The sequence below is a fragment of the Pedobacter sp. MC2016-24 genome (assembly GCF_015223055.1).
Classification (GTDB): Bacteria; Bacteroidota; Bacteroidia; order Sphingobacteriales; family Sphingobacteriaceae; genus Pedobacter.
This window is the reverse complement of record NZ_JADFBX010000021.1, coordinates 1-57,671: the sequence shown is the minus strand read 5'-3', so window position 1 is coordinate 57,671 and position 57,671 is coordinate 1. Positions and strand designations below refer to the sequence as shown.

Sequence of the window (57,671 nt, the reverse complement as noted above, 5' to 3'; positions counted from 1 at the left end):
CCGCTTGCGTAAAGTACTTTTTACCGTCTTTAGCAAAGGTACTTAACTCCAATAAACCTGAGGCTGTCAGTGCTCCTGCCGATGCGTCTCGGGGAATATAAGAAAGTTTATTGGCGTCATAAGCCCAATCCGGTTGATATCCCGACTGATTGACATTGAAATCCCAGTAAGGGATCTTGTCTTTTGGTAAATTGGGATGGTTGATATAGAAATCCGCAGCCTTTTGTGCGGCATCCAGAAAACGCTGATCCCTGGTTTCGCGGTACATCATGGTGAAACCATAAATTGCCCAGCCCTGCCCTCTCGACCAGGTCGAATTGTCCGCATACCCCTGGTTGGTCTGCTGGTGCAACACATTTCCATTGGCATCATAGTCAACAACGTGGTAGGTGCTAAAATCTGGCCTGAAATGATTTTTCATGGTATTCAGCGCATGACTTATGGCTACATCTTTATACTTTGGATTGCCGGTCAGCTTAGAAACGTAACATAGCATTTCCAGGTTCATCATGTTGTCGATGATTACCGGGTATTGCCAGACTGTTTTTTTATCCCATGAAGCCTTGGTATTCCAGGATTTGATCAATCCTACTTTAGGATCAAAACGGGTTAATGCAGACTCTGCAGATTGAATCAATATTTTATGATACTTCTCCAGTTTTGCCGGGTCTTTCTCAAACCTTACCGCATTGCCATAAGAACAATACATCACAAAGCCAACATCATGATGCTGCGTTAAAAACTGAGCTTGTTCTAATGCTTCTGTCCACTTTGTGGCAGCAGCCTTCCACTCTGGTTTCTTCGTGTACTCATAAATATACCATAAACCGCCAGCAAAAAAACCCTGTGTCCAATCCCAAACATCGGTTGTTTTTACCGCACCATTTTTATCAGAAGTACGTGGAAACTGGGTCAAATCAGTCTGGCTTTTCAGCATTTTGGAATATTGCTTTTCAGCGGTCGAAAAATCTTTTTTAATCAGCTCCGTCTTGGGCGAAAACCATATAAATGAGGATACTGACACCGTAACTGCAAGTATAGAAGCCAGTAACAGACCGGGTCTTTTCATATTAAATTCGGTTAATTTCATCTGTGTTTGTTTTATTTCTAATTGTTATTTCTTCTTACCAAGCTTCCCGAAGCTATTGTCGTTCTGGCTATAGCCAATTACATCTGCTACAGCAATACTCAAATCCATTTCATCAACATACAGCAGCGCCACCGCACCTTTAGGCATCCTCAAAGTACACACGCCCTTACCCTGATCTGATAACATGACATCGGAAGCTGATTTGAGGTTAGGTTTCTGCTGAAAACCAGTTTTCATGGCCAAATCCCCGCCATTCAAACTTTCAATTTTAATCCACCGGGTTTTACCCTGCTGCCTTACCGCACTGAGTAAAAAGGCGCCTTCGGTACGCAGGTTCTGAAAGGCCGCATTCTGCCAGTCTGAAGGAACTGCTGGAAATATTCTTGCCACATCATCCCAGTATTGAAGGTAAAGCTCCTGGATGCTGGCTGCAGCTGCCAATGGTGTTTCGATGACCGGGCCGCTTTCCAGGTACATGGTATTGGGCTGTACAAATTTATCGAGTAACTGGTTCAGGTAATCCCTGGCCGAGTCTCCTTTACCCATCATCGCATACATAGAAGCGCCGCCAGTAAATGAATAACCTTGCAACGCGGCCGGAAAACTATGCCAGTGTTTAAGCGATTTGCTGATCAATTCACGGTGCTCCTCCTGATCCCAGTTAACCAGGTACAAAGGATAAACCATCAATAAATGTGAATAATGGCGATGCGACTGGTTGAAAGGTACATCAGCAGCAATGCGATATCCATTTTCGTCTGTTGGATAAGGAACCAGGTTTTTCAGCACCTCTGTCCACTTAGCTTCCAGGGGATCATTAAGCTTCAATTCTGCATTGATCCGTAGCAGTGTTTTGCAACCCCAGTTTAATAAAGAAAGGTCGTAATTCGTATCTGTACCTTTTCCAACAGGATATTCTGGAGAATGCGTTTTAACCGAAAAATGCCATTTACCATCATCACCTTTTTTCAATAAATGAAGTGGGTAATTGATACTTCTTTTCAACAGAGGGAATAGCTTTTTCAACACTTCCTTATCCATACTATACCGGTAATGCTGCCAATAATAATACAAAATCCAGGTCAGATTGCTCAATTCCGCTTCGCCATTTGAAATCTCTTCCGTTGAACCCGCAACCAGCTTTACAGGCGAAATCAGGTCGGCACCGGAAGCTCTGGATAGTCCTGCCGCATCATATTGATATTCCTCAGGTACATTTTTGATCAGGTTTTCCTGCTGCTGATCTATAATCTGCATCAATGAGCTGGCAATGCCAAGCCTATTTGCGGCATAAAGCGGACTATAGCTCAGCTGAATATTTAAATTGAACCAGTAAGCAGGCCATGGAGTTTGTTTAAACCAAGGCCCCATTAAATCCAGGGCCGGTTTATTGGCCCTTGTGGCCGAAGCTAACTTATACTGTTGTAACCAGTAAAAAGCTTGCATCCTCAGATCTGCCAGGCTTAAAAAGCTTTGCGGATAATAAGCATGCCACCATTCCCTGTGTTTTAAAAGCTGCTGCTGAACTGCTGCTGAATTCAATTTATTCAGGCTTGCAACCGCCTCGCTTACATACTGATCAGCTTGAGTTTGATAAGCAATTGTAATAAGATAGTCTGCACCAGATCTTGAAGCGATACGTTTCCAGGCTGTGGCATAGCCACCACCTGCATGCATGGTCTGGTTGTAAAATTCAACCGCTCCGCTTTTACCCGGCCGGCCTTCAGGATTACCTTTGTATTGCTCGGGAACTTTGATATGTGAATATTTGGTTCTTGTACTTACGGATGCTTCCGGTACCCATTGCCAGCTGGAACCACTTTCCTCACCGGTATATGCTGTACTGAAGTAAATGACATTACGCTCAGAAAAAGTGAGGTTTTTAAACTCAATTGTACCTTTATCCGTATAAATTGTGCCTTTAATTTCTGCATTCCACAAATCCAGTCTGGCACTGATCTTCCTGATCTTGCCTACCGGTTTCAGCAGGAAATGCCCAATAGGTAATCTTGCTTTGCCTAAAAGCGGAGAGCCATTGCCCGACTGGTGGTCTCTCACATCACTCCTGCCAATATCGATTCTTAATCCGTCATCTGAATCGCGGTAAATCATGGTCCCCAACAGTCCATTTCCGGTAAACAATCCCTCGTTCCAGCTGCTACCTAAGTCATCATAAACGATATCGCATCCTGAAAGAAACTTTGGCCAGTTGATCCCTACCGGGTCCTGGCTTACCGCCTGCAAATCTTTCGCAGCAAGCATGATGAATAAAGTCACCATACTGATCAGGCATAGAATGCGTCTCATTACAGTGTGATTTTAAATACGTAAATAGGAATTTCGGATGTCATTTTCTCTGGTAATGTTATCGCCAGGCCGCTTGCGTCTTGTTTCCAGTCGACCTTACCTTTCAGCCCCAGAACTGAAACCGACCTGACGCGCAATTTTTCAGTATTCATGGTTTTCACCAGTATTTCACCTTGCTTCCAGCTGCGGGCATAAACGTATACCAGTCCTTTCTTTTGTGAAAAATAGAGGTCTGGTACAATACTTTTCGCTGTATTGTCATTGTCCGTATCTACCAGTCCGGATGGCTTTTTAATACCTTCAGCTACCGGGCCTGCTACACTTTCTGAAGTTACGGTCCAGGGTTGAACGCCATAAATGGCTTCTTTATTGATGTCCATCCATTTCCCGATCGCCTCCAGGTTCGTTAAACTTTGCGCAGGTAAGGCGCCCTGACCATCAGGATTTACATTCAATAAAAAATTGCCGCCTTTACACACAATTTCTACCAGTTGTCTGACCAGTAATTCTGGTGATTTCCAGGCTTTATCATAGCGGTTGTAACTCCATTTACCACTCATGGTGATGCAGGCTTCCCAGGGTTTAGCCAGCTTTGAAGCAGAAATCTGCTGCTCCGAAACCAGGTAATCGCCTAGTCCGTTACCAATCCGGCTATTGATGATGCATTTGGGCTGTATTTTTCTAATCAGGGCTTCCAGTTCTGTACTTTGTGCCTTATTGATCAGTTCAGGTGTATCAAACCACAAGATGCCAATCGGACCATAATTGCTAAGCAGCTCTTTGATCTGTGGCTTAACCTTACGCTCAAAATACCTGGCAAACACTTTTCCATCTTCATCAGGAAAATCCCAGGTATTACTTCTCCCGGCCTTTTCAGGCCAATTGGTCGGCACATCAGGATCTTCCCAGTCACGCCCCAATGAATAATACAAGCCAAGCTGAAGTCCATATTTCTTACAGGCAGCAGCCAGCTCCTTAATGGGATCCCTACCCCATTTGGTTGTTTTGACAATATTGTAATCACTTGCAGCAGATTGATACATGGCATAACCATCGTGGTGCTTACTCGTAAATACCACATATTTCATCCCCGCATTTTTTGCAGCCTTTACCCAGGCATCTGCATCAAACTTAACCGGATTAAAGTCGTCTGCGATTTTAGCATATTCTTTTACCGGAATCCGTTCATACAACATGAAATGTTCATTGCCTTTGGAAGGTTTCCCTTTCCAGTCGCCAGCAGTTACGGAGTATAAGCCCCAATGCACAAACAGACCAAATTTGCCATCCTTCCACCACTGCATATCTGCCGAAGAAGGATTGGTTTGCTGCGCAAATAAATTCCCGCAGCAAACCAACGTAAAGCAGAATATCAAAATTCTTTTCATAGGAACAATTGGCGTTAAGGATTTACAATAGTGATCGGCAACTGCTTAACAGCAACAGACCGTCCATCAACAGTATTGTTGGCAGCCACAAAAGTTGCGGTATAATTACCTGCCGGATAACTTACGGTAGCAGTATAGCTTTTTACCTGTGCAGAAATCTCTTTGATGCCAACACCCGCATCTGGCGTTACCTTGCGCAAATCGAGTGGCCCCATAATGGCCCAGGCTTCGGCTGGAGCAGTGGCTGCTGCCACTGTAGCTGCGCCCGTGATCACCAAGGAACCTGCAGTTCCGACACCAGTAGTATATACCCAAGCATATTTGTTTGCATTTAGGTTTTCATCAATACTACTCAGCCAGCCCAATCCAGGTGTATTTACACCGTAATTGGTGATGGACTGATTAGATGCTGCAAAATTGGCCTGGGTATAAACAGTCTTGTCTTCCAGCACGTTGTTGACAGAAAGTCCAGTAATGGTCCATTTATTCTGAATGCTACCCGCCACTGCTTTATATTTAAAAGCGATGAATACGGGTTTGCCCTGACTGGCGTAATCGGATAAATCCACAACTCCGGAAGGGGTTGCCGTAGTTGCACCTGTTGACCATGTTGCCCTGCTGCTGATATCTGTCCAGCTGGCAGCCGCAATATTGGCATTGGTAGCCGCAGTATCGCGGGTAATAACCCCTGTAATGGTTTGCGATTTGGCCACCACACCTTTAAAATCTGTAGAGATCATCAACTGGATTGAGTTGCTCTGTGACCCGTTTGCCCGCAGCGAACTAAATTGAAGCTGTGGCGTACCATTGGCCGTAATGCGGTCTTTAAATTCATAACGTTGTCCTATTGCACCAGAATAAAAGGTGATTACATCTGGCAATCCGCTCAATTGATAAACAATCGTATCGGTTGTTTTAAAAGATGAACTTGCCTGTCCGTTGGTCCTGGTACTGACAACATCAAATGAAACCGGTTTTTCATCTATGGATTTATCGCAGGCCGCCAACATCAGTGTGCCGGCAAGTATAATTGTATTTAAAAGTCTCATAATTTCTTAGTTTAATTGAATTACCAGCCTGGATTTTGAGTTGCCGCTTTATTCACTGTAATCTCAGCTGCAGGAATTGGAAACAGGACATGTTTAGGTGCAACATTTGAACCTGCTAAACCACCATAAGAGAAAGTTGCGCCAGCATTGGCCCTGATCTCTGCACCTACCGTATTCATGGTAGTCACCCATTTGCCCCAACGGATCAGATCGGGTCTTCTTAAAGCTTCAAAGCAAAGCTCTCTCGACCGCTCATCTTCAACAGCCAGTTGGAAACTGTTCGGATCCAGACCGACAAGATCTATAGTCGATGTGGCAATCGTGGCCGTGGCTGTTGCCCTCAAACCTGCATAAGTAAATACAGCACCCGTTACCGCAGCAGCCGACGCCCCTGAAGTTTGTGTAGGCCCGGTTGCCGTAGAAGTACCCGCGGTTGTAACCGTATATACATTATTGCCGTTAAAAACCTGGGTATTCACTGCATATGCAACATTGGCAGCCCATGCTGTACCAATGGTTACAGTTGGTACAGCAGTATATCCTTTACCCGGATTTAGTACAGCAATGCCGGTAACCTTACCCGTACTGGTAGATACCGTAGCTTCGGCGGTTGCACCCGTTCCACCACCTCCGGTTAAGGTAACCGGAATATTGTTCAGTGTAAGTAAGTAACCGGTATTGCCAGCAGTGGCCAGTGTGATGTTATTGACAACAGAAATTGTGGTAGCAGCAGTAGCAGGATCAAGTCCATAGGCTCTTCTTCTGACCTGGTTAATGGCATCATAGGCCAGTGCAGTTGGCCCGTTGATGTGGTTTTCCGCTTCCGCAAGCATTAACAAGACATCAGAATACCTTAAAAGTGGATAATTGATCGGTGTGGTGTTCTGATTTTTATTGTCTAAAACATAAGCCTCTCTTCTAAATTTAGCCGCATCGCGGTTGTAAACCTGCGCTGCTGTATAGTAATTGTAATAGTACCGGTCTGTATAAGATGTAATGTAGTTGAACTGCGCCAGGTTCCAGTCTCTTCTTAAATCACCAGGTTGGAAAAGATTAAATAACCTTGCTGTAGTATGTAAAAAGCCATAACAGTAACCAATTTTAAGTCCGATGGCTGTGGTCGCCTGCATCTGGATACCTCCCAGATTACCTACCCGACCAGTTGATCCAAGACCATCAGCACCATTTCCTTTAAACTCTACTTCCCACATGCTTTCCTTAACATCATATAAATCCTGATGCATATTTACGAACAGTTGTTTGTAGCTGGAATTTAACCGGTGCTCTCCCGATTCTTTGACTTTCAATGCCCAGGCTTTGGCCTCGGCATATTTAGCTTCATCTTTTAAAGGTGCACCGGCCATGGTTAAGCAAACCCGGGCTAAAATGCCTTGTACTGTTGTTTTGGCCACGCGACCACTAAATCCAAAATCGCTGATTTTGCTGGTCAGCCCTTCAGCTTGAGTCATATCCATCAGGATCTGGGTATAAACTTCTTTTACCGGCGTACGTTTAACCTGAACATCTTCCGCAGCGGGCGATTTGGTTGGCTCCAGTTTAAGTGGTACATCGCCAAAATTACTGGCCAATAGAAAATAATAATAGCCACGCATAAACAAAGCTTCGCCAAGAATGGGTTTACGCTTTGCTTCGTCCATCTTTGCAACATTGATATTGGCAATGAGCATGTTTGCCCTTTCAATACCAACGTAGCATTGCTGCCATAATGCCGCTACACTGTTATCGGCATAGTCAAAGTTATACACAGATACACCAGTGGTTTGTGTGTTCCGCTGATAAAATGCCTCATCGGAAATGTTGAAATCACTATTTAAAAAATTACCGTACAATGCCGGCGTAGACAAAGGATAATATACCCCTGCCAGGGCATTTAACAATTTTGCTTCAGAATCGTAATATTCTTCCGGCAAAAGATTATCTGTAGGTACGGTATCCAAAAACTTTTTACAGGAAAATAAACCTGTGCTTAATATGAGTAGAGAAAATAATAACTTTTTCATGTCAGTTGAATTTCTGTGAATGTCTTGAGTTCATTTAATGAGCTGGTGTTAAAAAGTAACGTTTGCACCAAAAGCCACAATCCGGGCTCTCGGGTAGCCGCTATAATCAAATCCACCGGTAAGTACCGAATTGTAGGTACTCACTTCCGGATCAAGACCCGTATATTTTGTCCAGGTATACAAATTCTGTCCGGAAACAAAAACGCGGACTGCCTTAACTTTGATTTTGTTCAGCAAAGTTTTAGGTACATTATAGCCCAGGGACACTGTTTTCAAACGAAGGAAGGAACCATCTTCAATGGTCTTGGATGAATAGCCTGCTACTGAAAATCCACCTGTACGGTAATTGGATGAATTCTGATTCTCTGGCGACCAGCGGTCTGTATAGCTCGCATACTGCTGTAAAAACCGTTTACCCAATGCATTTCCCTCAAACACCATGCGGTTTACATTTTGAATATCGTTACCGTAAGACCATTGGAAAAAAACGTTCAGGTCAAAGTTTTTGTAAGTGAAGTTATTGGTAAAACCCCCGGTATGTAGAGGTAAGCTGTTGCCAATAACAGCATAATCAGAAGCATTTATATTTCCATCTCCGTTAATGTCTTTATACTTGATGTCTCCAGGCTGAATGTTCTGACGATTGGCACCATTGGTAGGTACATTGTCTTTTAATAAATACTCACCTGTTGAGGTTTTGGTGAAATCGTTGTATTGGTATAAGCCATCCCAGATAAAGCCATACATCAGACCCAGGGGCTCACCAATTTTCGCGATGTACGAAGGAATATTGGTATAACCATTGTCCCAATTGGTGGTAGACAATAACGTTTGCTGATCTTCTGCCAAAGCAAGCACTTTGTTCCTGTTAAAGGAAATGTTAAAACTGCTGCTCCATTGAAAATCTTTTTTATTGATATTTATTGTACTCAGTGTAAGTTCCAATCCACGGTTGGATACCGCACCCACATTTTTAAATGCGGTAGTATAACCACTTGAAGTTGGAAGTGTTGCCCTCAAAAGCAAGTCTTTTGTATTCTTTTTGTACACATCAGCAGTAAAGGAAATTCTGTTGTTGAAAAAAGCCAGATCCACACCTGCATCATATTGATCTGTCGTTTCCCACTTCACTTTTGGATTTCCAAGTGTTGTTGGGATGATACTGGTTACATACGCGTTGTTCCATGGATAAGAATTGCCAGGAACAACATCATTGGAAGATAAATAAGCAAAATCATTGACCCTGTTGTTTCCTGTCTTACCAAAACTGGCCCTCAATTTACCATCAGAGATCACTTTACTATCTTTCAGAAAATCTTCCTTGATGAAACGCCATGAAGCACCTACAGAAGGGAAGTAACTCCATTTGTTACCCGGAGCAAATTTAGAAGATCCATCTGCACGGTAAGAAGCCTCGATATAGTACTTAGATTTATAATTGTATTTAGCCCTTCCATAAAAAGACGACAGGGACCATAATGAACTGATTGCCGTAGTTACCGGATTTACAATCCCTTCATTTAAACCGCTGATGCCCAATTTCTCATTTGGCAAAAAGGTAGCGCCAAAGCCATAAGTGCTGCTCGTATTTCCTTGTGATGAAAATCCGCCTAAGATATTCAGGTTGTGATCTTTGTTATAGGTTTTTGTCCAGGTCAGCGTATTTTCATTAGACCAGTTGTTGGTGCTGGCTTCGGATATCGAACCGTTTACACCACTGGTACGGCCAGGAGTAGTATTTGGGCTACCCGGATAAGTATTGGAATTGTTAAAGATTTCATTAATTACCCTGGTATTGTTGATGCCGCCCGTTACCCTCAACTTCAACTCCCTGGTAATGGCGTAATCAAAATACCCGCTTACATTTAAATTGTGTGTTTTATTGTTGCGCAATAGGTTTTTCTGATTCAGGATCGGGTTGAATTTATAATCCGTTCCGCTGGAGGTGGTTTCATCGATTTGTTCATCCTCCGTATATTCTCCAATTGGTGTATAACCCCAAACACTATACAAAATATTGGTTGTTCCGCTTCCACCCGTACCCTGGGCTGCTGAATTTCCTGAACGCAGCAAATAAGCATAATTGGCATTGATCCCTACTTTGATTTTACTTGTTAAAGTTTGATCCAAAGTGATTCTGCCCTGGTACCTTTTATAGGCGGTATTGATGATGGTACCTTTCTGATCGTTCAGGTTTCCGGAAATGGCGTAGACAGTTTTATCCGTTCCACCCCTTAATGCCAGGGAATAGTCCTGTCTTACCCCGGTCTGAAAAAATGGGGTCTGCCAATCTGTGGCCTGCACATTTCTATAATCTTCCAGTGTTTTCCCAGGTCTTGTCAATAGTACGTAAATTGGCGTCGGATCTGAGGCAGAACCAAGCGCGCCCGGCACCAGTTCCAGTTGCATTTTAGCAAATTCATAAGTATCCATCAGCTTCATGGTCTTGATGTTGTTGTCCAGACTCACTGTTGGGTTAAAAGAAATTACCGGCTCACCAACCTTTCCTTTTTTGGTTGTAATCATGATCACGCCATTTGCGCCTCTTGCCCCATAAATAGCCGTTGCAGACGCATCCTTCAACACATCAATAGATTCGACCTCCTGGGGATCAAAAACATTCAGGTTGAAACCTTCTATTGGAAAACCGTCAACAACATATAGCGGACTGTTATTTTGCGTAATGGAATTGGCTCCTCTGATCACAATATTGACAGATGAGCCAGGCTGGCCATCGGATGAGTTTACCTGTACACCGGCAACACGACCGGCTAGCGATTCATCAATAGAACGCACTGGTGCTTTTACCAGGTCTTTCATATCTACCTGGCCTACCGAACTGACCAAATCTGCTTTCTTTGAAGTTCCATATCCGATCACCACAACATCGTTGAGCATTTTATTGTCTTCTGCCAGACTCATGTTTACGGTTGTCCGGTCTCCAACAATCGCTTCCTTTTGTATATACCCGATATAAGTGAATACCAGAACCGAGTTTCCTGCTTTAGGAATCTGGATGGAAAACTTTCCGTCTATGTTTGTGGTAGCGCCAACCTTGCTGCCTTTAACCAGCACGCTTACCCCTATTAAAGGTGTCCCTGTCCCCTGCTCTGTCACAGTCCCTTCCACCTTGCGGTTTTGCTGGGCAAATGCTGCGATAGAAAAAACCAGGCACATTACAATCATGTAAATTTTTCTCATACTTCAGTAAGTTTAAATTTGGTTTGCTCGTTTGTAACCCCTCGATTACTTCAATCAAATTTGAGCATCAACAGCCCAAATAAAGGGTGTCTAATTAATTTAAATGAGGGTAATAATTCGTTAACATAGCTATCTAACTGTTATTGTAGAACCGGCAAATTCATTTTTTGGGAAATTAACCGGGTATTCTTTCTTTGTACCCGCCGACAAATTCGCAATACTAACCAAAGCACGGTCTTCCTTTTGTAAGGGATCTGCAATCGAAATTACAGCCTTTTGCTTCAAGTCCCTGATCATTAAAATACAGGCTTTATCTACCTGCACCAGGTAACCATCCAGTGTCAATACACCTGGTTCGTAAAATACAACTTGCAGCATATTCAATTTTTCATTGGCTACAGCCTGAATTTGCGGGGTGTTGGAAATGATCTGAATACCCGATTTGCTAAAATTGCTTAGTGGCAGGCTGTTTTTAATACCCGGGTAAACGACATAGGCATAACTACCCGCATCCGGTTTTACACCATGATTGATCCACAGTTTAAAAACATCACCGGAAAGTTCCGTTTTGGGATGTGAATTGTTAATGTGGTACCAGTTTCCTTTTTGATTGATAGTGCTCAAAGTTACCTTACTTTCATTTGGGAATACATAACCGATGCCATCATGTAAAACCCAGCTTTGTTTTTCATTGTTAAATACCGATGTTTTACCTTTACCAAACGTTCCTTTAATCGCCGACCCCAGCACATCTCCGTTTAACCAACTCTGATTTACTGTAGTCACAATATTTTCAGAAGCATTGCTATGTATGCCTGTCCCCAAACATACAATTTCCTGATCAAAAAAGAACCAGGCTTTTTTTGCGGCAAGGCTGTCAAAGCTCAAGTTATAAGCAGTTGCCCCATACACGCCATCAGAAACACCTCCTGAAAAAGCGGTACTTCCATCTTCACCCCAGAATTTTGTTGTAGCCTGATCGGCGGCATAGTCGCGGGTGGTGGTACCAGGGATTTTATCCCATTCCCAAACCGGCATAATGTTGAAATATTCAGGTCCGCGCACCTGGATATTTGTTGCTCCGTCGCTCAGGTACCGGCCCAGTAAGTTCTCTTTATTTCCAGACTCACTACGTTTGGTCCTGTTGCTCACAGCCCTCACGTTGAAAGAATAACCGGGCCTAAGGTGCATCACGTAATCTGCATTCCAAAATTGCTTGTGAAAAGGTTCAATCTTATAATCGGGTGCTGCTGTGCTGTCTGTACGTGCGATGGCATTTTTCCAATCATCTGCGTGTATCGGATCAACCATTGTTGCCACAATTAACCTGCTTTTCTCACCGCGCTTTCTTAAAATATCAGGTCTGCTTACCCCTCTGCCCTCCACATTGAAGTCTATATAACTCCCCCGGATCGCTTTCAGATAAGTGTTCCGGTAATAGGTCGAAAACATTTGCAATTTTTCATTGCTGATGGCATAAGGTGTACCCTGTACATAATTGATCATTTTCAAAACCCCGGTGATGAATACCAGGCCATAACTGGAGATCTGCAATTGCGGACCATGCTGCAGATAAGAATAATCGTATTGCAGGCCTTCCTGATCATGCACAAACCTGATGGGATCAAAAAGCTCAGCAGTAGAACTGGCCAATAGCCCCTCATTTCCCGTTAATAAAGCTCTGTAAAAGTAATGGAGTGCAACATCTGTCTTATTTGCCCCGGTCAATTTTTCCGGATTTCCGCGTTTCATGCGTTCAATCAACAAAGCTTCCAGCTCAGCCGGAACCTGTTTTTGCCCTTTACGCATCAGGATCAGCATCTCGCCTAAAGCCTGGGGTGTAGCAATTTCATTGTGCCACCAGTTGTTACTTTTAGGGTCCTGATCGTACCAGTATCTGAATGCCTTCACAATCGAATCAAAAACCTTTTCGTTGGCATAGTATTTACTGTCTTTTTCTACATAAGCCTGTATCAGGGTCAGCAACTTCAACAAGTGATCATTTGGCACCCAGTTGGTAATCGTTTTATCTTTATAGTCGATACCTGCCCAGCTGCCATTGGTTTGCAGTGTAGCCAGATTTTTTTCAGCAGGCCTGTCATTAAAGCGCGCAGGCTTTTTCAGATCAAGTGCAATCCGGCTCATAATCAAGGCCTCAGGATCACCGGATTGTGCTTTTGACAAATCAGGCCTGAACATCCCTAAGGCGAGTAAACAGGTTAGTAATATGGATTTCATTCGGTTCTTCATTTGAGTTTGATTGATTCAGTTAGGGATACATTTTTTCCATTTCACGTCCTTTCGTTTCCATACGGTGTTTGATGATCTGGTTTTGATCTCCATAGGAACTGGTCCAGTGTGGCTTGTCCAAACCCTTTTCCCATTTATGTAGCTTTTCCAATAAGGACTTTACACGCTCAGGGTAGTTAGGTGCCAGGTTATCCGTTTCAGAAAGATCTTTATCCAGGTCGAATAGTAAGACATTTTCCTTAACCCGGATTAATTTCCATTTTCCTTCGCGAATTGCTGCTGCAACGCCACGTCTCCAATAGAGGGCCTCATGCGGTGCTTGTTTATTCAGGCCAGTGAGGTAGGGAAGCAAATTTACCCCATCTAATTTCTTTGGCCCCTTTTGTTTCCCTTTAGCCGCAGCAATTGAGGTGGGCAAAATATCTAACGCACTTACAGGAAGGCTATAGCTTTTATTTGCTGCGAGGTGCCCGGGCCATTTCATCAGCATAGCTACCCGGATACCACCTTCCCACTTGGAACCTTTCATTCCACGTAAAGGACCATTGTCTGAGGAATTAACCGTTGCTCCGCCGTTATCATTCACGAAGATTACCAGTGTATTCTCCTCCAGGTGATGTTGTTTGAGGGCAGCCATTACTTTGCCTACGCCATCATCTAATGAGGTCATCATGGCTGCATAAGCGCACCTACCGGTGTCGGGAATACTGGCATAACGATCCATCAGGTCTTTTTTAGCATTCATTGGCGTATGTACCGCGTTATAGGCTAAATACATAAAAAAAGGCGATTTGGTATGCTGATCAATAAATGAAACTGCCCTATCGGTAAACATATCTGTAAGATAGGTGATGCTGCTTTCGGGAACTACCTGATTGTTATCATATAAAGCATGCTCCACGCTGCGCTTGCCTTGATATGGAAAAAAATCGCGATGCCCGCCTGTAAACCCGTAAAACTCATCAAAGCCCCGATTTAGCGGAAAATGTTTTTTTTCATCTCCCTGATGCCATTTGCCGATGGCAATAGTTTTATAGCCATTTGCCTGCATTTCATTGCCAATGGTTTGTTCTGAAGGATCCATACCAACATCCGTAACCTGGTATCCAGGGGCCATTAAAGTGGAAGTATTGTGTTCAAAACCGAATCGCTGCTGGTAACGGCCGGTTAAAATACCAGCCCTGGATGGGGCACATACCGACGCAGATACGTAAGCGTCTTTAAAAAGTATGCCTTGCCTGGCAATTCTGTCAATATTTGGCGTAGGAATCTGTTTTCCCCCGTAACAGCCAAAGTCAACATAACCTGCATCATCGCTCACAATAACGATGACATTCGGCTTTTGTGCATATCCTGGCTTTGCACTTGTAAATAAGATGATCAGCAGGGCAAAAATGAAACGATTTTTAATCATATGCTTATTTTTTTAATTCTATAGTTGAGGCAGCTCCGTAACTGCATGTCACTTTCAGTAATGTATTCCCATCGGGCTGCAGCACAAGCTCTACATCCTTGTCACCAGATGCCAGGTTCCATCGCCCTTTAATCAACAATTGAACAACGCCAGGGTTTGACGGCGTCCTATACCAATTTCGGGAATAAATACTGACTTCCTTTCTTTTTCCTGATGCCGTTAAGGGACTATCATCTGGCCCCGTGTAAAAAGCCAGATCCGGATCGGTAACGGCCAGTTTGAGCTTTTCTTTTTGAGTCTGGTACATGATTAAACACGGCCTGTTGTTTTCCAGGATCAGCGGATCTGCTAACTTTTGTTTTGCACCAAAAATTGCCAGTCCGGTCATGCGGGCAGGGGCATACCACACCGAATGTGCCACACCATCTTGTCTTAGAACTTGATACAGGCCAGGGCCTTTTTTTTGCGCTGCAACCAACTGATTTAACTTTGTTCGATTGGTTTTGATCAGCATCGCATAGGCATACCCCTGGTTAACAGGTGCCTTACCATGCTGAAAGATCAGTTTGGCAAAATCACCACTGGTTTGGCCGCTATCTTTCTGATCCCGCGAAGTTTGCCTCGATTTTGTCAGCAATACCCCCGAAGCCTCAGGGATATAATAACCGATCCCGCGGTTATCCAAAATTGCAAGTTCCCGATCGTTTTTCCATTCCTGTGCACGCGGAAAGCCCTGGAAATCTTTTCCATTCACCAGGATTGAATCGCTGCTGTTTTTAAGGTAGTTTTGAAAGATAGTTGTTTCGGTAGGGTACTCCGCAATTTGATTGCTTATTCCAGAACCCAAACAAACCACCAGGCTATCAAACATAAACCAGGATTTTGTCGCTCTAAAAGTACCCATATCGTATTTATCATGGCCATGCAGCTTCATTGCGAACAAACCTTGTTGGTCGAGATGTGTTCCGCCTGCAAAAATTTCATCGGTAATTAACATTTCTTCAATCCCGCTATAATCGTCAGGATTGATCACATTTGCCCTCAGTTTATTTAAGGGCAGATGTAATGTGGTGGTTCCGGGAATGTTATTCCAATCCCAGCCTTCATCTTTAAAATGGCTTCCACTATCTGTATGACTTGCCGGAAATGAAACCTCCAGGTGCCCATAGGCAAGATATCGTCCATACATGTTGGCCCCGGGATAGGACTCATGACTAACAAAATAACGGTTGTGCCCCCTGACAGTCAACAGCCAGTCCTGCCTCCGGTGAATGTCAAACAAGCCGAAGTTCATGTTCCAATGTCCTGAAGGATAAGCTGCGGGCTTTATACCTGCTTTTTTAAACATCAGGCCCCATTTACCCGGTTTATTTGGATTTAACCTCAGATATATTGAAGCCATATCCTGATCCAGTTCCTGTGTACCATCCGGACTTCCCGAAAGGGCCATATAGGCATAAGGCAGGTCTGCAATTTTCCAGCCCCCTGTCGGATGCCTTCCAGACACACTGATCGGCCATTTATAGGGGTTGGTATAATAATGCATCAGCATCAGACTCTTCTTCAAGCTTTCCCGGGCATCCTGATCCAGGCTAAACCGGGTTCTGCTCAATACATATACAATGGGCGTAATCCCGGTATATCCGCCAATACCATAAGCCGGATACAAATTACCATGATGAAAAACTGCACCATCAGGTTTAAAAGCCCCTTCAATGGTATGATCCGGCTCTATGTTTTTTGACAGCCATTGTGCATAGCTTTGCAGGTAACGTAATTTTTCCGGAGAATCGTCTCTTATCAATATGGCAGAAAGCATACTCCCCAACAGTGTATTGAAAACGTCAATATTGCTTGAAGGCAATTGATCCAGCGCCTGGAGACAGCGGCCAAGCCCGCTAAACCAGGCCATGCTTTTGAAAGTTCTTTCCAATGCCCCATGCCGCTTGATCACATCTTTCATCAATAAACAAGCAGAATAATATCCTGACAGGTTATAGCCGTGATGATGCAAAGCTCCCATCCCACTGCCAAAAGCCCAGCCCTGATCATCCATATGATCCAGCAAATCCATAAAATAGCCTTCCAACCGGCCTTTGTCATCTGTACTGACCTCACTGTGGTAAGCCTGTGCAACCTGCAACATGAATTGCGTATATTTTTTTACATCAGTTTCCTGATTAAGTGCTTTTACCGCATTGGAGGACGACAAAGACACCAGCTCTACGTCGTTGGTAGCATGTACCGGCCGACCCGTAATCACACCGCTTTTACGTTGGATTTTCCAGAAAAAAAATGATTTTTCAATAGCAGACATGCTGATCTTCGCTTTCTGCTCCTCAGCCGGAAAGATCACTGCTCTATACCTGCTGGTTATCTTTTCTATCTCTTGCTTTTCCACTTCAGATACGGCTGCCGGAAGTGCCAGACGCTGCGGATTGCGACTGAAACTGTACAATGCGGTCCAATGGGCATTAGCCGCCCGGTCTGCTTCCCGATTTACAAAAGGCAATTGTTCATCACGCATGGGTGAGCGCGGATTGATGGTCACATTCATCAACATCTGATCCAGATAGATTGTACCTTTTTTAACGGATCGCGGAGCCTCAATACGCAAAGTATTCATGTTTTTAACCGGTTTGCCCTGCATATCCCGATGGTACATTACCCATGCTGTACGCCAGCCTTTAAAATTCAATCCAAATTGAAAACTACTGCTTGTATTTTTTCCATCCCCAAATCGAAAGACCAAATGGTCATCAACTGGTATTTCATTGTAAATCCAGACCACAAAAGTACTTCTCGCCTGGTCTGCAACCTGTAATAGTGCCGTATCTCTGATTTCAAGATCAGCCTGCGCTGACTCATCCCAGTTCCAGGCAATAGATTCATTACCAGATTTGAAGTGCCTGGAACTCAGTTGCAGCTTTCCTTTACCAGCATTCCAGTTTGATGGAACAGTAGTTTCACAAATATCTACTGGCATTTGTGCGGAGGTTTTGCCAAATAAGCAGCACATCAAAAAAACGACAAGGCATCGGCTCATATTTGATCTTTTCTTGAAAACAGGTTCATACAAGATTCAAATATTCAATTTAATTTAGCCAGGTGAGGGCGAAAAATCAGTTCAATTGGGGTGACTAATCTGTTTTTTGGTGGTATTCTGAAGGTGCTACGCCAAACTGCTTCCTGAATTCCTTGCTAAAATACTTGCGGTCGTTGAACCCCACAGCATAAGCCACTTCTGAAATGCTCCTTTGATTTTCTCTAAGCAATTGTGCCGCTCTTTTTAAACGCTGGGATTTGATGAAGTCTGTGATGGACAATCCTGTCAATGCTTTGATCTTTTTGTACAGCACCGTCTGGCTCATGCCAATCTGATCTACCAGTGTCGATACATTAAAATCCGGATCTTCCATCCTGGCCTCAATCAAGGCCATCAGTTTGTTCAAAAACTTTTCATCCGGCGATACAAGTTCCAGCTTTCTCGGCGTAAGCATAATTTGCTTTACATACTTCTGCCTCAATTCCTCCCGGGCACGTAGCAGATTCCTGATGTGAAGTTCCAATATCTGCAGACTAAAAGGCTTGGTCATGTACACATCTGCACCGGCTTCCAGGCCATCTATTTGTTGTGAGGTGGTAGCCATTGCCGTCAGCATGATTACCGGAATGTGACTGGTATTTTCATCCTGCTTAATCTTTGAGCAGAAATCAAACCCGTTCATCTCGGGCATGCTAACGTCGCTAATGATCAGATCCGGAAGGTGGTTAAATGCCTGTTCGGAACCTTCAACACCATTTACAGCTTCCAGTACCCGATAATTGGCCCAGAGCGACTGTACGATGAAGCCACGAAGCTCATCGTTATCTTCGACAACCAGGATGGTCTGCTTTTTTTCTGAGGCTTCGGAATTCAGCCTAGGCCCAATTTGCTCCTCCGGTGCAACAATAGTTTCTTTCACTGCCTGCTGCAAGGTATCGGAAACCAATTCTTCTGCAGTAAAATGGGCATTACCCAGCTTCAGTGTAACAGAAAGACTGGTTCTGCCATGCCCTTTTTCGACTGCGGCTTCACTGGAGACTGAAACTTGTCCTTTATGCAGTTCAACAATATTTTTAACCAGAGCCAGTCCAATGCCCCAGCCCTCATGGCTGCTACCGGTCCATTTAACCTGATAAAAGTTGTTAAATATCTTATCCAGAACCTCAGCAGGGATGCCGATACCGTTGTCTTCAATGCTCACCTTAACCAGATCATCATCCTTAAGTACAATGAATGTGATTTTTCCACCCTCTGGTGTGTATTTAAAGGCATTGGATAAAATGTTATAAAAGACCTTCTCCAACTGGGCAGGATCAAAATAGAGTGGAATGATTTCCTCCTGGCAGTTAAATTGATAAGTGATCCGTTTAAGTTCTGCCAGGTTTTCATAAGCGGCATAAATCTGGCGACAAAAGCCTACAAACTCATTTTCGGATACCTGCAACCTGACATTTCCAGTTTCAATTTTCCTGAAATCCAGCAATTCACTAATCAACCGCAGCAAACGGTCCGCATTCTTTTTCACCTGTTGTAAGGGAATACTTACCGCTGAATTCTCTTTGGTTTCACGGATCAGTTTTTCAAGTGGGGCAAAAATCAGTGTCAATGGTGTCCTGATTTCATGAGAGATCCGGGTAAAGAAATCCAGCTTCATCTGGTACAATTCTTCCTGCCGCTCGCTGTTTAAATGTTCGTAGTAAAGTTCAGATTTCAATTGCTGTTGCTTTCTGGTAAAGCGAAGCACGTAGTAAAGTGCTGCCGAGATGGCCATAATATACAGGGTATAAGCCCACCATGTGCGCCATAAAGGAGGTAAAATCCTGATTTCTATACTTGCGGGCGTGCTACTCCAAAGTCCGTCATTATTACTCGCTTTCACCAGTAATTTATATTTTCCTGAGGGCAAATTGGTATAAGTAGCTGTTGGAATACTTACGTAATTCCAATCCTTTTCAAAACCTTCCAGTTGATAGGCATACCTGTTGCGCTGCGGCTGAATATAATTTAAGGCTAGAAAATCGATCGTAAAAATATTCTGACTGGCACTAAAGGTGATTGTTTTGCTGAAGCTGATGTCTGCCTTTAACAAGTGATCCGGACCATTGATGCCGACAGGCTTATTGAAGAGTTTCAATCCTGAAAAGACAACATTTGGAACCACTGCATTTTCTTTAATATCCTTCGGGGTAAAGGCGACAAGGCCATTGTAACTCCCAAAATAAAGTCGCCCCTGCTTATCTTTATAGGCAGAGTTCACATTAAATTCATTGGCAGGCAAACCATCTGTAACATTGTAGTTTTTAAAGGTTTTCTTTAGCGGATCAAACTTAGTCAATCCACGATCTGTACTGATCCACAGATTGCCATCATTGTCATCCAGCAAATCAATGATATTGTCACTCGCCAGGCCATCAACTTTGGTGTAAGTAACAAAAGCTTCTTTTTTGGGCTGATACAAACTTAAGCCGCCGCGCATCGATCCAATCCAGATGTTCCCTTTACGGTCTTCACGAATGCAGCTGATCTGATTCGAATGCAAACTATCCGCATGTTTTAAACTTTTGAAAAAGTATTGGAACTGGCTTTTCCCAGCTTTCAGTAAATTGAGTCCGCGGGGTGTTCCTACCCACAAGTTTCGTTTTGAATCCTGATAAGCAAACCGGATATAGCTGCTGGTAAGTTGCAAACCTCTATCCGGAAGATCATTGATGACGGTAAATGTTTCCCGCTCCGGATCAAACAGGTTTAATCCTTTAGAAGAAGTTCCGATTAACAAGATACCCTGATCGGTCTCACTGATGCTACTTACATAGCCATAACTTAAAGAATTGGGCTGATCAGGCCTTGGCCTGTAATGTTTAAACTGCCCACTTTCGGGCAAGAAGCGTTCCAAACCGCCTTGGAACAGGCCAATCCAAATGCGTCCTTTACGATCTTTATAAATTGCCTTGATGGTATTTGAGCCCAGACTTCCCGGGTTCCTCGGATCGCTCACATAATGTGTGAACCGATTGGTCTTAAAATTATAATGGTTCAAACCCTGCCCTTCAGTCCCGATCCACAAATTGCCATCAGCATCTCCGGCAATTACGCTGATGATGTCACTGCTGATGCTATTTTTATATTTATTGTATTTATAAACGGTAAAAGGAATGGTATTTCGGTGAGCTACGTTGATGCCACCAAACATGCTCCCCACCCAAATGGAGCCCTGGTCATCTTCATAGATGTCCTTAATGGAATTGTCACTCAGACTTTTTCGATTGTCTGCATCATGTACATAGCTCGTAAACCTTAGTGTTTTAGGGTCTAAAATATTCAGGCCATTCATCGTAGCAATCCAGATTGCACCATTTTTGGCAATCATAATTTTACGAAGAAAATTATTGCTGATTCCGTTTAATGAAAGCGGGCTGTGTTTAAAATGGATAAAGCTTTCTGTTTCGGGTTGAAATAAATTCAGGCCTTCTGTTTCTGTACCCACCCAAATACGCCCCTGTTGATCTTCGGCGATGCCCTTAATCGAATTCCCACTAATACTGGATGCATCCGAGGCACGATTTACAAAGGTTTTAAAAACATATTGTTGATTATTTTTACTGATCCTGGTTAAGCCTTCTGAACTTCCTACCCAGATGTTACCCTTGCGGTCCTCCGCCAAAGCGTAAATGGAATTACCAGCAAGTCCGTCCGCTTTAAAAAACTTCTTAAACTTTCTGCTACCCGGACTTTCCAGCATACTCAGCCCCAAATTGGTTCCAAACCAGATTCGCCCTTTCTGGTCGGCCAGCATAGCAAGAACAATTTTATCACTGATGCTGTTCGGATCTTTCGGATTGTAAATTATCCGCTCAAAAGAATCTGTTTCCGGAATATAGCGGTTGAGCCCGTTTTGGGTACCAATCCATAGCTGTTTATTTTTATCTTCTACTATGGAAGAAACATAATCCTCGGCGCTGATCGTACGAACATCCTCGGGGTCACTCCGATAAATTTTAAAAGCCCGCCCATCATAACGGTTCAAACCATCCCTAGTTCCAAACCACAGATACCCCCTGCTATCTTTACAGATAGACAACACCGTGCTTTGCGACAGGCCATTGGTTACAGACAAATGATCAAAAGAAAACTGACCAAATGCTGCAAACGAGAAAAGGTAAGCAACTACAAAAAGTAACAGCCGCTTACATAGGTTCTGCAGGGTGAATAGCTTGATCATTACAGATAATTATAGCAAACCAGGGTATAATGACCAAACCTAATAAAAATATCTGAATTCGTATTGATATTGACCCGTTCTATTGCGAGCAGCCACTAAAACAGCAGGCCCCTGTCAAATCAATGACAGGGGCCTGTAAAATATTAGGGTTTAACTACAATTTGATTTTCACAAAATACAACCTGTTGCGATCAACAGATTTAGTCAATGGCAATATCTTTTGAGCAAAGCCACTTGCACCATTGTCTACCACACCAAAATCATCATCATTCGAGATCACAAGAATATTTCCAGGTAACAATGCCAAACCTTCGGCCTTATCATGCGGATAAACTGAAGGGAGATCTTTCAGCAAATCGAGCACCAGGGTTTTACTTACGGCGGTAATACCGGCAGTTGCCAGGCCAGCCTGATTGTTCAACTCCTCTACAGTTTTTCCATTATACAATTTTCCGGTGGCCCCATTTGCTGCATCAGAGATATCTGTCGCATTGCTCAGGTCAATTTTAAACACTTTTTTAAATGCCGCAGGATTTGTAGCATCGCCACCAAATAGTCCGTCGCGTTCTATAGTTAAAAAAGTAGTCCCGTTTACCGCAACAATATCACTTACACCAGTTAAACTGGTGTTCTCCATCAGGTAAGCATATTGTTTTGTCGCACCAGTAGCGATGTCGAAAGTTAAAATCCGCAGTACCACAGAATTTGCTACGGCAGCTTTTGTCGGGTTGTACATTGGTGATTGCATCATGCCAACCAATGTTTTACCATCAGGTGTGATAGCCAGGCCTTCCATACCCCTGTTCGCGCGTCTGTTGGCAAATACAGCAGGTATTTTACGTCCGCCGGTTCCAGTCCCGAATGGGTTTATCCGTTCAATTGTTTTTCCAGAAGCATCGAAATGAGCGATATGCGGTCCGTATTCGTCACTGATCCAAAACGTGCCGTCGGCAGCCCGTACAAGCCCCTCCGAATCAATTCCATCTGCACTGGGCGCAATGACTTGTCCGTTAAGGTCATAAGCCGTTTCTCCGGAAGCACCCATGCCTTGCGGATTGGGTAATCCGTTTAATTTAGCTCCGGCTGCGTTTTTAAGCTCAATCGTCTGTTCCAGGATCAGCTTACCATCTTTAAGTCTGAACTTACCAATCTGCGGATCAAAGTCGGGTTTACCGATAATGATCGAGTTTGCCACCTGACCAGCCACATTGGATCCCCTGTCTGTTAGCATATAAAAAACATCAGGCTCATTTGGATCCGCAGCTACAGCCGATCCAAAACCACCATTATAAACCTTCACACCAGCTGGAGTTGTAAACAGTATCGCCGGATCGACAGCTTCTGCCATATCAGGATAAACGATATCTGAAGACGATTTATCTTCGTTTTTTTTGCAGGACACCAATCCGATAGTTAGTGCTGCGATCACGCTAAGTAATTGTTTTTTCATTGATTTAGGATAAAATTATTTCGACAAAGCAACCATCTGAATGTGAAATAACTGTTAACCTGGTAACATCAAATGCTTATTCACATTTAACATTCAGATCGCTCAATTTAAGATACCTGACTAAAAAACTGATTTCAAGCCCAATATCAAATCAACGGCACCATACTACATGATTCCTCACACTTTATCCACACCTTTCTATTGGCTTTTCCACAGCTACGCAACTACGTGTGGATAAAGTGTGGAGAAGGTTATTTTGTGTTGCGGCTGACTAACAACTGGTAAAGACCTTTTAATTTCTGACCTCGGGTTAAATTAGGCTCAGCCTTGATTTCGATACCGGATATCGCTTGCCAGAGTTTCGCTGTCTGAACATCCATGGCTTCCGGCAACCGGGCTTCCCAATCAGGTAAGTAGCCGCGCAACCCCATGTACTGTACCATTTTAAAATCCTGATCGTCAGGTCTTATATCCTTATAATAAATCAATGTTGCTTTTTGATCGATCAATTTATCCTGCAGCATATTCAGATCCACATTTTTCAATTTAAGCTTTTCATCAATTGCCAGCGATGCAGCAATTCCTGCGGCTTGTCCGATTGCCATCCAACAAGGTTCCATACGTAGGGTTGAGAAACCGATGTGACTTCCTGAAACCGGAACCGGAAACAAGAGGTTATCCACATCCTTAGGTAACATTACTCCGAAAGGAACTGTATAAACATCTGAGAGATAACTGATGAAACCATCCAGATGTATTTTTCCCGACTCACGTTTCCGAACCGCATGTGAGTCAAGTGCGTAATGACTTGCAGTAATACTGCTGACATGTAAAGGGGGTCTAGCTCCAGGAGTCAGCGCAATGGCATCCTGGGCAGTAAAAAAATAAGCACCTTCCATACGTCGACCTTCACGCACATAAACCTGCCTCGGAAAATTTTCATTGTCCTGATATTCATCTTTGGCGAGGCCCCATTTGCCTGCAGCCTTTTTAAAGTTGACCGGAAGTTTCGGATCGTTTTGAGCAAAATAGATCAATCCAAGCGTATAACTTTTAAGACGTTCCGCAAACTGATCGCGCCAGTCCCAGCCTGATGTTGGCCAGGGCCAGTTCTCTTCTGGGAGATCAGTAGAGATTAAAGCCAGGTGCTGGTTATTGGCATCCGTTTTATGGTTTGGTAAAAAGACCCGGTTGGTGATCTTAGCGATGCCCCATTTGTCGCCAGGTATTCCTGTAGTATCACCCTTCGCTATATTTTTACGATTGGCAGCCATCATTTCTGCAGATACCCTCAGCATTTCAACGCCCGTATGACGACCGTCCCATACATCATTAACCAATGATTTAAACTCGTCCCGATCATATTTCCGCGGTTTTGTAACGGTTAACCTATTGCTTGCATCATCTGTCAGGCACAATCTGTAATTATAAGCCTGTACAGCATTATCAGCCTGATAGGTAGTACCTTCAGCTACTGGTCCGTCCCAATATTTATAAGTTCTGCCTGCGCCATCCTCGGCAAACTCGTCTTTACCCTCACGACCGGTACGGAAAGGAACTTTTGCCGCAGCTGCCAGGTCACCTTCATAAGTCCCGTCAATAAAAATATCGCCCTGATATTCTTCGGTTTGTTTTGTTAAACGATTGGTAACCTTAATTTTGGTAATTTTATTGTTTTGCATGCTCACATTTTTCTCCTCCGCATCAAACTGCCGCATTTTATAAACTTTTATTTTGTCGCTATGTTCCGCAAGCATTTCCTCAAAAATCAATTCGGCAACGGAAGGTTCAAAATGATAACCATCACTACACATTTTCACCTGTTCAGCATTTTCGCCATACTTTTTGATATAATATTTTTTAATCCGGCCGGTAAATTCTGTAAACAAACCCGTTGTGGCACCCCTTGTCGCAATATCTGTAGCACCCAGTCCGTTCGCCGGTAAACCGCCGATATGTCCTGTACGCTCCAGAATTACTGAAGTTTTACCCAGCTTTGCAGCGGAAATGGCAGACATAATACCTCCGGGATTGCCCCCAACAATAACAAGATTATACTGTGAAAACGCTGCTGATGCAGAAAAAAGGAATGCCATAAAAAGGCATTTAAATAGCTTCATATTCTTTACTTATTTAATTAAAACGATTGTAAAAATCCATTGTCATCTAACCAATGGATCACATGATCAAACCATTGATCTTTTGTTGTTTTGTTATACAGGCCAAAACCATGTCCCCCTGTTCCATATAAAACCATATCAGCTTTTACCTTGGCTGCTGTTAAAGCGCTATAAAATAAAAGGCTATTCTGAACAGCTACAGTCTTATCATCCTGCGCCTGTACGATGAAGGTCATTGGCGTGTTGCTGTCAACTTGTTTTTCATTCGAATACCAATCGACCAATTTCTGATCTGGTGACAAGCCAAGCAGGTTATGCTTTGACCCCTGATGTCCTACCTCCCCAAAACTGACCACAGGGTAGATCAACATCATAAAATCAGGACGAAGACTGACATTCAGTTTATTTTCAATAACCGGATGACCAAAATGAGTTCCCGCCGTTGAGGCCAGATGCCCACCTGCAGAAAATCCGATAATCCCAACCTTAGCTGGATTGATGCCCCATTCGGATGCTCGCAGTCTGATCAGCTGTATGGCCCGCTGGGCATCCTGTAATGGTCCAATGGTTTTGTCAACCATTACTTCATCACTTGGCAGGCGATATTTTAATACAAAGGCGGCGATACCCATCTCATTAAATCTCCGCGCAATCTCATAACCTTCGTTCTCTACCATTAAACGGGCATAGCCACCACCCGGACAGATGATAACTGCAGTGCCATTCGCTTTGGTCTTTTCTGGAAAAAAGGGTGTGAGGGTGGGAATACTGACAAATCCAACCTTATTGTTTTCATTGACCTCAACATAGCTTACTGGTGTTTTTTTTGAATTGGGTACACCATCAGGATACAGCAATATGGGTTGCTGTGCAAGGCCACATGGAATACAGGCAATGAACAGCAAAATAGTTAACCTACAAATTTTCATGTCTATGGATTAAATCAAAAATCAGGGTTTAAATGTTGCAGATACGGACCTCCCGCTCAAACCTTTGACAGCTATGGAAAACTGGAGTAAAGGTGTTAGCTGCTTGATGGTAATTTCGGGATCGGAAGTCACAAGACCAGAAACCGGTCTGTTGAGCTGTATCTGAATCAGCCCTTCATTAAGCATCGTGGGATCTGATAAAGAAACATGGATGCCCTTTTTATTTTCCATCACCATTACCGATGCTTTTTTATCACAGGTTAAATATGTTTTATGGTCAATTAAAACAGCTGTTAAAGTATCTTGCCAGAAGTTAGCAGCCGTCAGTCCCAGCTTCAGATCTGTTACTGCCTGAACCCTTGCCGTATTTTCCAGTATTTGTATGGATGGAGATTTGGCGAACTGTTTAACTTGCTTAGCGCTATAGCCTGGCAACAGCACATAAGCATATTTATTTTCAGCACCATTGCCATCTATCTGAGGGTTGCCATGTACCTTCCATAAAGTTAAATAATGCCGTGTTTTTAGCGTGCTGTCTGTTCCGGTTCGTACCTCACTCCATTTGCCGCTTTGAGGCTGGCGTTTCATGCGCAGTTGTAGACCTTCCGGAAAGTAATAACCAATATCTGAACCTTTTACATTCCCTGACAGTTGTGCCCAGTTTACATGACGATCAATAACCTCAAAATCGCCCCGTAATATCTTGCCATCTACGGTAAATGTATTCCTGTTCTCTAAACTGAGCTTACGTTGTTCAATGGTCGTCCATACATTTCTATCATCACGATTGGTGATACCCGCCCCTAAACAAACCACTCCATCAGCTAACATAAACCAGGATTTTTTGGCTGAAAGGGGAGTTCCGAAAGGAGATAAATCCATTCCGCTTAGTCCGTATTTACCCTGCATCGCAGTGCCACCTACCCAGCTTTTGTTACTGACTTTATTGGTCAGGGCTGTGGAATTCTCCACGGTAGTAGTTCCAGGTAAATGCTGGTAATCTACCGTACTCCAAAAATTATCTTCAAACTGTTCTTGATCTGCATTGTAAAGATAGGTCATGCCATCTGACAGGTGCCAGCCCTTTAAGTTTTCCTGATTAATGGACTCAAAATTGTAAATGCGGCTGGAATGCATGCTCAGCATAAAGGCATAGTGATCTGCCTGCTGCACCGCCCTATCCATGTTAGCCAGTTGCCGGTACGTAATATAACTGCCACGCGGTACAATCGTTTGATCTTTCATGATCGCTAATGCCATTTGCGTAAGCATAATGGAAGAAAAACCAAAATTACTTCCATCTTCCAGCAAGTAACTTTTCAGAATAGACCTTAAGCGCTCCCGTTCTTTTGCAGGCGCCTGAGGGGCAAGGAGGATCAATGCTTCAATTAATGCTTTGCCTTTGCTGTGTTCGCTGGTATTGCTACGTGCAATTTCACGCCCCATAACGGCACTCATTATTCCTCCACGGTATGTGATCGGTTCAAAAGCATCATAAACCCAATGATAGAGGTTATTCGACTCAGGTATAACCGCTGGTATTTCAGGAAACAGATACACCAATTCGGCAAGAGAAGACAACAAGTTAACCCCATAACCACCGGAGTAAGGATGCTTATTGTGCTGAAGGAACGAGCCGTCCTTATAAAATCCGTCACCCTGAGTCACATCATTAAATACCGGATTTAAGGCATTGATGGCGTACACTACTTTTGAGGGATTGTGTGCTACAATCGATGAGATTGCGATTACCCGGCTAATCCAAACCAAATTGGCACCTGTATACCCATCAACAACCGGACTCGCATGTTGTATGGCACGTAAATATGCAGCACGCCACTGGGGACTGATCTGATCATAAAGTAACACCATGATGTTGTTTAGCTTTTCCGGACTACCAATACAGTAGTCCCACCAATTGTTGTTCCCTCCAGTTTTTGGGACAACTGTATTTTCATTATACTTCCTGGTGTAGAGCCATTCCAATGCAGATACAATATCATGCTTCAGTTGGGGATTGTGATAACCGACAGTTCCCGGGGAGCAATAAGCAAGGGCCATACCATATAGCCTGGTATAGCTTGTTGTCATGTCGGCAGATTTGTCGTACTTCAGATCCAACCACAAGGTTTTCCGGTTAACCGTATCACTAACAAAGCCTTTTTTCCAGAAAGCAAGCGAATTTCTATCGATCGTGGCAAGTTTACTTTTGATCAGCGGATCGTTTGGATTGTACTTTCCACCGATTAAAAAATCACTCCATTTAATTCGTAAAGCATCGCAATTCAATGCTTTGCCGGTGAACGTATCCTGTGCACATACCTTTAAAGGCAGAAAACTGGAAATTAATAAACATAAAAAAACATGGATTGCTTTCATTTTTTATAATGCTGATACCGGTATAGTGCTTCCAAAAAATAGTAGTCTGCATAAATGAGCGGGACATCGACCTCGTCTTGATGCGGGCGGTGTCCCGTACTATGTTTTAACAAAAAATACTGATTCGTTCCAGCCTTTGCCAGATACTCATCTGTGCACAAAGCACTTAATATGGCCTGCGCCCTGTCATAATAATTTGTTTTTGTGCCCACATAAGTACTCAATTCAAGTAAGCCGGATGCAGCTACAGCTGCTGCTGAAGCATCTTTTGACACATTTGGAATTTCAGGGTCATTAAAATCCCGAAAAGGAATCGGGTCCTGGGCAAGATCGGTTTGTGACAAAAAATAATCCGCAGCTGCTTCAGCTTGCAGCAAATACTTAGGATCTCTGGTTTCCCGGTATAAAAAAGTATAAGCATAGATCGCCCAGGCTTGTCCACGGGCCCAGCATGAGCCGTCTGCATAGCCCTGAAAAGTTTGCTTTTTGATCAGCTCCCCATTTTCAGGATTAAAATCAAGTACATGGTAAGTACTGTGATCAGGTCTGAAACGGTACTTTAAGTCTACATCCGCATGAGAGACCGCAATGCGATAAAAAGAAGAATCGCCACTTGCTTTAGCTGCCCAAAGCAACATTTCCAGGTTCATCAGATTGTCGACAATAACCGGATATTTAAAAGGCTTAAAATCCCATGATCTGATGGCACCGACCTTTGGATTAAACCTGGAAGACAATGATTTTGAAGCTTCTAACAAAACCTCCTTGTAACGATTGTTGTGTGTGGTCTGGTAGGCTTTATAAAAGGTATTGTATAAAACAAAACCAAGATCATGCGTTGTTTTATTGTATTTTTCGTTTTCTAAGGTTTCCGTATATCTAATGGCTTCATTCTTCCATTTGCCTTTGCCAGTCAGGTAAAACAGGTACCATAAGTTACCGCCAAAAAAACCACTGGTCCAGTCTTTAGACTTAACCAACCTGATGGAGCCGTCTTTGTTTACACTGCGTGGATATAGCGCAGCATCAGGATATTGCTTCAGATAGCTTTTGTATTGTTGTTCGGCCAGATTAAGCACTTTACCAATAGCTGGTTTTGTAACCTGTGCTTTTACACCGGCTGATAAGCAAAACAGCAGCATGCATACGTAGCCCATTGTCCGATTTAATTTCTTTGTATTCATCAATTCAATTCTATAAGTACTGCCCTGGCAGGATTAATGGTTAAGGTGATTTGTGAGGTACCTGTACCGGCAACGGTAGTTGTAGAAGTGCCATTCCAGGTTCCGTTTGTCGCATTTACGGCTGCTCCATCCAGCGTAATACCGGTTGTCGCTGATAAAGGCGTTGCGGCACTGGTAACCAATTCATGCAATTTGGCTGACAAAATGGTTGAGGCATTGGTTATGGTCAACATGGCCACATTTGCCGCATCCTTATTCACGACCAGTGCACAGGTTTTACCCGCTGAGTTTTTAAAGGCGTATGCTGTGATATTCAATCCATTCGGGTTTAAGGATTGCGTTAACGACTGCTTCATGTCTGCCAGTGCAAACATCAGCATGCCATAATAAAGTGGCTTTACAGCAAATGTATTACTGGCATTGTAATAAATCGGGGAATAATAAGACCTGCGTCCACCATGAAAATCTACACCCATAGCACCTTTACGCGCCAGGTAAAACATGAGGTCTACGCCCCACAATGCGGATGCAAAGACGTTGCTCACCCCATCTTTGCCACCATTGTTCACAGAATTACATTCTGCATAGCGGTAAGGCAAGCCGCTACTTGCAGCTGCTGCAGCGATGATCCCTGAGCGGGAAACCAGGGTTGAGTCGTACTGCATCAGTTGTGCAATTGTTCCGGCTGCACCCATTTTATAATAATGGGTGGTTAAAAAATTGATCCGGCTGGCCTCATCCAAAGCAAATGTTTGAATCCATGCAGTTTTAGAAGATACCGTAGGTCCGGAAAATGGAGCTGTCGGAGCCGCTGTATGTAAAGTATTATAGGCCGCCTCAAACTCCGGTTTGTAATGAACAATACCATAACCGGTTGCCCGATAGCCATTCTGAGGATACAAGTCCGGCTCATTGCCGATTTCAAAGCTTAAAACCTTTGTCCCAAACTGATTTTGAACGAAATTAACCTCTGATGTATGTACCGTATCATTGGCTAGGTTTAATCCGTAAATCAGCTTCCAGTCTGTCCCCAGCCGGTCCATAAATAATTTGAGTTTCGTCACATCATCCCTGTAAACATGAGTAATTGAAGTAGCGGTACCTCTTAGCGAATCTTGCCAGAAGATTTTATCCGAGGAATTACCACCGAGACGCAGCACTCCGGTTTTCAGGTTTTTAATCAGCTGCAGGAATACACTTTGGTTTTCATCAAAATAAGGCCAGGTTGGGTTAATGAGGTCAGATTTCTCGTAACTCAGACCAACAAAATTAGCGGGTACATTGGCACCGATGGTTGAGGAGCTGATATCCAGGGAAACATTAACCATGGCCAGGGGCGTTACCGCTAAACTGGTTTGTTTTAAAACCGGCTCCTTCCCGGCATCGGTTTGAGAAATCACCGCGCTTTTTTTACAGGAACAAATGCTCAGCAAGGCTGCCACCAGGGCATACCTTAGCCCTAACAGAAATAAATTATTTTTCATTTTTGTTGTATTTATTGAGTTTATACTATTGAGCAGATCGTTAATTTTTAACGACTTTTACCAGTTGGGGTTTTGTTTAATGGCTTTATTCAATGACAATTCCAGACTTGGTATAGGTAAATACAAATGCCTGTCGGCAATGTTATTACCTGCCAACGCCAGGAATCTTAAATTTGCCGGATAACTTTCTGTAATGCGCTTCGACAAATCCTTCATCGTACTGATCATGATGCCCCAACGTCTCAGGTCATGATCACGCAAAGCTTCAAAAGCAAGTTCCCGCGCTCTTTCATCCTGGATAACGTTTCTGAAAACAATTTTATCTGTGATAAAGGTTGTTCCTTTAAACTCAGAAGCATGCGCTCTTGCCCTGACCTCGTTCAAAGCGTCATGTGCCTTTTGTGTTGGGCCATGCAACTCATTTTCAGCTTCAGCCAGCATTAAAAGTACATCGGCATACCTCAACACAGGAAAATTTGTGGAAGAAGTATTTTTGCTTTTTGGCGTGACCACCTCATACTCTCTACGCCATTTACCTGGATAGCGGTTGTACAATTGTGTTGCTGTAAAATTAGTTGGCTTGGTGGTGGTGAAATAATATGGAGCTATGTTCCAGTCGCGCCTCACATCGGCCGCATCTGTATACAGGTTATATAATTTGTTGGTCGCGTACAATGCACCATAACCGTAACCTGGCGTTTGCAGATCTGGCCCCGATGCCAATATGCCACCCCAAACTCCAACCCAGGAGGTTTCATTATAGCTTCCTATGCCGTTGCCGTAAAACTCAATTTCCCACATGCTTTCTTTAACGTCATAGATATCCTTAGATTGGTTGATAAATATTTGTTTGTAATCGGGATTTAAACTATGTTCATTTGATTGCTGAACCTTTTCAGCCCATTTTAATGCATCGCTAAGCTTACCTGGATCATCAACCTGGCTGCCAGCCATCGTTAAGCAAACCCGGGCCAATATGCCCTCAATGGTTGTTTTTGAGACCCTTCCGCTAAACTTCAATTCCGTTGACGTACTGACCAATAGCTCGGCAATTTCCATATCTTTCACTATTTGTTCAAAGACTTCCTTTTTAGGGGTGCTTTTGATGTCTACATCACTGGCTGAAACGGTCGGGCTTAGCTTTAAGGGTACATCACCCCAATTGTCAGCCAGTAAAAAATAATAGTATGCTCTTAAAAACAGGGCCTCCCCCCTTATCCGGTTTCGTTTGGTCTCGTCCATTTTCGGCTTGTCCAGATTAGCCAGCAGATCATTGGCCCGGTCGATACCCTGATAACAGGAAGTCCATAAATTTCCTACAATACCGTCCGATGGCGTATAATTAAATACTTCTAAACCGGTGGTGGTTGCCGAAGCCGATCTTAATCCTTCGTCATTGCCATAGGCCAGCGTAGTAAACAAATACCGGCCGTACATAGCCTCTCTTCCCAGCGGATCATAAACTCCTGTCAATGCATTTTCCACTTCCTGTTCCGTACTGTAATAATTAACCGGACTTAAAAAATCAGTTGGCGCTACATCCAAAAACTTTTTACAAGAAGCCAAAGGAAAAATAGCCGTGATCATCAATATGTAAATGATTTTTCTCATGATTTACGTAATTAAAATGTTGTGTTTAACCCAAATGTTATGGTACTGGCACGTGGATAAGCTGAGTAATCAAATCCAGGCGTTAATGCAGAATTCCTGGCAGAAACCTCTGGATCCGGACCTGAATAATTGGTCCAGGTTATGATATTTTGCGCAGCTGCGTATACCCTTAATGTCTTTAATTTAATTTTTTTAACAAATGGAGCAGGTAAATTATAGCCCAATGCAACAGTTTTCAGGCGTAAATAGGAACCGTCCTCTACTACCCTGGACGAATAGGCATAAGGCCCCTGTCCGCCAACCCTGAACATGTCATTATTTTGATTGTCAGGAGTCCATCTGTTTATAAAACTGGCGTATTGATTTTGGTCAAGCCGCGTACTACCTTCAAAAACCAGGCGGTTGGCATTGAACAGATCATTACCTGCCGACCATTGAAAAAACACATTCAAATCAAACCCTTTGTAATTGAAAGTGTTAGATATCCCTCCCGTATATAGGGGATAAGGTTTGCCAATTACAGTGCGATCGTCAGCATTGACAACCCCATCACCATTGATGTCTTTATACTTGATGTCACCAGGCTGAATACTACCGCGTGTATTGCCATTTGTAGGCACCTCAGCTTTTAAGGTGTAAACCCCTGATGTCGACTTGTCGAAATCACTGTACTGATAAACACCATCCCAGATGTATCCATAGAATTGAGCAATGGGCTGACCTATTTGGCCTGTATAAAGTGGTGTGTTGACATAGTTGGCATCCCAGGCCAGGTTGGTTAAAATGTTCTCCTGATTTTCTGTCAGCGCCAATATCTTGTTCCGGTTAAAGGCAATATTGAAATTTGTGGTCCAGGAGAAATTTGTATTGCTGATGTTCGTAGTATTGAGTGTGAATTCAAATCCATCGTTCCGCACCTTTCCAATATTTTTAAAAGCATTGGGCAACCCTGCGGTTGGGGGCAAATTTGCATTGAGTAATAAATCATAGGTTGTTTTCCGATAATAATCCGCAGTAAAAGACAGCTTGTCTTTCAGCAAGGAAACATCCATCCCCAAATCCAGTTGCGAGGTATTTTCCCATTTCAGATTTTTGTTTCCCAGGGCTGTTTTGATGGCGCCTTTGTTGATGCCGTTATTGAAAGGATAAACTGCCGAATTTGGTAAAACCAGTGTGGCCAGATAGGCAAAATCACTTACCCGGTTGTTTCCGGTAATGCCATAACTTGCCCGTAATTTAGCATCCGTAATTACAGGTATTTTTTTCATAAAATCCTCTTCTGTAAGTCGCCATGCAATAGAGCCGGAAGGAAAATAACTCCATTTATTTCCAGGTGCAAATTTAGACGAGCCATCAGATCTGAAGGATGCGGTAAGCAAATATTTATTTTTATAACTATAATTCACCCTGCTTAAAAAGGAAACCAACCTGTTTAATGAGGTAACTGAGGTAATGGTTGAAGAAGTTCCCTCATCCAATCCGCTGGTCCCTAAGGTTTCGCTGGGCACCTGTAATGCGACAGCGCCAAAATTATTAAAGTTAGTTTGCTGCACCGTAAAGCCGCCCAATACATTCAATTTATGGTGTTTCCCAATTACGCCATTGTAAGTAAGCGTGTTCTCGTTTAACAAATCATTGATTCGATTATTGGTCACAGAGCCGTTGGGACCACCTTTACCCTGCGGACTTAAAGGATTGCCCAGCGGCGTCTGCGAATTGTTAAAGATGTTCACAACCTGGTCTGAACGATTGGCACCGCCGGTAACCCGCAGCTTTAAGCTTTTGGTGAAATTGTATTCCGCATAGGCATTCATGACTAAAGAATTCGTAACCCGCTTGTTAAAGGTATTTTGCGCAGTGATCACAGGATTTGCCCTCAGGTCATTATTCACGTCAATAGCCGGATCATAAAGCTCATCAATCAGATCGTCACTGTTACCCGTTCCATTTACCGGTCTGTAAGCCCAGACACTGTACATCAGGCTCAATGTACTTAAGCTACCATAGCTATTGGATACTACACTGCCTGAACTGCTGGCATTTGAATAATTTACGTTGACACCGATTTTCAATTGATTATTGATCTTTTGATCCAAGATCAAACGCCCCTGGTAACGGTCAAAACCGGTATTGAGTATAATCCCATCCTGGTTGGTAATGGAACCGGAAATGGAATATTTGGTATTGGCATTGCCACCGTTGACAGCCATATAATGGTTTTGCATCGGGGCTGTTCTAAATAAGCGGTCCTGCCAGTTGATCCCTGGTTCTGTCCGGTAACTGTCCAGGGTAAGGCCATTGGTAAAATATCGTTTTTCAGCGTTGACCGGATTGAGGTCCTGCTGTAGTTTTACAAACTCATAAGGATTCATTAAGGCCACTTCATTTCTGTTTTTCTGAAGTCCGTAATACCCATTGTAGGTCAGGACAGGTTCGCCGGTTTTCCCTCTTTTTGTGGTGACCATGATCACACCGTTCGCACCTCTGGCACCGTATATGGCAGTTGCAGAAGCATCTTTTAATATTTCAATGGATTCTATTTCGGCAGGATTAATGGCATTGTTATCCGCATTTTCCAGTGGGAAGCCATCTATGACGTATAAAGGTGCGTTGTTCTGAGTGATCGAATTGTTCCCACGGATGGTGATCGTGCTGGAAGATCCAGGCTGTCCATCACCGCTCGCTACGGCTACGCCAGCTACCCTTCCCGCCAAGGCTTCTTCAAAAGACCGGACCGGTGCTTTTTGCATTTCATCCATTCTGACACTGCCCACCGAGCCCGTCAGGTCTTTTTTCAATACCGTACCGTAACCAACCACAACAATTTCATTTAATTTGCTGTTTTCTTCGGTCATTTGAACATTGAGCGCCCTGGCGTTGCCCACTGCCCGCCGCTGCGTCTGATATCCGACAGATGAAAACACCAATACTGTTTTTTCATCTGGTACATTGATTGTATAAAAGCCTTTCCCGTTCGTGGAAACACCTGTCGGGCTATTTTCGATTTTAACCGTCACGCCCGGCAAGGGTAGGTTTTTCTCATCTGTAACGGTTCCCGAAACACTGAGGAATCTTTTTACCACAACATGCCCTGGTGGCTTTGGCGCGATGACAATGGTATTCTTGTTGATGACATAAGACAAAGGCTGATCCATAAAACATTGCTTTAATGCTTCGTCCACTGAAACGTTTTTTAGGTGAAGATTAACCCGCTGCGCTTCGTTCAAAAGTTCGACATCACAAATTATACTATACCCGCTTTGTTTACGGATGTCATTAAGTGTTTCACGAAGTGTTGCATTATTCTTATCTAAATTTATTTTTTGTGCTCTTGAGGCGGCACTGACGTGCAAAAATGCCATAAGACAAATAAAAAAGGACAGTTTCATAATTCGCCATAATTTAGGGTGGACACAAGAGGGTATCCCGTATCTGAGTACAGTTAAAATTTTATACATTTGAAAATTAGGTTAATAAAAAAATGGTTGTGAAAATGTGACCGTTAAAATTTTCCTGATAGCAGTTCTCAAGCTGTGCAATTTCCAGGGGCGGCTTCAACGCTCCTGGTTATTTTATTTATCAGGGTGTATTTGATCTGGTATGGCTTATTTCATCAAAATCACCCTCCTTCCCTCAATTTTATATCGCAGTGAACTGGTTATAGCGATGTTATCCAGTAATTCGTTAATGTCTTTGTACCTTGACACGGTACCCCATAATTTTTTATTAGCGATGTTCCCCTGATATTCGACATCAACATCATACCATCTGGCTGCTTTTTTCATCACGTCCTTTAAATTGACCTCATTTAAAACAAACAAGCCATTTTTCCAGGCCATGACCTCCTCCAGATCAGCCTGTTTCACTATTAAATCAGTTTTAAGATCATCAATAGCAATTTGGCCTGGTTTCAATCTGATCTGTTTATTTCTAGCGCCAAGCTTGACTGAGCCTTCCAAAAGGGTGGTTTTGATTTCATGATCGTCGATATAAGCCTCCACATTAAAATGTGTGCCCAATACTTCGATTTTCTGCTGGCCGGCCACATCTACTTTAAATGGTTTTTCTGGATTTTTAGCGATCTCAAAATAGGCTTCTCCTTTTAACTGAACCAGTCTTTCCTTTCCTGAAAAGCTGGAGGGATAGGTGATACTGGACATCGCATTTAACCAGATCTGAGATCCGTCCGGTAGTACAACTTGAAATTGTCCTCCTTTGGGTGTGCTCACGGTATTGTAAACAACAGCTTTGCTATCTTGTGCTATTGAGGGCTCGTAAATGATTTTACCGTCGGCTGTTTTTGTAATCCGGGTGTTCCCTTCTGTTACCAGCTCGCCATTATCTGCATCGGTTAAAGCAATTTGTTTACCCCCTGATAGCGTAAGGATGGCCTTGTTACTGCCCGCAACGATTCTTGCAGCCACCTGTGTGTGTAATCTGGTGCTATCAGATGAAACATTGAAATACAAATAAACACCCAATCCTACTGCAATCAATGCAATGGCAGCAGCAAGCGGTAGCTTATACCACTGCATTTTTTCAGGATGTTGATCTGTTATGCTTTTTTGGAGCCGGTTGTAGATACCGCCTATTATTTGCTGTTCGTTGCCCAAACGGACTTCATCCCAGTGTACGTCATCTAAAGAGAATTCGTCCTGATATTCATCAAGTTTCTTCTTTTCTTCCTGAGTGCATTCGCCCTGCATACATTTTTCATACAACAGGATGTATTCTTCCCTCGTCATAGTTTATAATTGGTTATATGTATAGTACCGATTTACACATCCCACACACATACTTTTAAAAAAAAATATTTATAATTTGATCTTAAAAAATGTAAATTCGTTCTATGCCAAATAGAATTACACAGATTCCCACCGATGCTGATCTTTGGGAATCCATCAAATTAGATGATGAACGTGCTTTTTCTACCTTATTCCACCGCTACTCTTCCCGGATTTACAGTAATTCTTATGCTTATGTAAAGGACAGAGAGGTATGCGAACAAATTGTGCATGACATTTTTTTAACGGTCTGGACCAACCGAAAGACACTACAGATCGAGTCCTTCAAAAATTACCTTACCTCCGCTGGTCGCTACAGGGTTTACAAAAGCATCAACGCCAGCAAAATTATTCCTATCGATTATAAAGAAGATCTGGAAGTTTATTCAAAAAATTCAGTGGGAAATAGCGGTTTTGACCGGATTGCCTATCATGACCTTGAAACGGAACTAGACACCTACCTTAAGCACCTGCCAAAAAGATCTCAGGAAATTTTCCTCATGAGCCGGCGCCAGTTGATGAGCAATGATGAGATCGCAGATCAGCTTGGCATCTCGAAACGTTCGGTTGAAAACCAGATTACCCATGCACTTAAACATTTACGCATTTCATTAAAAGACATCACAGTTATGCTTATCATAGCTGAAGGAATCAACGATTTGGTAAACTGATTCTTCTATTCCGGTGCTGGAGTACAAAATTCACCGTAAACAAAAAAGCTTCAGAGATCTCTGAAGCTTTTTTGCAGTGGTCCGGTGTGGGGTTAAACACTATTTCCCTGTGTTTTTCTTTTCAGTTATCTCAGTACGGATTTCCTGCGCAAGGCCTTTAATTTCCTGAAGTGCTTTACGAACTCTTGTTCCGGCTGCACTATTACCGCCGTTATAGAATTTTTCAACATCTGTTTCTGCAGCTGCGACTACTTCTTTTAATTTTGCAAATTTACTCATAGTTACGTTTTTAAGTTTACAATATTTAATAGGGTTGCCTGTTAAGCGGAACAGTTGAATCTACTATTTTCCGCCTTTAAGTACTCATAAAGTAAACATAAAGCTTTAAAAACAAAAACGCAAATAAAATCTACCTAATTAGTAGATTTTATTATATTTGTGCAAAGTTAACTTGTTTAAACTTTCCATGTTTTACCAAAATTTAGCTTTTTTACCGTTTCATGCTGCGAAGCACAAATGAATTTCTACTCGTTTAATTTAGTTTTCAAAGGCTACCTATTAAGGTAGCTTTTGTTTTTGGGTTTGTTTGAATAGGAAGCAAAGAAATTATATCCAAATGAAGACCTGCAGAAATCTCTCTATGGGACATTAAAATATAGAATTCTTTAGGTAGAGGCCACTTTCACTATATTCCGCTAATTAACTGGGAATAAAACACTCAAAACAAAAAAGCTCCAGATTTCTCTGAAGCTTTTTGCAGTGGTATGGGCCGGGATCGAACCGGCGACACATGGATTTTCAGTCCATTGCTCTACCGACTGAGCTACCGTACCATCTTATTTAAACATGTTTTTGAGTCATGTTCCCCTCGGTTGGGAGTGCAAATGTAGTTTCTTTTTCTTAAGAACAAAACTTTTTTTGAAAATAATTCAAACAGAACATCATTGAACACATGCAGCTGGCATGTAACTATCGCCTTAAATAACACATAAACAATTCATTATAGCTAAAAAAATCACTCCATTATTTCAATAATAAATTCTAACTATCACAAAGCCGTATCGCTAAACCTCACAAACTTTAGGACATATCGTATTTAAGGTCTACCATGTTCGGAGATTCTTCGGGCATTCTTCCCTTCTGGCCCCTAAAAAGCCCTTTTCTCCGAAGAAGGTCAGAAGAAGGTCGGAAGAAGGTCGGAAGAAGCCAGGTAAATATCAGTTTTGATATACATGTCAGTAAATTAAACCATAAACCTATTTAACTCGTAAAGTAAGTCTGAGTAGACTGACATTAAAATGAAACAAATATAGCATTGGAACGCAAAAAAGGCCTTTATCTTACGAAAAAGGCCTTTTTAAAGATGTGGTATGGGCCGGGATCGAACCGGCGACACATGGATTTTCAGTCCATTGCTCTACCGACTGAGCTACCGTACCATCATTACTCAACATGATTACTCATGCCCCATCGGCTGGGCTGCAAATGTAAGGTCCTTTTTCTAACTTCAAAATCTTTTTTGAAAATAAATCTCAAAAAAACCGGTTTATTTAAAACCCTTCTAAATTTTTAATTTTATGCATGCATAATAATTTGTTTTGAGCGAATTATTTTAACTTAGCAAGACTATAACAGATTTTCAAAATGGTGTCACAAATTCTATTTATAGCCCTTTTACTGGCTGCTATAGCCTTTTTTAGTTTCAATGTAAAAAAGGTTATCCGTAATATCCGCCTGGGTAAGGCAGCAAACAGATCAGATCAGCCTCAAAAAAGGCTGATGACGATGGTTAAAGTAGCACTCGGACAAACAAAAATGTTCTTTCGCCCCGTGCCTGCTTTCCTTCACCTGATCGTTTATGCAGGTTTTGTGATCATCAACATTGAAGTTCTGGAGATCATGATCGATGGTATTTTTGGAACACATCGCGTTTTTGGTGGCCTTGGCACCATTTACAATGTGTTGATTGGCTCTTTTGAATTTCTGGCTGCAGGAGTTTGGGTAGGCTGCGCCATTTTCTTAATCAGAAGGAACATCATTAAGCTGAAAAGATTTAGCGGTGTGGAGATGACCAGCTGGCCAAAATCAGATGCCAACTATATCCTGATCACAGAGATTTTATTGATGACCGCCTTTTTGCTGATGAATGCTGCTGACGCCAAATTGCAAGCTATGGGAGTTGGTCATTATACACAGGTTGGTGCATTTCCATTAAGCCAGTATTTGCAAAATTTATTACCAGCTACCGAAGCTTCCCTGATTGCTATAGAAAGAGGCTGCTGGTGGTTTCACATCATTGGTATTTTTGCCTTTTTAAATTACCTGCCCTATTCTAAGCATTTCCACATCCTTTTTGCTTTTCCAAATACTTATTTTTCAAACCTGGAGCCTAAAGGTGAATTTAGCAATATGCAAAGCGTAACCAATGAGGTTAAAGCGATGCTTGATCCTTCTTTTACACCTCCGGAAGCTGAACCCGGACGTTTCGGTGCAAAAGATGTGAATGACCTGACCTGGGTGAACCTGATGAATGCTTATACTTGTACCGAATGCGGCAGATGTACTTCGGTTTGTCCGGCCAACATCACAGGAAAACTCTTGTCTCCACGTAAAATCATGATGGATACCAGGGACAGGATGGAAGAAGTAGGCAAGAACATTGACAAAACAGGTAACGGCTTTGACGATGGGAAATCACTGATCGATTCTTACATCAGCAGAGAAGAAATCTGGGCTTGTACCAGTTGTAATGCCTGTACCCAGGCCTGCCCGATCAACATCGATCCACTGGCCATCATTACTGAGCTGAGGAGATATGCCGTGATGGAAGAATCACAGTCGCCTGCAAGTATCAATGCCATGCTGGGTAATATTGAGAACAACGGGGCGCCATGGAAATACTCTCCTGCCGACAGGTTCAATTGGGCCAAGCAGGATTAAGCCGTAAGGAACAAGGATTTAAAGACAAAAGCTGAAAGATCAAAAATGAGCGAGCAACTAAATTTTGAAGTGCCAACGATGGCAGAAATGATAGCTAAAGGCGAAGAACCAGAAATTCTGTTTTGGGTAGGCTGCGCCGGTAGTTATGATGAACGGGCACAAAAAACAACCCGCGACATCTGCAAAATATTACACCACGTTGGCTTAAAATACGCGGTATTGGGGACCGAAGAAAGCTGTACCGGCGATCCGGCAAAACGCGCAGGCAATGAATTTCTTTTTCAGATGCAGGCCATGACCAATATTGAAGTATTGAATGGCTACAACGTTAAAAAGATTGTTACCGGTTGCCCGCATTGTTTCAATACCATAAAAAATGAATATCCAGGCTTAGGTGGCACTTATGAAGTCATACACCACACGCAACTGATTCAGGATCTGATCAATGAAGGTAAACTGAAGGCCGAAGGCGGAGAGAGCTTTAAAGGCAAAAAGATCACCTACCATGACCCTTGTTATTTAGGTCGCGGAAATGATGTATATGAAGCCCCAAGAAAAGCGCTGGAAGCGCTTGATGCACAGCTTGTAGAAATGAAACGTTGTAAATCTAATGGCCTGTGTTGCGGTGCCGGCGGTGCACAAATGTTTAAAGAACCTGAGAAGGGAAATAAAGACATCAACATTGAACGCATTGAAGAAGCTTTAGAAACCCAGCCCCAGGTAATTGCAGCTTCATGCCCTTTTTGTATGACCATGCTGAGTGATGGGGTTAAATTGAAAGATCAGGACCAAAACGTAAAAGTATTAGATATTGCAGAAATCACTGCGAGAGCCAATGGATTGTAACACTTTATTCATCGCGTCCCTGAACTCAGGAAGCAACGGCAATTGCTATTATGTAGGTAATGAGCAGGAAGCCGTATTGATCGATGCTGGAATATCCTGTCGGGAAACCGAAAAAAGGATGTTGCGACTGGGCCTATCGATGTCCAAAGTAAAAGCAATCTTCATTTCACATGAGCATGGCGACCATATTAAAGGACTCTGTACACTGGCCGCCAAGTATAATTTACCAGTTTACATCACGCAAGGGTCTTTACAAGGCTGCCGCTTCAATTTGCGCCAGGACCTCATCCAACTGCTTAAAGGCACAGAGCAGATACAGATCGGCGGTTTGGAAATCAGCAGTTTTCACAAAATACATGATGCTTCTGAGCCACATAGCTTTTTAATTACCTGCGGGCCAACAAAAGTTGGTGTATTTACCGATATCGGAGCGGTTTGCGACAACCTCATTTATCACTTTAAACAATGCCACGCGGCTTTTCTGGAAGCGAATTACGACGACGAATTACTTGAAAAAAGTGCGTATCCTTATTTTTTGAAAAAACGCATTAGCGGCGGCCGCGGCCACTTGTCCAATAAGCTCGCTTTAGAATTGTTTAAAACATTTAAGCCAGAATTCATGAGTCACCTATTTCTGGCGCATTTATCTAAAGACAACAACTGCCCGCAACTTGCCCAAAATCTATTTGCAGCACATGCCGGCAATACCTCAGTTGTTGTGGCTTCCAGGCATCAGGAAACGGAGGTGTATGCTATTTCTGAGACGCCAGTTGCGCATTCAGCTTAAGCATTCCTTCATTCAATTCCAATAAGTCCTGTGGTTCAATATTTTTAAGTGGAATAACCATGTATGCAGCCATGCTGTCAATATCTCCGCCTTTGCGATCGTTATAGGTCTGTACAATCACATCGTCACCTTTGGTACTTAAGTACAATTTCCCGCTTTTATCCGTGCCGTAATAGTCGAGCGCTTTAAATTTTACCAGGTTAAAAGAGAAATACTCGACCTTGCCGTTATTGAAAAAACGCTTGTACCGACAAAATCCACTGTTGGTAACATTTAGTTCATAACGCTTAATTTGTGAGCCCCCCTGCTCCTGATCATAGTGATCGGCAAGCTTCTTTTGGAGAAAGGTAGTTTGTTCATCGCGTAGCAGGCTGGCAGAAAAGGCACTAAAAATAAGCCCTGATGATAAAAGCAGCGATATTTTCAAGCTTAATGTAAACTTATTCATCACGTTAGGATTTTAGCTGGTTCAAATTAATTATTTTCTTAAATTTGAAGTATGAGTTTTTCTCCACAATCAAAAGTTTGGATTTACCAAAGCAACCGCGCCTTTACCCAGGATGAGGCGAGCGCAATACAATTAAAACTGAATGACTTTACCAGTCAGTGGAAAGCCCATGGCCATCAGCTGAAAGCTAAAGCCGAGGTGATTCATCAGTTTTTCATTGTATTTATTGTTGATGAAGCTACAGCTGGCGTTACAGGATGTTCAATCGACGCCTCTGTTCGTGTGATTAAAGAGATTGAACAAGCGTATCAGGTGGATTTGTTCGACAGGTTCAATATAGCTTACCAGGTTGACGGCCAGGTTGTGGTCAACACCAAGGAAGACTTCGAAACTCTGGTTAACATCAAGTCTGTCGGTCCAAAAACGATTGTGTACAACAATCTGGTACAAAGCCTTCAGGAGTTTGAAACCAAATGGGAAATCCCGTTTGAACAAAGCTGGCACAGCAAGGTTTTTGCACACTTGCTGTAACCGATCTTTTCTATTTTAGACTAAACTGATCGCCCGAAGTATATAAGCTAAACCGCAGGTCATCCATTTTAATCAGATGCTGTCCTTTAATCTTCAAGTTTTTAGGATCAGAAATTCTGAGTACCTGGCTTACACCAGCAACAGTTATTTTTTTGCGTTTTACAATGATCGCTGTACCTTCATCAATGCCAATGCATTGGTAATTGGGATAAGCGGTTAAGGCTGAAATGAGGCGGTTAAACCGGCTTCTTTTCAAAAAATGCTGATCAATGATCACTGAATCCAGTAGGCCCATTCCTTCTTCAAATTGAATGTTACCGGCCCAGAGCTTATTAAAAGTCTCTTTATACACGGTATCCAGCAATTGCTTTCCAGTGATCATTTGTTTACTCATCACTGCGGCCCCCGCGCTTGTTCCCGCAACAGTAGCCCCATTCTGATAAGCCTTATGAATAGCCGAATAAACAGGCGTGTGTAATACCACCTTCATAAAACGACTTTGATCACCACCGGTTATAAAAATCAATTTGGCGTTGGTTAAAGAATCCAGCCATTTCTGATCCTTAACTTTTGAAGCATCAAAGTTGAGACAACCAATATTGTTTCCAGATGCCAGCGTAAGCTGTTTCTTAATGGCCTGATAAGAGGCTTCAGGTTCTTCACTTGACATCGGAAGTACAATCATATAATCTTTAGTACCCATATTCGCTGTCTTGATGAGCGATTGAATGAGTTCTGGCGAGCGGTCTCCACCCCCAATAATAAAAAGGCTTCCTTTCTGTGCCATTACTGAACTGCCTGTAAGCAGCATGAAAGCCAGTACCAACTGTTTTTTTATCGTGCTCAACATCCTATTTATAAATCAATACTTCAATTTTACCGTCTGCAGTAACAGTGCCCCTGTACATTCCTTCTGTATTAAATGGCATGGTGACATGACCCTTTTTATCTAAGGCGATCAGGCCGCCATCGCCACCCATTTTGCCGACTTTGTCCAATACGGCTTTGGCTGCATCTGCTACTGACAGCTGCTTATATTCCATCATGGCTGAAATGTCATGCGCTACCACATTACGGATATAAAACTCACCCCAACCGGTACAGGAAATGCCTGCGGTTTCATTGTTAGCATAGGTTCCGGCACCGATAATTGGCGAATCGCCTACCCGGCCATATTTTTTATTGGTCATACCTCCTGTTGAAGTTCCAGCTGCCAGGTTGCCTGCCTGATCCAATGCTACGGCACCAACTGTCCCAAACTTATAGTCTTTATTGATGGTTCCCAGCTTCATAGACTTTTTGCTGCCATGGTCAAGTACAGCTTTAGTAGAATCCTCTTTAATTGCCTTTTGCAGTCCGTCCCAACGTTCTTTGGTATAAAAATAAGATGGATCAACAATTTCCAATCCAGCCTGTTTTGCAAATGCTTCAGCACCCGGACCAACCATCATGACATGCTCTGATTTTTCCATAACCGCGCGGGCTGCAGAAATTGGGTTCTTAATGGTGGTTACACCTGCCACGGCTCCTGCCATCAGCGTTTTACCATCCATTAGTGAAGCGTCCATTTCATTCCTGCCATCGTGGGTAAAAACAGCACCTTTACCGGCATTAAACAAGGGCGAATCTTCCATGACATGGATAGCCGCTTCTACGGCATCCAGACTTGTTTTACCGGCTTTCAAAGCATCATAGCCTTTCTGCAGAGCCAATGTTAAAGCCGCACGGTAAGCCACTTCTTTTTCTGCACTCATATTTGCCCTGGTAATTGTACCGGCACCACCATGGATGACCAGGATGTATTTATTTTCTTTTTTTTGTGCAGATACTGACATTGTGGTTAAACAAAGCAGTAAAGCAAACATAGGTTTCAAACTTCTTTTCATATTCATCATCATTATTGCGGTGTTTTTGTCAATTGGCCATTATTTACACTCCACCAGTACCAGCTTCCGCCTGAAGCCTCGGCTGCATTAAAATTAGCTAAATTAAAATTGCCATTACCAGTATCAGAAGCCTGAATTTCATATACAGGGATTGCGCGGTCATTCTGCTTCCAGATGACGGGCTTGGCTGCCGTAAACTGCTCCGGAAGTTTAGCTGCATCAGGCAGAATGAAATAGGCTTTACTGGATCCAAAGACCCGGGCTTTACCATCCTGATCAATACATACCGCAGTTCTTTCGTCAGCCGCAATGCCTTTGGCCAATACATTCCAGTCTTTATAAATTCTACCAAGAAATGCGACACTTCTACCCTCACGCGAGCGGGTTAAAAAATGCTGATCGGTAATCACCTGCTGCAGATAGGGTGCATGTAGAAAATCATTGTTATATAAGGTAATGTTAGTCGCATAAGGATTGGCAAGTGCATCATCAGAGACCACACTCGTACCCTCGCCGCTAAAATAAAAACCACCCAGAATGGCACAACCAGCACTGGTGCCACCAAAAGGAACCTTTTTATCCTTTAACAAGTAATTTAATGCATCGCCAACCTTGGTGCCACGCCATAAGTTCATGTAATCACTTTGATCTCCACCGGCAATAAACAGCATTTCCGCATTGCGGATAATTCTGGCCACAGCATCGTTATTGGCCAGTTCCCTGGTATCAATTTTCAAAGTTTCAACGGAGTTTACTGAACCCAGCTTGTTGACGAAAGCATTGTAAGCATCAGTACCGGTTACCCGGATGATCACCACATCGCCACCGCCACTTCTGTCGATCATCCATTTAAAGGCGGATTCTACATCTGTTCCGCCACCCATTAAAACCATACCGGCACTAACCGTCTTAACGACATCAGCGGTATCACCAATGATGCCAATAGAAGCCGGCCTGGTGACAACCGGTGTGACTACTACAGGCGGTGCTATTGGTACATTTTCAGATTTACCGCATCCGGTGGCTGTTATAAAAAAGCTAAGAATGGCAATCAGCATGGGATATTTCATAAGACAATATTTAAGTTATGGGCAGACATATCATCTGCCCAAAATGCTTAGTAGTTGGGATTTTGAATCATATTTTTATTTACAGATAACTCTGTATTTGAAATGGGAAGTGCGTATTGCGCTTTAGTAGGCAACAAAACAGTTTCGCTTAAAGTTGGTGCGGCGTCCTGAGGCAATCGCTCTATGGACAGATTTCTTCTCCTTAAATCAAAAAAGCGATGCCCTTCAAAAGCAAGTTCCTTATAACGCTCATCATAAACAGCATTAATTAAAGCAGGCTTGTCTGCAAATGTTGCATTCACATAGTTATTTATCCTTGCTGTTCTTAAAGCGTTGATATCAGCCGCAGCATCACCGGTAGATTCAGCCCTGGCCTCGGCCCTGATTAAGTACATTTCAGCAACCCGAAATTGTTTAACATCTGCCAGACCTGGTGCTGCGGAAGTGCCACCAATATATTTGTTTACCAAATATTTAGATTTAGTGCCCGTACGTGCCGCATCAAATTTAATGTAAGCAGTATAACGGATGTCGTTGGTCTGATCAAATGCAGCGATGAGTTTGAAAGCGGGCGCGTATAATACCACACCGCCTGACTGCCTGTAGAAGAAATCGCCGGTCCTGGAATCGCCAGTTACCTTTTTTAACTTCCAGATCACTTCGCTGTCGTTTGCATCTGTCCACAATCCCGGAAACTGAGCTTTGGTGGCCAACGGCACTGCATTAATCACTTCAGTAGCGTATGCTGCTGCATCAACCCAGTTTTTTTCATATAAGGCAACACGGGCCTGAATGGCCGAAATCGCCAGTTTTGTAATTCGCGTCTTATCGTTAAAGCTGGCAGGAATTAAGGCTTTTGCTGCAAGTAAGTCTGTTTTAACCTTTGCAATAACCACCTCAAAGTTTTCCCTGGCGGGATATGAAATTGCCGATTTTTGCATATAGTTAACCCCAAGCGCCCCGGCTTGGTAAGAAGACGCATAGGCCCTTAACAATTCAAAGTGCAGATAGGCACGCATGGCGAGCAATTCTCCTTTATACCGTTCTGCAAGTGCGACATCTGTTCCTGTAAAAGTCAATTTATCCATCGCTTCCAAAACACGGTTTACGCGGTCTATTGCCTGATAATTGGTATAAAAAAAGCTGGTAACTGAACCGTTTGCACCGTTGTATAACCATCGGAAAGCATCAGAATTTCCAACAGTATTTTCCTGTGGATAAGTGGCTTCATCAGAAACAATAGCACTTAAACTTAGCGGAGAATAATCCATCGGGGCGTAAGCACCAATTACGCCTAAATTAACATCAGCAATGGTTTTAAAGGCAAATTCAGGAAGTATATAATCGGTGGGTACAAAATCAAGTTTGGTACAAGAAGTAGTGCATACCATCAGCACAAGCACCATTACGTATTTTTGATAAATTTTGTTAATCATAACTGTTATTATTAAAAGTTAACATTAAGACCTGCAGTATAAGTTCTGGTATTTGGATACTGGAACCTTCCGTAAACGTCATTATTTTCAGGATCCAGGCCTCGCCAGCTTGTCCAGGTATATAAATTCTGACCTTGTACAAATACTTTTACACCTTTGATAAATTTGGTGTGTGCCAGAATGCTTTGTGGCAGACTGTAGCCGAGTGTTACGTTTCTCAACCTCAGGTAAGATGCATCCTGAATATCCTTGGAAGTAAAGTTTCTTGGAATATCAAACCTTTGTAAGATGGCATCATCCCCCTCTTTTTTCCAGCGGTTCTCCAACATCCGGATGGATTGATTACTGGTTGCGTAACGCTGATTCTCATTATACAGATCCTCATTGTTCCAGCGCATCACGTCAGACACAAAAGAGAACAAAGCCGATGCAGAAAATCCTTTATAACTCAATGAAGTATTAAATCCGCCGGTAAATGTTGGAAAAAAGCTTCCGGATTTGGTTGTGTTCTGCGTTGCAGCGTTATAAGTTGTAGTAATATTTCCCTCCAGATCGTAATACTGCGCCTCTCCTGTTTTTGGATTTACGCCAGCCCATTGCGGAGCATTATAAGTACCGTAAGGCAGGCCGACCTTAATGATCCGCGAATCTCCGTCAGGAAAAAAATCAGTAACATCACTAACACGCAGGATTTTATTTTTATTATATCCGGCATTGGCACCAATGCTCCAGGTAAAATCCTTTGTTTTGATCACGTCCCCACTGATGTCAAATTCTACACCCCGGTTTCTCATTCGTCCGGAGCTGAGCGGCAAAGTGGTAAATCCTGAAGTTGCTGGTGCAGGTTGATCAATAAACATGTTATTGGTTGTTTTATTATAGTAATCTGCACTTAAGCGCAATCTGCTACTTTTAAACAAACTCAAGTCAAACCCAAAGTTAAAAGTTTTGACGTATTCCCAATCGTAATCCACATTACCTGCTGCGCCTGGACGAATACCTGTCTGCCCGCCATAAGTGGTATTTCCGTAATAGGCCAGATAGTTAAATTCTCCAGAGAAAGGACTTGCAGTAGTTCCATAACTTGTCCGGAATTTCAGATCGGAAACCAGATCCAGATCCTTTATAAAATCCTCTCTTTTCGCATTCCAGCTTGCGCCAACAGAGTAAAAGCCATGCCACTTATTTTTAGGAACTACCGTTGTTGATCCATCGTAACGGTAACTTCCCGTAAGGGTATATTTATCGTCGAGTGTATACCTGGCTACTCCCATAAAGGAAGCCAAAGCGCTTCTGGACTTACTTCCACCCAGCGAGGGAAGAAAAGTAGAACTTACATTGATCCCGGCAGGAGTTTCAGGCAAACGTCCGTCTATACCAAATCCAGAATATCCAAAGGATTTGTAATTATTATACAAGTACTCATAGAAACCTGAGACTTCTACATCGTGCCTTTCCGCAAATTTATGTGCATACGTTAAGCCACTGGTCCAAACCACACTAAAATTTCTACGGCTGGTTTCATCTAAACGGCCCTTACCGCCTAAAGTATTGGAGTTTGACCTGGAGCCATAATAAGAATCCGGATTGATATAGGCCTCATCTGAGGAATTTCTATAGTCAATACCCAACCTGGTTGTTGCTTTTAAAACCGGTAAGATCTGGTAGGCAAAGGAAGCACCGATAATAGATTTAAACTGATCGGTTTTATTGGTTGAATTTAACAAACGTTCTAGTGCCAGTGTACCTTCCCGCTGGTCTAGGATGTTATACTTAGCCTGTCCGCTAATTCCCGGATGAACCAATGTTCCATCTGAAGCGTATGGATATTCATATGGCAGCGCATAGTACACCGCAGACATTGGTGTACCTGCTGTGGTACTCCCTGCACCATCGATAAAACTAGATTCAGAATATCCCAGCGACAAGTTTACACTTCCACTGAATTTATCATCCTGAAAATCTACATTACTTCTCAATGCATAACGTTCAAGGCCGGTTCGTTTGGCAACCCCCTCCTGTTTGTAATAATTTAAAGAGTTGTAGAAGCGTGTCTTTTCTGTGCCACCGCTGATGCTCACCTGTTGCTCCTGGAACTTGCCTTTCTGAAAAAAGATATCCCGCCAATCGGTATTGATCTTTCTTAAACTGTCCAGGATAAAATCAGCACGGGCACGGCTTGCATTCGTACCGGCTGCATAAGTTGGATTTTTTGGTGAATAAGTCCATCCAGGACCTATATTTCTACCCTCCAGACCGATTTCTTCCTCAAAGCGTAAACGCTGTTCGGTGTTCATCATGACAAAATTTGGTCTGCTGAGGTTGGCGAAACCATACTGTGAATTGTAACTCACCGCAACTTTGCCTGCTTTTCCTTTTTTAGTGGTGTATACGATTACACCGTTCGCTCCTCTTGAACCATACAGGGCCGTCGCAGATGCATCTTTTAAAACCGTGGCAGATTCAATATCTTCCGGGTTAATGGTTTGCATATATCCCGATTCAATTGGTATTCCATCTACAACCATTAAAGGAGATCTGGAACCATTGATACTTCCCACACCCCGGATGGTTACGCTGGCACTCTGGCCAGGCTGACCTGAACTGGAGGTTACAGTCATTCCCGGAACACGCCCCTGCAGGATCTGGTCCAAGGTCAAGCCAGGAACCTGGTTAATTTTATCTGCAGTAACTACTGTGGAAGCACTTGCCGATTTACCCCTTTCATAATTGGTATATCCGGTGATCACCACTTCTTCGAGTCCTTTGCTGTCTATTTTTAAGACCACGTTGATCACCGTTCTATTTCCAATGGTGACGATTTGTTTTAAAAAGCCAATGGAAGAAAACTCCAGACTGGCATTGCCATCCGGAACGCGGATGGTGAATGCGCCATTACCATCGGTTGCTGTAGCAACAGACAAGCCTGAAACTTTTACGGAAACACCTGGCAATGGCATCCCGGCTTCATCTACGATTTTACCGGTAACAACCACATCTTTTTTTTCAGCAGCAGTAAGGGGGTAAATGATGACCAGACTGCTTTCTTTTAACGCGTAAGTCAATGCGGTTTCCTTTAATAAATACCTCATGGTCTCATCCAGTGAAGCATTATTCACATTCAATGAAATCTTTTTATCGTTTGATAAGATGTTATGACTGTACACAAAACGGTATTCTGTTTGCTTTTCGATCTCTTTAAGCAGATACTTAATACTCGCCTGACTTGCCTTAATGCTAATTTTCTGCTGCGCGAAACTGCCGGCAGAAACCTGCATGCACATCATCAGTATTAAAAACCCGGTAAGCTTCATCCTCAAGAATAAGTTATTGGTTACAGGATACTTACCTAAATGTTCTAAAAGTACATTTTTTCTCATATTGGTTTGGTTTAAGGTTATTTATGATTGTTTAATTGATTGGGGTTCTTATTTACTTATGACAATGCGGTCTTGTTCTACTTTGAAGGTGAAGGGATAGGATAGCTGTAGCGCCTCCAGTGTTTTGATGATGGTTTCGTTTTCGAAAATCCCTGAATAGCGATAATCTTTGACCTGGTTATCCCGGATTACAATGGCAATTCCATACCAGTTTTGAAGTTTATTTGCGATGACAGATAAGGGTTGATTATCAATATCAAGGCGATTTTGAGCCCATTTAATTTCAACTGGCGAACCTCCGGAACCCGTGTTTTTCAAGGCTGACACTTTGTAATGGGCTTTAGGATTATTGTCAGTTGAAAGATCATATACTTTATTACTAATCAGTTTCTGATTGGGTTTCAAGATCACGGAATAGCCTAAATATTGCATGGAGTTCACTTGTACACGGCCCTTGATCAGGGAAGTTTCCATAGCCTGGGAGTCTGGATAAGCTTTAACATTAAAAGTGGTACCCAGTACCTTAACTTCATCAAAAGGGGTATGTACAGTAAAAGGGCTTGTGGGATCGTGTTTGACATCAAAAAAGGCCTCACCTTTAAGCCAGAGTTCCCTTTTATGGGCATCAAATTGTTTCCTCAATTCTATGGAACTTTCTTTTCCCAGGGTGATCACAGTTCCATCAGTCAGCAGAACTGTTTTTCTGATTGCAGAGCCCGAGGTAATGATCTGCATCACCTGATTTTGATCCCTGCGGATCTGCGGATCCGGAAGGCCTGGAGTATACATCAGATAAAAAGATACGATGATGGCAATTGCAGCGGCGACACCGCCAATGTATTGGTAAATTTTCCGAGGTTTGGTCCCTTCAGCGTTAGCACGCAAGTCCACATCTGCTGTAGCAACCAAACTACGTTGCAAGGATTCACGCTGTTTAATGCCCATCCTCAGATCTTTCAATTGCTGAAGTCTGCTACCCTGGTTTAAACTCAGCAAATTGACCAGTTGCTGAGCCTCTGCAAATATTACCTGGTGTTCAGGATGCTGCGCCATCCGCTCTTTCCACAAAATTTGATCTTCGAGGTTACTTCCAAGACAATATCGCTGAAAGGACTCATCACAAACCAGGTTTTCAACAGAAAAAATATCATTAGGGATTTGCATAGCATCTATTTTACTATACAGACGTAAGAATCACGTTCTTTTCCTAGAAGAATTTACAATTATTTTATATAAAATTTATTTTAGCAATCTTTTCAGCGTTTTAATTGCATCATAAATGGTATTATATGCCGTTTTTACGGTCTGCGAGGTTCTTTCTGCAATTTGTTCATACGTGAGTCCCTCAAAAAATTTAAGTTGGATCAATTCCATTTGTCTTGGGGTCAATTGTTTGATTGCAGTTTGGAGCTTACTTTTCAACTCATCGTCCTGTTGGAGCCTGATCATGATTTCCTCGTAGGAAAGCTCTTCCCAATCTTCTTCGGCGCCCATCTTATTCACTGCATCGGTCATTTTTTCAGCATAGGCTAGTTGATCAAGCATGCAGCGCTTTAATGAAGTCATCAGATACGACTTCACGTTATCTACAGGAACAAGCCGGTCTCTTTTATCCCAAAGATTAAGAAAAATCTGATTTACACAGTCCTTTACCAGTTCATCGTCTGCATTTAGCTTTAAACCAAATCGGATCAGATGGAAATACATATTGTTGTAAAGCTCAAACAGTGCCTGTTTGTTTCCGGCACGCATCTGTTCCCAATAAACCCTATCATCTTCCTCAAAAAGCATATTCGCTTTGAAGATAGGAAAAGCAATTTAAAAATCAACATGTATCCTGGCCCTGATCCCCCATTTTGCAACTCCCGGATGATCAAGATAATTGAATCTCCGCACGTAGTCTACCCTCAGGATTTTAAAGATATTGGAAATTCCTACGCTTCCTTCCACATAAGGAACATTTCCCAAGGCGAATGAGCTTTGCCGCTGATCCGCATCACGTTGAAAGCGAAACAAACCAGCATCATGATCCGGTAAGTTTTTATCGGAAATGCTTCCATACAATACTTTGAGAGAGGCTACTTCACGAAGCTGCAACCTTTTTACCAGGGGCACTTTGTTTAATAGCAAGCCATTAAAAGAATGATCAATGTGGAAACTGGCGTACCGATCACTCATAAATTCCATGAAATTCATCAGGTTGTAAGACTGGGGTTGATACGCATAAGTCTGGTTAGCCCTGTGAATCACCAGTAAAGGGAAGGGCACTTTACCAAAAACAGCCCCGCCTTCCAGCATCAGATCGGAATAGCCAAATGGCGCGATATACAGCCTTTTGTAAATGTTTAAAGAAACATTCTGATAGTTATAGTCTCCGTCAAGGAAACCTTTAAAACCGGCAGCCGCCCTTAATGTAAATATGGGAAAACCATTTCGAATGGGTCTGCGGAACCTTTTGCCCTGGTAAAACTGTTCATGCGGCGCCCAACGAAGCTCTGCAGCAAATTCAGAAGTCCGGATATTTCTCAGCATTTCAGACTCGGTTTGAAAAACCAATCCGCCGGCAGGTGTCAGTTCCTGATTCTTATAACTTGCTTTGATAGAAAAGTGGCTTTTGGTTTCACGAAAATACTCGGCAGACCATTTTCGGTTGTACAACCATTTATCGTTAACACCCCGCTTAAAGGAAAGCAAAAAATTATCATCTTCTATAAAATTCAAATCCTGTCCGGGAATCTGGGTTTCATAGCTATGCCTTAAGGTAAAGGTATTTACAGGAAACTGGTAAGCCCCTGAGGCATTAAATGAGTAGGTTAAACCCATGGCATACTTCCATGTTTCATCACGTAAGCCATAGGCCAGGTGACCATCCAGAACTACTCTTTTACTAAAATCATCATTTGTTCTGGCACTAAAGCGAAAACGACGGCCTTCTACATCATTAAAACTATACATGGAACTCACCGGACCAAACTCTACGCCCCCAGCTTTTAGGTATCCCGAGAGGATAAACGAGGTAAAACCCATGATTGCTTTGAACTTAGGCGACTGCTTCAGGCTGTCGACATTGGCATAGGTGTTTTTTTCCAGCAGACTTAATTCCATAGGCCGTTCAAACGTATCTATCTGAAGCTTAGTTTTAGGCAATAGCACATTTCGCCCGGCCAATTGTATGGCTCCCCCTCTTTCATAATTGCTATTGAAAATCGTTTTTTCGCCATATACACTATAGCCACCTTTAAACAGGCCCAGATCCATCGCAACCACACTCTTTGCCATATGATATTTCCCCTCAGGTCCGACAACATAAGTCATACCCAGTCGTAAATCCTTTACCCAATTCAGGTTAATCTCCTTATTGATAAAAAGGTCAGCTTGCTGCACCGCATAACGCCCGTCTAAGGGGATATATAGTTCCCCCATAAATAAAACATCTTGTTTGTTGCGCGGACTAAACAACAGATGCACTACCGGACCAGACTCTTTTTTAAGGGTATCAATGATAAAATATTTATAAAAGTCGGGCCCCATAGCGGCTATCGGGCTCAAAATCCGCTGAGCACCCAGACCAATATCGTGGCTATAAATATCAACAGGCTGATAAAGTCTTTTCAAATATTCATCAATACCATCTTCATCAAAATACTGATCAACACGGGATTCCCTGCAGTCTATGGGTTGGATTTGATCCTGATCGTTTTCCGGGTTTTGCAGGTGTTGACTAATATTTTCCTTGATAAAAAAGGGCACCAGCATTTTTCCGGGTATGCGACTGGTATCTGCTGTTTTTACAAGAAAAGGAAATTTCCGCAGTAAGAAAGATTTAGGTACCATTGGACTGGGAATGCTGATGGCAAGATTTAATTTTTCATACTGCTTAAAGGCAAGTCCCGGCGTTGCTGAACCCACATTTTTTTCTTTATGCGCAATCACCTTTCTAATCAGATCAACGGCTTCGTTATCACGGTTTCTATACCTCGGACGCTTCGCAGCCTGGATACTCACCCCTTCCAGCTGTTGTGTCGTTTCTTCCAGCTCAATGTGCAATTGATTTTTATTGATTTGAGAAACGTGATGTTCCTGAACTTTAAAGCCTATTGCTGAAAAGCGGATGATTTTCACTTCTTTGTTTGTACTGATCTGGAAATTACCGTTCGCATCAGAACTGGTTCCGCCGGGGATTCCTACAAAACTTACGTTTACAGCAGGTATGGTCTGCCGGGTGATCTTGTCTCTGATCAAGCCTTTAACTGTTAATCCCTGGCCAAGTCCAAAAACAGGTAATAACAGCAAGAAATTAAGGGCAATTCTGAAAGCATTTAACTTTACAGGAAGTAAAAGTCTTTTGAAGGAGGGGGAATGTAAATGGTAACGCGATGATTTTAGCAACAGGATCATTTTTTCTTTTGAATAGTAAGCTATATTTTAGGTAAGATGACTTGTTCTTGTTTTACCCCTATGCCGACTTCAAAAATATTTGAATGTACAGTCGTCAGTTAAAGCATAACAAATTCCGAATCATCTGCATACCTGCCCAAAAGGCATATACACTATATACAAGTCCAAGCATCGGCAGGACTAGTTGACAAGAAAATAATTATTGAATCCTGACTGGTTATCAGAAATCTAAAGGACCTAATCTCCGCATGTTTTTCAAGATGAGGTATTGCCTGTGTTTGATGTAAGTTGTCGGTTTTTTAGGTGTCCAGCGCCTTGGGTTTGGGAAACAAGCGGCAATAAGTGCAGACTGGGATTTGGTCAGGCGGGTACATGATTTGCCAAAATAGGTTTGTGCCGCTGCCTCAGCTCCATAAATCCCGTCCCCCATTTCAATAACGTTCAGGTAAACCTCCAGAATGCGCTCTTTGCTCCAGAACATTTCTATCAGCAAGGTAAAATAAGCCTCAAAGCCCTTACGTATCCAGGACCGGCCAGGCCACAAGAATACGTTTTTTGCCGTCTGCTGAGAAATGGTGCTTCCCCCTTTTACTTTTTTACTATTTTTATTGGCTTTAAAGGCCTGTTCTATGGCTTTTACATCAAAACCAATGTGCGACAAAAATAGCTGGTCTTCTGCAGATACAGCAGCTCTTTTCATATTGTCAGACATGTCCTCAAAGTCAACCCATTTCTTATCAATCTTACCCGGTTTGCCATCGCTTTTGCGCTCTATGTTGCGCAAGACCATCAACAAGGTGATTGGCGGATTGATGAAACGGTACAACAATACCCAGATGATACTGACCATCAAAAACCAAACTAGAATACGTCCCAGCAGGGTTGTTATTTTTTTCACTAAGGGTTGATTTGTTTTGCTGTTTGAGCGCTGTTTCTGTGCCATTGGGTCAAAGGTAAGAAAAACATCAATTTCAACAGCCAAGGCAAGTTAAAGAGCGGTAAAAGATTTAAATAAAATATCTAAATTTGCTGTATCATGAAATTCACCGCGTCCAGACTATCTGAAGGAAACAAGGTTTTCCCTACAGAAATCATCCTAGAAGAAAATAGCATAGAAATAAAGTCACCGGGCTTATTCAGCGGAGATTCCAAATACCTGAACTATGAAGACATCACTTCCATTGAAGTAGATTCTCCCATGATCGGATTTTCCACTTTAAGGTTATTTTTAACAGGAAACAAAATTGAGGTACATGGTTTTTCGAAAAGCGACATCAAGCAAATCCGTCAGATCATTGATGAAGCCAGGAGCAAGAGAAGAAGGTAAGCCCAGCATTCAAAGAATAAAGCGC

Annotated in this window: 36 protein-coding genes and 2 tRNA genes (1 of these 38 running past the window's edge); 6 read left to right on the top strand and 32 right to left on the bottom strand. The window is 42.7% G+C overall.

Annotated features, from left to right (window positions below):
* The 19 genes from IM797_RS26525 to IM797_RS26435 form a co-directional block, all read right to left on the bottom strand.
* Positions 1-1,090, bottom strand: partial view of a glycoside hydrolase family 88 protein gene (locus tag IM797_RS26525; protein WP_194130247.1) — the 5' portion only. 182 nt of this gene lie to the left of the window's left edge; the window shows 1,090 of its 1,272 coding nt (coding positions 1-1,090); the start codon lies at positions 1,088-1,090; its stop codon lies beyond the left edge, outside the window.
* A gap of 24 nt (positions 1,091-1,114) precedes the next feature.
* Complete coding sequence (locus IM797_RS26520) at positions 1,115-3,397, bottom strand: hypothetical protein (RefSeq protein ID WP_194130246.1); 2,283 nt, start codon at positions 3,395-3,397, stop codon at positions 1,115-1,117.
* Positions 3,397-4,785, bottom strand: a complete 1,389-nt coding sequence (locus IM797_RS26515; protein ID WP_194130245.1) for an alpha-L-fucosidase — start codon at positions 4,783-4,785, stop codon at positions 3,397-3,399. Before IM797_RS26515 ends, IM797_RS26520 begins: the two co-directional genes overlap by 1 nt.
* Before the next feature lie 14 nt (positions 4,786-4,799).
* Positions 4,800-5,834: a DUF5017 domain-containing protein gene (locus tag IM797_RS26510; protein WP_194130244.1), complete on the bottom strand. Its 1,035-nt coding sequence runs from the start codon at positions 5,832-5,834 to the stop codon at positions 4,800-4,802.
* Between the two features lie 20 nt (positions 5,835-5,854).
* A complete protein-coding gene (locus IM797_RS26505) occupies positions 5,855-7,855 on the bottom strand; it encodes a RagB/SusD family nutrient uptake outer membrane protein (RefSeq protein WP_194130243.1) in 2,001 nt (666 codons plus the stop codon).
* A gap of 48 nt (positions 7,856-7,903) precedes the next feature.
* Entirely contained in the window at positions 7,904-11,056 is a 3,153-nt protein-coding gene (locus tag IM797_RS26500; RefSeq protein WP_228099152.1) for a TonB-dependent receptor, read from the bottom strand.
* A 129-nt stretch (positions 11,057-11,185) separates the two neighbouring features.
* Complete coding sequence (gene cslA, locus IM797_RS26495; RefSeq protein WP_194130242.1) at positions 11,186-13,294, bottom strand: chondroitinase-AC; 2,109 nt, start codon at positions 13,292-13,294, stop codon at positions 11,186-11,188.
* Between the two features lie 31 nt (positions 13,295-13,325).
* A complete protein-coding gene (locus IM797_RS26490; protein ID WP_194130241.1) occupies positions 13,326-14,720 on the bottom strand; it encodes a sulfatase in 1,395 nt (464 codons plus the stop codon).
* Positions 14,721-14,724: 4 nt separating this feature from the next.
* On the bottom strand, positions 14,725-17,706 hold the full coding sequence (locus IM797_RS26485; protein WP_228099150.1) for a chondroitinase family polysaccharide lyase: 2,982 nt from the start codon (positions 17,704-17,706) through the stop codon (positions 14,725-14,727).
* Between the two features lie 154 nt (positions 17,707-17,860).
* The gene (locus tag IM797_RS26480; protein ID WP_194130239.1) at positions 17,861-21,985 is read right to left on the bottom strand and encodes a two-component regulator propeller domain-containing protein; all 4,125 of its coding nucleotides are present in this window, start codon (positions 21,983-21,985) and stop codon (positions 17,861-17,863) included.
* A gap of 154 nt (positions 21,986-22,139) precedes the next feature.
* Positions 22,140-23,435: an esterase-like activity of phytase family protein gene (locus IM797_RS26475; RefSeq protein ID WP_194130238.1), complete on the bottom strand. Its 1,296-nt coding sequence runs from the start codon at positions 23,433-23,435 to the stop codon at positions 22,140-22,142.
* Between the two features lie 251 nt (positions 23,436-23,686).
* Positions 23,687-25,531 carry an FAD-dependent oxidoreductase gene (locus IM797_RS26470; protein ID WP_228099149.1) on the bottom strand — a complete coding sequence of 615 codons (1,845 nt, stop codon included), beginning with the start codon at positions 25,529-25,531 and terminating at the stop codon, positions 23,687-23,689.
* 41 nt (positions 25,532-25,572) lie between these two features.
* Entirely contained in the window at positions 25,573-26,484 is a 912-nt protein-coding gene (locus IM797_RS26465; protein WP_194130236.1) for an alpha/beta hydrolase, read from the bottom strand.
* Between the two features lie 21 nt (positions 26,485-26,505).
* Entirely contained in the window at positions 26,506-28,863 is a 2,358-nt protein-coding gene (locus IM797_RS26460) for a polysaccharide lyase 8 family protein (RefSeq protein WP_194130235.1), read from the bottom strand.
* Positions 28,860-30,047: a glycoside hydrolase family 88 protein gene (locus IM797_RS26455; RefSeq protein ID WP_194130234.1), complete on the bottom strand. Its 1,188-nt coding sequence runs from the start codon at positions 30,045-30,047 to the stop codon at positions 28,860-28,862. The genes IM797_RS26460 and IM797_RS26455 overlap by 4 nt, the downstream gene beginning before the upstream one ends.
* Positions 30,047-31,531 carry a hypothetical protein gene (locus IM797_RS26450; RefSeq protein ID WP_194130233.1) on the bottom strand — a complete coding sequence of 495 codons (1,485 nt, stop codon included), beginning with the start codon at positions 31,529-31,531 and terminating at the stop codon, positions 30,047-30,049. Before IM797_RS26450 ends, IM797_RS26455 begins: the two co-directional genes overlap by 1 nt.
* Positions 31,532-31,588: 57 nt before the next feature.
* Positions 31,589-33,142 (bottom strand): RagB/SusD family nutrient uptake outer membrane protein, encoded by a 1,554-nt coding sequence (locus IM797_RS26445; RefSeq protein WP_194130232.1) that lies wholly within the window; start codon positions 33,140-33,142, stop codon positions 31,589-31,591.
* Between the two features lie 11 nt (positions 33,143-33,153).
* Positions 33,154-36,504, bottom strand: coding sequence for a TonB-dependent receptor (locus tag IM797_RS26440; RefSeq protein WP_228099147.1), 3,351 nt, complete (start codon positions 36,502-36,504; stop codon positions 33,154-33,156).
* Positions 36,505-36,747: 243 nt separating this feature from the next.
* Complete coding sequence (locus tag IM797_RS26435) at positions 36,748-37,887, bottom strand: FecR family protein (protein WP_194130230.1); 1,140 nt, start codon at positions 37,885-37,887, stop codon at positions 36,748-36,750.
* Between the two features lie 104 nt (positions 37,888-37,991).
* On the opposite strand from IM797_RS26435, the gene IM797_RS26430 reads away from it, so the two are divergent.
* The gene (locus IM797_RS26430; protein ID WP_194130229.1) at positions 37,992-38,597 is read left to right on the top strand and encodes a sigma-70 family RNA polymerase sigma factor; all 606 of its coding nucleotides are present in this window, start codon (positions 37,992-37,994) and stop codon (positions 38,595-38,597) included.
* 99 nt (positions 38,598-38,696) lie between these two features.
* Here IM797_RS26430 and IM797_RS26425 read toward each other — a convergent pair whose 3' ends face one another.
* From IM797_RS26425 to IM797_RS26415, 3 genes are all read right to left on the bottom strand, one after another.
* Positions 38,697-38,876 (bottom strand): histone H1, encoded by a 180-nt coding sequence (locus IM797_RS26425; protein WP_194130228.1) that lies wholly within the window; start codon positions 38,874-38,876, stop codon positions 38,697-38,699.
* Positions 38,877-39,357: 481 nt separating this feature from the next.
* Positions 39,358-39,430, bottom strand: a tRNA-Phe gene (locus tag IM797_RS26420).
* 533 nt (positions 39,431-39,963) lie between these two features.
* Positions 39,964-40,036, bottom strand: a tRNA-Phe gene (locus IM797_RS26415).
* A gap of 205 nt (positions 40,037-40,241) precedes the next feature.
* On the opposite strand from IM797_RS26415, the gene IM797_RS26410 reads away from it, so the two are divergent.
* From IM797_RS26410 to IM797_RS26400, 3 genes are read left to right on the top strand one after another with little or no spacing between them, the layout of a single operon-like run.
* Positions 40,242-41,537 carry a 4Fe-4S dicluster domain-containing protein gene (locus tag IM797_RS26410; protein WP_194130227.1) on the top strand — a complete coding sequence of 432 codons (1,296 nt, stop codon included), beginning with the start codon at positions 40,242-40,244 and terminating at the stop codon, positions 41,535-41,537.
* Between the two features lie 45 nt (positions 41,538-41,582).
* Entirely contained in the window at positions 41,583-42,383 is an 801-nt protein-coding gene (locus tag IM797_RS26405; RefSeq protein ID WP_194130226.1) for a (Fe-S)-binding protein, read from the top strand.
* Positions 42,373-43,170, top strand: coding sequence for an MBL fold metallo-hydrolase (locus IM797_RS26400; protein ID WP_194130225.1), 798 nt, complete (start codon positions 42,373-42,375; stop codon positions 43,168-43,170). Before IM797_RS26405 ends, IM797_RS26400 begins: the two co-directional genes overlap by 11 nt.
* On the opposite strand, the gene IM797_RS26395 is transcribed toward IM797_RS26400, so the two are convergent.
* Positions 43,136-43,618 (bottom strand): hypothetical protein, encoded by a 483-nt coding sequence (locus IM797_RS26395; RefSeq protein ID WP_194130224.1) that lies wholly within the window; start codon positions 43,616-43,618, stop codon positions 43,136-43,138. The genes IM797_RS26400 and IM797_RS26395 overlap by 35 nt on opposite strands.
* Positions 43,619-43,669: 51 nt before the next feature.
* On the opposite strand from IM797_RS26395, the gene IM797_RS26390 reads away from it, so the two are divergent.
* A complete protein-coding gene (locus IM797_RS26390; protein ID WP_194130223.1) occupies positions 43,670-44,149 on the top strand; it encodes an ABC transporter ATPase in 480 nt (159 codons plus the stop codon).
* 10 nt (positions 44,150-44,159) lie between these two features.
* Here IM797_RS26390 and IM797_RS26385 read toward each other — a convergent pair whose 3' ends face one another.
* The 9 genes from IM797_RS26385 to mtgA all read right to left on the bottom strand — a co-directional run bounded on the left by IM797_RS26385 (position 44,160) and on the right by mtgA (position 57,262).
* Entirely contained in the window at positions 44,160-44,999 is an 840-nt protein-coding gene (locus IM797_RS26385; RefSeq protein ID WP_228099145.1) for a cyanophycinase, read from the bottom strand.
* Between the two features lies 1 nt (position 45,000).
* Positions 45,001-46,047 carry an isoaspartyl peptidase/L-asparaginase family protein gene (locus IM797_RS26380; protein ID WP_228099143.1) on the bottom strand — a complete coding sequence of 349 codons (1,047 nt, stop codon included), beginning with the start codon at positions 46,045-46,047 and terminating at the stop codon, positions 45,001-45,003.
* Entirely contained in the window at positions 46,047-47,105 is a 1,059-nt protein-coding gene (locus IM797_RS26375; RefSeq protein WP_194130222.1) for a cyanophycinase, read from the bottom strand. Before IM797_RS26375 ends, IM797_RS26380 begins: the two co-directional genes overlap by 1 nt.
* A gap of 47 nt (positions 47,106-47,152) precedes the next feature.
* Positions 47,153-48,541 carry a RagB/SusD family nutrient uptake outer membrane protein gene (locus IM797_RS26370; RefSeq protein WP_228099141.1) on the bottom strand — a complete coding sequence of 463 codons (1,389 nt, stop codon included), beginning with the start codon at positions 48,539-48,541 and terminating at the stop codon, positions 47,153-47,155.
* Between the two features lie 11 nt (positions 48,542-48,552).
* Positions 48,553-51,921 carry a TonB-dependent receptor gene (locus IM797_RS26365; RefSeq protein ID WP_228099139.1) on the bottom strand — a complete coding sequence of 1,123 codons (3,369 nt, stop codon included), beginning with the start codon at positions 51,919-51,921 and terminating at the stop codon, positions 48,553-48,555.
* A 48-nt stretch (positions 51,922-51,969) separates the two neighbouring features.
* A complete protein-coding gene (locus IM797_RS26360) occupies positions 51,970-53,085 on the bottom strand; it encodes a FecR family protein (protein WP_194130221.1) in 1,116 nt (371 codons plus the stop codon).
* A 75-nt stretch (positions 53,086-53,160) separates the two neighbouring features.
* Positions 53,161-53,712, bottom strand: a complete 552-nt coding sequence (locus IM797_RS26355; protein WP_194130220.1) for an RNA polymerase sigma factor — start codon at positions 53,710-53,712, stop codon at positions 53,161-53,163.
* 27 nt (positions 53,713-53,739) lie between these two features.
* Positions 53,740-56,310, bottom strand: coding sequence for a DUF5686 and carboxypeptidase-like regulatory domain-containing protein (locus IM797_RS26350; RefSeq protein WP_194130219.1), 2,571 nt, complete (start codon positions 56,308-56,310; stop codon positions 53,740-53,742).
* A gap of 229 nt (positions 56,311-56,539) precedes the next feature.
* Entirely contained in the window at positions 56,540-57,262 is a 723-nt protein-coding gene (gene mtgA, locus IM797_RS26345) for a monofunctional biosynthetic peptidoglycan transglycosylase (protein WP_194130218.1), read from the bottom strand.
* Between the two features lie 93 nt (positions 57,263-57,355).
* Here mtgA and IM797_RS26340 point away from each other — a divergent pair, with 93 nt between their 5' ends.
* Positions 57,356-57,646, top strand: coding sequence for a hypothetical protein (locus IM797_RS26340; protein ID WP_194130217.1), 291 nt, complete (start codon positions 57,356-57,358; stop codon positions 57,644-57,646).
* Positions 57,647-57,671: the final 25 nt, after the last annotated feature.

Bases quoted from the DNA above. Each gene is read 5' to 3' on its own strand.
- IM797_RS26500 (WP_228099152.1), bottom strand. From the start codon at position 11,056: ATGAGAAAAATTTACATGATTGTAATGTGCCTGGTTTTTTCTATCGCA.
- IM797_RS26385 (WP_228099145.1), bottom strand. From the start codon at position 44,999: ATGTTGAGCACGATAAAAAAACAGTTGGTACTGGCTTTCATGCTGCTT.
- IM797_RS26470 (WP_228099149.1), bottom strand. From the start codon at position 25,531: ATGGCATTCCTTTTTTCTGCATCAGCAGCGTTTTCACAGTATAATCTT.
- IM797_RS26515 (WP_194130245.1), bottom strand. From the start codon at position 4,785: ATGAAAAGAATTTTGATATTCTGCTTTACGTTGGTTTGCTGCGGGAAT.
- IM797_RS26405 (WP_194130226.1), top strand. From the start codon at position 41,583: ATGAGCGAGCAACTAAATTTTGAAGTGCCAACGATGGCAGAAATGATA.
- IM797_RS26455 (WP_194130234.1), bottom strand. From the start codon at position 30,047: ATGAATACAAAGAAATTAAATCGGACAATGGGCTACGTATGCATGCTG.
- IM797_RS26450 (WP_194130233.1), bottom strand. From the start codon at position 31,531: ATGAAAAATAATTTATTTCTGTTAGGGCTAAGGTATGCCCTGGTGGCA.
- IM797_RS26485 (WP_228099150.1), bottom strand. From the start codon at position 17,706: ATGCCAGTAGATATTTGTGAAACTACTGTTCCATCAAACTGGAATGCT.
- mtgA (WP_194130218.1), bottom strand. From the start codon at position 57,262: ATGGCACAGAAACAGCGCTCAAACAGCAAAACAAATCAACCCTTAGTG.
- IM797_RS26435 (WP_194130230.1), bottom strand. From the start codon at position 37,887: ATGACGAGGGAAGAATACATCCTGTTGTATGAAAAATGTATGCAGGGC.
- IM797_RS26390 (WP_194130223.1), top strand. From the start codon at position 43,670: ATGAGTTTTTCTCCACAATCAAAAGTTTGGATTTACCAAAGCAACCGC.
- IM797_RS26480 (WP_194130239.1), bottom strand. From the start codon at position 21,985: ATGATCAAGCTATTCACCCTGCAGAACCTATGTAAGCGGCTGTTACTT.
- IM797_RS26400 (WP_194130225.1), top strand. From the start codon at position 42,373: ATGGATTGTAACACTTTATTCATCGCGTCCCTGAACTCAGGAAGCAAC.
- cslA (WP_194130242.1), bottom strand. From the start codon at position 13,294: ATGAAATCCATATTACTAACCTGTTTACTCGCCTTAGGGATGTTCAGG.
- IM797_RS26360 (WP_194130221.1), bottom strand. From the start codon at position 53,085: ATGCAAATCCCTAATGATATTTTTTCTGTTGAAAACCTGGTTTGTGAT.
- IM797_RS26370 (WP_228099141.1), bottom strand. From the start codon at position 48,541: ATGATTAACAAAATTTATCAAAAATACGTAATGGTGCTTGTGCTGATG.
- IM797_RS26430 (WP_194130229.1), top strand. From the start codon at position 37,992: ATGCCAAATAGAATTACACAGATTCCCACCGATGCTGATCTTTGGGAA.
- IM797_RS26375 (WP_194130222.1), bottom strand. From the start codon at position 47,105: ATGAAATATCCCATGCTGATTGCCATTCTTAGCTTTTTTATAACAGCC.
- IM797_RS26365 (WP_228099139.1), bottom strand. From the start codon at position 51,921: ATGAGAAAAAATGTACTTTTAGAACATTTAGGTAAGTATCCTGTAACC.
- IM797_RS26440 (WP_228099147.1), bottom strand. From the start codon at position 36,504: ATGGCATTTTTGCACGTCAGTGCCGCCTCAAGAGCACAAAAAATAAAT.
- IM797_RS26510 (WP_194130244.1), bottom strand. From the start codon at position 5,834: ATGAGACTTTTAAATACAATTATACTTGCCGGCACACTGATGTTGGCG.
- IM797_RS26505 (WP_194130243.1), bottom strand. From the start codon at position 7,855: ATGAAAAAGTTATTATTTTCTCTACTCATATTAAGCACAGGTTTATTT.
- IM797_RS26425 (WP_194130228.1), bottom strand. From the start codon at position 38,876: ATGAGTAAATTTGCAAAATTAAAAGAAGTAGTCGCAGCTGCAGAAACA.
- IM797_RS26475 (WP_194130238.1), bottom strand. From the start codon at position 23,435: ATGAAAAAACAATTACTTAGCGTGATCGCAGCACTAACTATCGGATTG.
- IM797_RS26460 (WP_194130235.1), bottom strand. From the start codon at position 28,863: ATGAAAGCAATCCATGTTTTTTTATGTTTATTAATTTCCAGTTTTCTG.
- IM797_RS26445 (WP_194130232.1), bottom strand. From the start codon at position 33,142: ATGAGAAAAATCATTTACATATTGATGATCACGGCTATTTTTCCTTTG.
- IM797_RS26520 (WP_194130246.1), bottom strand. From the start codon at position 3,397: ATGAGACGCATTCTATGCCTGATCAGTATGGTGACTTTATTCATCATG.
- IM797_RS26465 (WP_194130236.1), bottom strand. From the start codon at position 26,484: ATGAAAATTTGTAGGTTAACTATTTTGCTGTTCATTGCCTGTATTCCA.
- IM797_RS26490 (WP_194130241.1), bottom strand. From the start codon at position 14,720: ATGATTAAAAATCGTTTCATTTTTGCCCTGCTGATCATCTTATTTACA.
- IM797_RS26395 (WP_194130224.1), bottom strand. From the start codon at position 43,618: ATGAATAAGTTTACATTAAGCTTGAAAATATCGCTGCTTTTATCATCA.
- IM797_RS26355 (WP_194130220.1), bottom strand. From the start codon at position 53,712: ATGCTTTTTGAGGAAGATGATAGGGTTTATTGGGAACAGATGCGTGCC.
- IM797_RS26410 (WP_194130227.1), top strand. From the start codon at position 40,242: ATGGTGTCACAAATTCTATTTATAGCCCTTTTACTGGCTGCTATAGCC.
- IM797_RS26380 (WP_228099143.1), bottom strand. From the start codon at position 46,047: ATGATGATGAATATGAAAAGAAGTTTGAAACCTATGTTTGCTTTACTG.
- IM797_RS26340 (WP_194130217.1), top strand. From the start codon at position 57,356: ATGAAATTCACCGCGTCCAGACTATCTGAAGGAAACAAGGTTTTCCCT.